75 protein-coding genes and 2 pseudogenes (1 of these 77 only partly in view) are annotated in these 54942 nt (G+C 41.2%); 10 read left to right on the forward strand and 67 right to left on the reverse strand.

What is annotated here, in order from left to right; translation table 11 throughout:
- Positions 1-155 precede the first annotated feature (155 nt).
- On the reverse strand, positions 156-1364 hold the full coding sequence (locus ACSBQP_RS08480) for an iron-containing alcohol dehydrogenase (RefSeq protein ID WP_008344050.1): 1209 nt from the start codon (positions 1362-1364) through the stop codon (positions 156-158).
- Positions 1365-1391: 27 nt separating this feature from the next.
- Complete coding sequence (gene betB, locus ACSBQP_RS08485; protein ID WP_435028316.1) at positions 1392-2861, reverse strand: betaine-aldehyde dehydrogenase; 1470 nt, start codon at positions 2859-2861, stop codon at positions 1392-1394.
- 206 nt (positions 2862-3067) lie between these two features.
- On the opposite strand from betB, the gene cudC reads away from it, so the two are divergent.
- Positions 3068-3625 carry a choline uptake/conversion transcriptional regulator CudC gene (gene cudC / locus ACSBQP_RS08490; protein ID WP_048001754.1) on the forward strand — a complete coding sequence of 186 codons (558 nt, stop codon included), beginning with the start codon at positions 3068-3070 and terminating at the stop codon, positions 3623-3625.
- Between the two features lie 284 nt (positions 3626-3909).
- Here cudC and ACSBQP_RS08495 read toward each other — a convergent pair whose 3' ends face one another.
- From ACSBQP_RS08495 to ACSBQP_RS08505, 3 genes are all read right to left on the reverse strand, one after another.
- Positions 3910-4071, reverse strand: coding sequence for a RapH phosphatase inhibitor (locus ACSBQP_RS08495; protein WP_117616612.1), 162 nt, complete (start codon positions 4069-4071; stop codon positions 3910-3912).
- Positions 4061-5179: an aspartate phosphatase gene (locus ACSBQP_RS08500; RefSeq protein WP_435028317.1), complete on the reverse strand. Its 1119-nt coding sequence runs from the start codon at positions 5177-5179 to the stop codon at positions 4061-4063. The genes ACSBQP_RS08495 and ACSBQP_RS08500 overlap by 11 nt, the downstream gene beginning before the upstream one ends.
- 246 nt (positions 5180-5425) lie before the next feature.
- Entirely contained in the window at positions 5426-6331 is a 906-nt protein-coding gene (locus tag ACSBQP_RS08505) for a helix-turn-helix domain-containing protein (protein ID WP_435028318.1), read from the reverse strand.
- A 265-nt stretch (positions 6332-6596) separates the two neighbouring features.
- Between ACSBQP_RS08505 and ACSBQP_RS08510 the strand changes: the two genes are divergently transcribed.
- Entirely contained in the window at positions 6597-7742 is a 1146-nt protein-coding gene (locus ACSBQP_RS08510; protein ID WP_435028319.1) for an iron-containing alcohol dehydrogenase, read from the forward strand.
- A 116-nt stretch (positions 7743-7858) separates the two neighbouring features.
- Here the strand turns inward: ACSBQP_RS08510 and ACSBQP_RS08515 are convergent, their stop codons facing one another.
- The 17 genes and pseudogenes from ACSBQP_RS08515 to ACSBQP_RS08595 all read right to left on the reverse strand — a co-directional run bounded on the left by ACSBQP_RS08515 (position 7859) and on the right by ACSBQP_RS08595 (position 22447).
- Positions 7859-8359 (reverse strand): hypothetical protein, encoded by a 501-nt coding sequence (locus ACSBQP_RS08515; protein ID WP_435028320.1) that lies wholly within the window; start codon positions 8357-8359, stop codon positions 7859-7861.
- Positions 8360-8954: 595 nt separating this feature from the next.
- Entirely contained in the window at positions 8955-9767 is an 813-nt protein-coding gene (locus ACSBQP_RS08520) for a peptidoglycan recognition protein family protein (RefSeq protein WP_435028321.1), read from the reverse strand.
- Positions 9768-9823: 56 nt separating this feature from the next.
- Positions 9824-10087: a phage holin gene (locus tag ACSBQP_RS08525; protein WP_212040170.1), complete on the reverse strand. Its 264-nt coding sequence runs from the start codon at positions 10085-10087 to the stop codon at positions 9824-9826.
- 12 nt (positions 10088-10099) lie between these two features.
- A complete protein-coding gene (locus ACSBQP_RS08530) occupies positions 10100-10312 on the reverse strand; it encodes a BhlA/UviB family holin-like peptide (protein ID WP_025092921.1) in 213 nt (70 codons plus the stop codon).
- Positions 10313-10370: 58 nt separating this feature from the next.
- Positions 10371-10514, reverse strand: coding sequence for an XkdX family protein (locus ACSBQP_RS08535; RefSeq protein ID WP_186299636.1), 144 nt, complete (start codon positions 10512-10514; stop codon positions 10371-10373).
- Positions 10511-10885 carry a hypothetical protein gene (locus ACSBQP_RS08540; RefSeq protein ID WP_435028322.1) on the reverse strand — a complete coding sequence of 125 codons (375 nt, stop codon included), beginning with the start codon at positions 10883-10885 and terminating at the stop codon, positions 10511-10513. Before ACSBQP_RS08540 ends, ACSBQP_RS08535 begins: the two co-directional genes overlap by 4 nt.
- Positions 10886-10890: 5 nt before the next feature.
- Positions 10891-12021: a hypothetical protein gene (locus ACSBQP_RS08545; RefSeq protein ID WP_435028323.1), complete on the reverse strand. Its 1131-nt coding sequence runs from the start codon at positions 12019-12021 to the stop codon at positions 10891-10893.
- A 17-nt stretch (positions 12022-12038) separates the two neighbouring features.
- Positions 12039-12422, reverse strand: coding sequence for a phage tail-collar fiber domain-containing protein (locus ACSBQP_RS08550; protein ID WP_046343271.1), 384 nt, complete (start codon positions 12420-12422; stop codon positions 12039-12041).
- A gap of 495 nt (positions 12423-12917) precedes the next feature.
- A pseudogene (locus ACSBQP_RS08555) lies at positions 12918-13358 on the reverse strand (YmfQ family protein); the annotation flags it as partial.
- On the reverse strand, positions 13345-14391 hold the full coding sequence (locus ACSBQP_RS08560) for a baseplate J/gp47 family protein (protein WP_435028324.1): 1047 nt from the start codon (positions 14389-14391) through the stop codon (positions 13345-13347). The pseudogene ACSBQP_RS08555 and the gene ACSBQP_RS08560, both read right to left, overlap by 14 nt.
- On the reverse strand, positions 14384-14812 hold the full coding sequence (locus tag ACSBQP_RS08565) for a DUF2634 domain-containing protein (RefSeq protein WP_336737638.1): 429 nt from the start codon (positions 14810-14812) through the stop codon (positions 14384-14386). The genes ACSBQP_RS08560 and ACSBQP_RS08565 overlap by 8 nt, the downstream gene beginning before the upstream one ends.
- Positions 14812-15093, reverse strand: coding sequence for a DUF2577 family protein (locus tag ACSBQP_RS08570; RefSeq protein WP_212049104.1), 282 nt, complete (start codon positions 15091-15093; stop codon positions 14812-14814). Before ACSBQP_RS08570 ends, ACSBQP_RS08565 begins: the two co-directional genes overlap by 1 nt.
- Positions 15090-16187: an XkdQ/YqbQ family protein gene (locus ACSBQP_RS08575; protein ID WP_336737380.1), complete on the reverse strand. Its 1098-nt coding sequence runs from the start codon at positions 16185-16187 to the stop codon at positions 15090-15092. The genes ACSBQP_RS08570 and ACSBQP_RS08575 overlap by 4 nt, the downstream gene beginning before the upstream one ends.
- A gap of 11 nt (positions 16188-16198) precedes the next feature.
- Positions 16199-16861, reverse strand: coding sequence for a LysM peptidoglycan-binding domain-containing protein (locus tag ACSBQP_RS08580; RefSeq protein WP_435028325.1), 663 nt, complete (start codon positions 16859-16861; stop codon positions 16199-16201).
- On the reverse strand, positions 16854-21818 hold the full coding sequence (locus tag ACSBQP_RS08585; RefSeq protein ID WP_435028326.1) for a transglycosylase SLT domain-containing protein: 4965 nt from the start codon (positions 21816-21818) through the stop codon (positions 16854-16856). The genes ACSBQP_RS08580 and ACSBQP_RS08585 overlap by 8 nt, the downstream gene beginning before the upstream one ends.
- A 3-nt stretch (positions 21819-21821) precedes the next feature.
- The gene (locus ACSBQP_RS08590) at positions 21822-21968 is read right to left on the reverse strand and encodes a hypothetical protein (protein WP_106156954.1); all 147 of its coding nucleotides are present in this window, start codon (positions 21966-21968) and stop codon (positions 21822-21824) included.
- Positions 21969-21997: 29 nt separating this feature from the next.
- Positions 21998-22447 (reverse strand): phage tail assembly chaperone, encoded by a 450-nt coding sequence (locus tag ACSBQP_RS08595; protein ID WP_034739821.1) that lies wholly within the window; start codon positions 22445-22447, stop codon positions 21998-22000.
- A gap of 187 nt (positions 22448-22634) precedes the next feature.
- On the opposite strand from ACSBQP_RS08595, the gene ACSBQP_RS08600 reads away from it, so the two are divergent.
- Positions 22635-22691 (forward strand): putative holin-like toxin, encoded by a 57-nt coding sequence (locus ACSBQP_RS08600; protein ID WP_229200408.1) that lies wholly within the window; start codon positions 22635-22637, stop codon positions 22689-22691.
- Between the two features lie 524 nt (positions 22692-23215).
- Here the strand turns inward: ACSBQP_RS08600 and ACSBQP_RS08605 are convergent.
- The 19 genes from ACSBQP_RS08605 to ACSBQP_RS08695 all read right to left on the reverse strand — a co-directional run bounded on the left by ACSBQP_RS08605 (position 23216) and on the right by ACSBQP_RS08695 (position 37059).
- On the reverse strand, positions 23216-23659 hold the full coding sequence (locus ACSBQP_RS08605; RefSeq protein WP_025092909.1) for a phage tail tube protein: 444 nt from the start codon (positions 23657-23659) through the stop codon (positions 23216-23218).
- Between the two features lies 1 nt (position 23660).
- The gene (locus ACSBQP_RS08610) at positions 23661-25007 is read right to left on the reverse strand and encodes a phage tail sheath family protein (protein WP_435028327.1); all 1347 of its coding nucleotides are present in this window, start codon (positions 25005-25007) and stop codon (positions 23661-23663) included.
- A gap of 2 nt (positions 25008-25009) precedes the next feature.
- Complete coding sequence (locus ACSBQP_RS08615) at positions 25010-25234, reverse strand: hypothetical protein (protein ID WP_065098989.1); 225 nt, start codon at positions 25232-25234, stop codon at positions 25010-25012.
- Positions 25221-25676, reverse strand: a complete 456-nt coding sequence (locus tag ACSBQP_RS08620) for a phage tail terminator family protein (protein WP_435028328.1) — start codon at positions 25674-25676, stop codon at positions 25221-25223. The genes ACSBQP_RS08615 and ACSBQP_RS08620 overlap by 14 nt, the downstream gene beginning before the upstream one ends.
- Positions 25677-25680: 4 nt before the next feature.
- Positions 25681-26187: an HK97 gp10 family phage protein gene (locus tag ACSBQP_RS08625; RefSeq protein WP_247544313.1), complete on the reverse strand. Its 507-nt coding sequence runs from the start codon at positions 26185-26187 to the stop codon at positions 25681-25683.
- On the reverse strand, positions 26184-26540 hold the full coding sequence (locus tag ACSBQP_RS08630; RefSeq protein WP_435028329.1) for a DUF3599 family protein: 357 nt from the start codon (positions 26538-26540) through the stop codon (positions 26184-26186). The genes ACSBQP_RS08625 and ACSBQP_RS08630 overlap by 4 nt, the downstream gene beginning before the upstream one ends.
- Entirely contained in the window at positions 26537-26929 is a 393-nt protein-coding gene (gene yqbG, locus ACSBQP_RS08635) for a protein YqbG (protein WP_435028330.1), read from the reverse strand. The genes ACSBQP_RS08630 and yqbG overlap by 4 nt, the downstream gene beginning before the upstream one ends.
- A gap of 5 nt (positions 26930-26934) precedes the next feature.
- Positions 26935-27300, reverse strand: a complete 366-nt coding sequence (locus ACSBQP_RS08640) for a YqbF domain-containing protein (protein ID WP_435028331.1) — start codon at positions 27298-27300, stop codon at positions 26935-26937.
- A gap of 5 nt (positions 27301-27305) precedes the next feature.
- The gene (locus ACSBQP_RS08645; protein ID WP_242730412.1) at positions 27306-28235 is read right to left on the reverse strand and encodes a phage major capsid protein; all 930 of its coding nucleotides are present in this window, start codon (positions 28233-28235) and stop codon (positions 27306-27308) included.
- 22 nt (positions 28236-28257) lie between these two features.
- Positions 28258-29415: an XkdF-like putative serine protease domain-containing protein gene (locus tag ACSBQP_RS08650; RefSeq protein WP_435028332.1), complete on the reverse strand. Its 1158-nt coding sequence runs from the start codon at positions 29413-29415 to the stop codon at positions 28258-28260.
- Between the two features lie 15 nt (positions 29416-29430).
- The gene (locus ACSBQP_RS08655; RefSeq protein WP_426551450.1) at positions 29431-30003 is read right to left on the reverse strand and encodes a hypothetical protein; all 573 of its coding nucleotides are present in this window, start codon (positions 30001-30003) and stop codon (positions 29431-29433) included.
- Positions 30004-30045: 42 nt separating this feature from the next.
- Complete coding sequence (locus tag ACSBQP_RS08660; protein ID WP_435028333.1) at positions 30046-30963, reverse strand: phage minor head protein; 918 nt, start codon at positions 30961-30963, stop codon at positions 30046-30048.
- Positions 30960-32480 carry a phage portal protein gene (locus ACSBQP_RS08665; protein ID WP_435028334.1) on the reverse strand — a complete coding sequence of 507 codons (1521 nt, stop codon included), beginning with the start codon at positions 32478-32480 and terminating at the stop codon, positions 30960-30962. The genes ACSBQP_RS08660 and ACSBQP_RS08665 overlap by 4 nt, the downstream gene beginning before the upstream one ends.
- Positions 32480-33778, reverse strand: a complete 1299-nt coding sequence (locus ACSBQP_RS08670) for a PBSX family phage terminase large subunit (RefSeq protein WP_435028496.1) — start codon at positions 33776-33778, stop codon at positions 32480-32482. The genes ACSBQP_RS08665 and ACSBQP_RS08670 overlap by 1 nt, the downstream gene beginning before the upstream one ends.
- A gap of 11 nt (positions 33779-33789) precedes the next feature.
- Positions 33790-34674: a phage terminase small subunit gene (gene terS, locus ACSBQP_RS08675; protein ID WP_317327870.1), complete on the reverse strand. Its 885-nt coding sequence runs from the start codon at positions 34672-34674 to the stop codon at positions 33790-33792.
- A gap of 47 nt (positions 34675-34721) precedes the next feature.
- On the reverse strand, positions 34722-34970 hold the full coding sequence (locus tag ACSBQP_RS08680; protein ID WP_435028335.1) for a hypothetical protein: 249 nt from the start codon (positions 34968-34970) through the stop codon (positions 34722-34724).
- 140 nt (positions 34971-35110) lie between these two features.
- Complete coding sequence (locus tag ACSBQP_RS08685; RefSeq protein ID WP_435028336.1) at positions 35111-36388, reverse strand: site-specific DNA-methyltransferase; 1278 nt, start codon at positions 36386-36388, stop codon at positions 35111-35113.
- A gap of 53 nt (positions 36389-36441) precedes the next feature.
- Positions 36442-36786, reverse strand: coding sequence for a structural protein (locus ACSBQP_RS08690; protein WP_435028337.1), 345 nt, complete (start codon positions 36784-36786; stop codon positions 36442-36444).
- A gap of 90 nt (positions 36787-36876) precedes the next feature.
- Positions 36877-37059: a hypothetical protein gene (locus ACSBQP_RS08695; protein ID WP_008362098.1), complete on the reverse strand. Its 183-nt coding sequence runs from the start codon at positions 37057-37059 to the stop codon at positions 36877-36879.
- A gap of 1014 nt (positions 37060-38073) precedes the next feature.
- Between ACSBQP_RS08695 and ACSBQP_RS08700 the strand changes: the two are divergent.
- Together ACSBQP_RS08700 and ACSBQP_RS08705 are read left to right on the forward strand one after the other, a co-directional pair.
- Positions 38074-38853: pseudogene (locus ACSBQP_RS08700) on the forward strand (collagen-like protein); the annotation flags it as partial.
- A gap of 33 nt (positions 38854-38886) precedes the next feature.
- A complete protein-coding gene (locus ACSBQP_RS08705) occupies positions 38887-39231 on the forward strand; it encodes a hypothetical protein (RefSeq protein ID WP_317327875.1) in 345 nt (114 codons plus the stop codon).
- Positions 39232-39327: 96 nt separating this feature from the next.
- On the opposite strand, the gene ACSBQP_RS08710 is transcribed toward ACSBQP_RS08705, so the two are convergent.
- The 3 genes from ACSBQP_RS08710 to ACSBQP_RS08720 form a co-directional block, all read right to left on the reverse strand.
- Positions 39328-39711, reverse strand: a complete 384-nt coding sequence (locus ACSBQP_RS08710) for an ArpU family phage packaging/lysis transcriptional regulator (protein ID WP_317327877.1) — start codon at positions 39709-39711, stop codon at positions 39328-39330.
- A 71-nt stretch (positions 39712-39782) separates the two neighbouring features.
- The gene (locus ACSBQP_RS08715) at positions 39783-39983 is read right to left on the reverse strand and encodes a hypothetical protein (protein ID WP_317327878.1); all 201 of its coding nucleotides are present in this window, start codon (positions 39981-39983) and stop codon (positions 39783-39785) included.
- Complete coding sequence (locus ACSBQP_RS08720) at positions 39983-40303, reverse strand: hypothetical protein (protein WP_317327879.1); 321 nt, start codon at positions 40301-40303, stop codon at positions 39983-39985. The genes ACSBQP_RS08715 and ACSBQP_RS08720 overlap by 1 nt, the downstream gene beginning before the upstream one ends.
- Before the next feature lie 213 nt (positions 40304-40516).
- Here ACSBQP_RS08720 and ACSBQP_RS08725 point away from each other — a divergent pair, with 213 nt between their 5' ends.
- The gene (locus ACSBQP_RS08725) at positions 40517-40789 is read left to right on the forward strand and encodes a hypothetical protein (RefSeq protein ID WP_317327880.1); all 273 of its coding nucleotides are present in this window, start codon (positions 40517-40519) and stop codon (positions 40787-40789) included.
- Positions 40790-40861: 72 nt separating this feature from the next.
- On the opposite strand, the gene ACSBQP_RS08730 is transcribed toward ACSBQP_RS08725, so the two are convergent.
- From ACSBQP_RS08730 to ACSBQP_RS08840, 23 genes are all read right to left on the reverse strand, one after another.
- Positions 40862-41074, reverse strand: a complete 213-nt coding sequence (locus ACSBQP_RS08730) for a hypothetical protein (protein ID WP_317327881.1) — start codon at positions 41072-41074, stop codon at positions 40862-40864.
- A gap of 20 nt (positions 41075-41094) precedes the next feature.
- The gene (locus ACSBQP_RS08735; protein ID WP_099726287.1) at positions 41095-41295 is read right to left on the reverse strand and encodes a DUF6877 family protein; all 201 of its coding nucleotides are present in this window, start codon (positions 41293-41295) and stop codon (positions 41095-41097) included.
- A gap of 208 nt (positions 41296-41503) precedes the next feature.
- On the reverse strand, positions 41504-41728 hold the full coding sequence (locus ACSBQP_RS08740) for a hypothetical protein (RefSeq protein ID WP_203143981.1): 225 nt from the start codon (positions 41726-41728) through the stop codon (positions 41504-41506).
- 32 nt (positions 41729-41760) lie between these two features.
- A complete protein-coding gene (locus ACSBQP_RS08745) occupies positions 41761-41964 on the reverse strand; it encodes an XtrA/YqaO family protein (RefSeq protein ID WP_099726289.1) in 204 nt (67 codons plus the stop codon).
- Between the two features lie 73 nt (positions 41965-42037).
- A complete protein-coding gene (locus ACSBQP_RS08750; RefSeq protein ID WP_317327883.1) occupies positions 42038-42319 on the reverse strand; it encodes a hypothetical protein in 282 nt (93 codons plus the stop codon).
- Between the two features lie 287 nt (positions 42320-42606).
- Positions 42607-43290 (reverse strand): hypothetical protein, encoded by a 684-nt coding sequence (locus ACSBQP_RS08755; RefSeq protein WP_435028338.1) that lies wholly within the window; start codon positions 43288-43290, stop codon positions 42607-42609.
- Complete coding sequence (locus ACSBQP_RS08760; RefSeq protein WP_317327885.1) at positions 43278-43727, reverse strand: RusA family crossover junction endodeoxyribonuclease; 450 nt, start codon at positions 43725-43727, stop codon at positions 43278-43280. The genes ACSBQP_RS08755 and ACSBQP_RS08760 overlap by 13 nt, the downstream gene beginning before the upstream one ends.
- The gene (locus ACSBQP_RS08765; RefSeq protein ID WP_317327886.1) at positions 43724-44377 is read right to left on the reverse strand and encodes a hypothetical protein; all 654 of its coding nucleotides are present in this window, start codon (positions 44375-44377) and stop codon (positions 43724-43726) included. Before ACSBQP_RS08765 ends, ACSBQP_RS08760 begins: the two co-directional genes overlap by 4 nt.
- Positions 44374-44571, reverse strand: a complete 198-nt coding sequence (locus ACSBQP_RS08770; RefSeq protein WP_317327887.1) for a hypothetical protein — start codon at positions 44569-44571, stop codon at positions 44374-44376. Before ACSBQP_RS08770 ends, ACSBQP_RS08765 begins: the two co-directional genes overlap by 4 nt.
- A gap of 14 nt (positions 44572-44585) precedes the next feature.
- On the reverse strand, positions 44586-45878 hold the full coding sequence (gene dnaB / locus ACSBQP_RS08775) for a replicative DNA helicase (RefSeq protein ID WP_165379101.1): 1293 nt from the start codon (positions 45876-45878) through the stop codon (positions 44586-44588).
- On the reverse strand, positions 45850-46137 hold the full coding sequence (locus ACSBQP_RS08780; protein WP_317327889.1) for a replicative helicase loader/inhibitor: 288 nt from the start codon (positions 46135-46137) through the stop codon (positions 45850-45852). Before ACSBQP_RS08780 ends, dnaB begins: the two co-directional genes overlap by 29 nt.
- Complete coding sequence (locus tag ACSBQP_RS08785) at positions 46134-46976, reverse strand: hypothetical protein (protein WP_435028339.1); 843 nt, start codon at positions 46974-46976, stop codon at positions 46134-46136. The genes ACSBQP_RS08780 and ACSBQP_RS08785 overlap by 4 nt, the downstream gene beginning before the upstream one ends.
- 201 nt (positions 46977-47177) lie before the next feature.
- Positions 47178-47882 (reverse strand): MBL fold metallo-hydrolase, encoded by a 705-nt coding sequence (locus tag ACSBQP_RS08790; protein WP_317327891.1) that lies wholly within the window; start codon positions 47880-47882, stop codon positions 47178-47180.
- Positions 47879-48625 carry a phage recombination protein Bet gene (gene bet, locus ACSBQP_RS08795; RefSeq protein ID WP_435028340.1) on the reverse strand — a complete coding sequence of 249 codons (747 nt, stop codon included), beginning with the start codon at positions 48623-48625 and terminating at the stop codon, positions 47879-47881. Before bet ends, ACSBQP_RS08790 begins: the two co-directional genes overlap by 4 nt.
- Positions 48618-48863, reverse strand: a complete 246-nt coding sequence (locus ACSBQP_RS08800; protein ID WP_317327893.1) for a hypothetical protein — start codon at positions 48861-48863, stop codon at positions 48618-48620. Before ACSBQP_RS08800 ends, bet begins: the two co-directional genes overlap by 8 nt.
- Positions 48860-50842 carry an AAA family ATPase gene (locus ACSBQP_RS08805; protein ID WP_317327894.1) on the reverse strand — a complete coding sequence of 661 codons (1983 nt, stop codon included), beginning with the start codon at positions 50840-50842 and terminating at the stop codon, positions 48860-48862. Before ACSBQP_RS08805 ends, ACSBQP_RS08800 begins: the two co-directional genes overlap by 4 nt.
- Positions 50843-50944: 102 nt before the next feature.
- Positions 50945-51163, reverse strand: a complete 219-nt coding sequence (locus ACSBQP_RS08810; protein ID WP_317327896.1) for a YqaI family protein — start codon at positions 51161-51163, stop codon at positions 50945-50947.
- Entirely contained in the window at positions 51160-51354 is a 195-nt protein-coding gene (locus ACSBQP_RS08815) for a hypothetical protein (RefSeq protein ID WP_435028341.1), read from the reverse strand. Before ACSBQP_RS08815 ends, ACSBQP_RS08810 begins: the two co-directional genes overlap by 4 nt.
- A 177-nt stretch (positions 51355-51531) precedes the next feature.
- A complete protein-coding gene (locus ACSBQP_RS08820) occupies positions 51532-51708 on the reverse strand; it encodes a hypothetical protein (RefSeq protein WP_155887876.1) in 177 nt (58 codons plus the stop codon).
- A complete protein-coding gene (locus tag ACSBQP_RS08825) occupies positions 51709-51978 on the reverse strand; it encodes a hypothetical protein (protein ID WP_008360770.1) in 270 nt (89 codons plus the stop codon).
- A 2-nt stretch (positions 51979-51980) separates the two neighbouring features.
- A complete protein-coding gene (locus tag ACSBQP_RS08830) occupies positions 51981-52238 on the reverse strand; it encodes a helix-turn-helix domain-containing protein (RefSeq protein ID WP_242730345.1) in 258 nt (85 codons plus the stop codon).
- A gap of 92 nt (positions 52239-52330) precedes the next feature.
- Complete coding sequence (locus ACSBQP_RS08835) at positions 52331-52528, reverse strand: helix-turn-helix domain-containing protein (RefSeq protein WP_008360767.1); 198 nt, start codon at positions 52526-52528, stop codon at positions 52331-52333.
- Positions 52529-52582: 54 nt separating this feature from the next.
- Positions 52583-52822, reverse strand: coding sequence for a helix-turn-helix domain-containing protein (locus ACSBQP_RS08840; protein ID WP_003213298.1), 240 nt, complete (start codon positions 52820-52822; stop codon positions 52583-52585).
- Between the two features lie 121 nt (positions 52823-52943).
- Between ACSBQP_RS08840 and ACSBQP_RS08845 the strand changes: the two genes are divergently transcribed.
- The 4 genes from ACSBQP_RS08845 to ACSBQP_RS08860 form a co-directional block, all read left to right on the forward strand.
- Positions 52944-53363 carry a helix-turn-helix domain-containing protein gene (locus ACSBQP_RS08845; RefSeq protein WP_435028342.1) on the forward strand — a complete coding sequence of 140 codons (420 nt, stop codon included), beginning with the start codon at positions 52944-52946 and terminating at the stop codon, positions 53361-53363.
- Positions 53364-53382: 19 nt separating this feature from the next.
- Positions 53383-54036, forward strand: coding sequence for a hypothetical protein (locus ACSBQP_RS08850; RefSeq protein ID WP_435028343.1), 654 nt, complete (start codon positions 53383-53385; stop codon positions 54034-54036).
- A gap of 77 nt (positions 54037-54113) precedes the next feature.
- Positions 54114-54608: an ImmA/IrrE family metallo-endopeptidase gene (locus ACSBQP_RS08855; protein WP_216099105.1), complete on the forward strand. Its 495-nt coding sequence runs from the start codon at positions 54114-54116 to the stop codon at positions 54606-54608.
- Positions 54601-54942, forward strand: the start of a protein-coding gene (locus ACSBQP_RS08860) for a tyrosine-type recombinase/integrase (protein ID WP_191098158.1). It continues 942 nt past the right edge of the window; only the first 342 of its 1284 coding nucleotides appear in the window; the start codon lies at positions 54601-54603; its stop codon lies beyond the right edge, outside the window. Before ACSBQP_RS08855 ends, ACSBQP_RS08860 begins: the two co-directional genes overlap by 8 nt.

A 54942-nucleotide genomic window follows, 5' to 3' on the forward strand; every position in this document is an offset into this window, starting at 1 on the left:
GAAGAATTTCTAGTGTGGAACATGAGAAAAACACCTTCCTTTAGTATGCTTTTCTCTATTATAAAATGGGATAGTGGAAAATTTAAGGGAAAAAATAAAGCTGTCGAGATTTTCTCGACAGCCTGAGGCTCCCAGAAGGGAGCCTTTTTTCATTGTTACACTGTTTTAGGTGTTAAATCAAAGCAGCGAGCGTAAATCCAGTTGTATGCTTTTTCGTTCAGGTCTCTTGGGTTTCCAACGGTTTGCGGATCTTTCATTGCTTCTTTAGATAAACGGTCGATCATATCTTTTGGTACACCTTGTTCTTCTAATGAAGGAACTTCTAGGTCTTCCACTAAATCATACATCCAATTCACTGCTGCTTTTGCAGCTTCCTCTGTTGTCATTCTGCTTGTATCAATACCGAATGCTTGCGCAATCCGGGCGAATTTCTCTGGGTACCCTTTCCAGTTATATTCCATGACAGGTCCCATCATTGCCGCTACACATTGACCATGTGCGACTGGAATAATGCCCCCAAGCGTTTGGCTCATCGCATGGGCTGCGCCAGCTGATTCACTGCCATAGGAAAGTCCGGCAAGCATCGCAGCTTGTGCCATGCCATATCTTGCTTCCAAATCCTCTCCATCGGCAAAGGCACGGCGAATATAATGAGCAGCATATTCAATGGCCATGAGCGCTACCGCATCTGTAATTGGCTGAGCAAACTTCATCGTATAGCATTCGATCGCGTGCGCAAGCGCATCGATACCCGTCATTGCCGTCACATGCGGCGGCATAGATACATGAAGCTCAGGATCAATCACTGTTAGGTGAGCTGCAATGAGCGGTCCACCTGTGTTGAATTTAAATTCCCTTTCTTCGTCAGTGATCACTGCCCACTGCGTGACCTCTGAACCTGTACCAGCCGTTGTCGGAATTGTGGTTAACGGAGGGATTCTATTTTCAAGCGGTTTTTTCCCCTCAGCCGCTTCGTAATCAAGAACTGATCCTTCATGAGTCGCTTCCACACCGATAGCCTTCGCTGTATCCATTGAGCTTCCGCCGCCTACTGCGACTAAACCATTACAGCCTTCTTTTTCATATAACGCAGATCCTTCATTCACTAAACGGACTGGTGGGTTTGGCTCTACTTTATTAAATAGAACCACATCAACTTGTGCTTCTTTTAATGAAGCAATCACTGGATCTACAACACCTGCTTGATAAATACCAGGATCTGTGACAAGCAATACCTTTGAAACGCCGTATGCTTTCACTTCTTCCCCAACATGTTTCACTGCACCAATGCCGTGCTTGATGACAGTCGGAATTTCAAACGTATGGAATTTTTGCATGCTTTCAATTTTCATATTTAAAGTCATATAGAATCTCCTCCAGATAAGTGATATTTATTTAAACCAATGAACCGCTTCTGGTTTTGTATTTCGATATAAATGTTTTAGTTCCGTATATTCTTCAAGGCCCGTACGTCCTAATTCACGTCCAAGACCTGATTGTTTATATCCGCCCCACGGTGCTTGAGCAAAATAAGGGTGGAAGTCGTTGATCCATACCGTGCCTAATCTTAATTGACGAGCCACTCGTTCGGCTTTGCCGATATCAGAAGACCACACCGCTCCTGCTAAACCATAAATCGTGTCATTTGCCAGCTCGATGACTTCTTCCTCTGATCGGAAGGATTCGACAGTGAGAACTGGTCCAAACACTTCTTCCTGTACAATTCGCATCTCTGATGTACAGCCTGAGAAAATTGTCGGCAAGTAGAAGAATCCTTTTTGAAGCTCCTCTGCATCAGGTCGTTTCCCACCTGTCTCTAAGGTTGCTCCTTCGTCTAAACCGATGCTGACGTATTTTTCTACTTTTTCTCGATGCTCAGCTGAGATGAGCGGTCCGCTCTGGGTTCCTTCATCAAAGCCGTTGCCTAGCTTGATTTTTTTCGTACGCTTCACCAGTTCTTCTAAAAATTCATCATGAATAGATTCTTCCACTAACAAGCGTGAACCTGCTGAACACACTTGCCCTGCATGGAAAAACACAGCATTCATTGCCTGGTCAACCGCTACGTCTAAATCAGCATCTTGAAAGACGATATTCGGGTTTTTCCCGCCGAGCTCAAGGGCGATTTTCTTCACATTCCCGCTGGCTCCCTGCATGATTTTCTTCCCTGTTTCAATACCGCCTGTGAATGAAATTAAATCGACTTGGTCATTGACAGCCAGCTCATCTCCAACAGTTGTTCCAGGTCCAAGCACTAAGTTGGCAACGCCTGCTGGAACGCCCGCTTCTTCCATAAGTTTGAAAACTTTGATCGTGGTTAATGGTGTAATTTCACTTGGCTTTAGTACGATTGTATTTCCAGCTGCAAGGGCAGGAGCGATTTTCCAGCTCGCTTGAAGCAATGGATAGTTCCAAGGAGTGATTTGACCGCATACACCGACAGGTTCTCGGACTAATTCACTTTTTGAATTTGGAATAGGCGATGCAATGATTTCCCCGCCATCCTTATCAGCAAGCCCCGCATAATATTGAAACACGTTCGCAATATCGTCCATATCTGCTTTGCTTTCTTCGAATGTTTTACCCGTATCAAGTGATTCTAATTTGGCTAATTCATCAAGGTCTCGTCTAATCAATTCCGCAATTTTAAACACAATATTTCCTCTTTCAAGTCCAGGCATGTTTGCCCAATCACCTTGATCGAAGGTTTTTCTTGCTGCCTTAATGGCTAACTGCGCGTCATTTCTTGATCCTTCACTGACTGTCGCGATCACTTCTTGATTAAATGGATTGATGATATCTCTTGTGTCGCCACTCTTAGCGCCAACCCATTGTCCATCGATAAATAGTGTTTGACTCATAGAAGGAACCTCCTCTGATTCTCTTTGGTAAGTTTGTTAAATAAAAATTTAACGTTTTGAACATAATTAACTTAACATGTTCAAATTTTTCTGTCAAAGGGGGATATGCTTCTTTTATTTTGACATTTTGCATTCTTTCGTTAACATATAGTCCATAAAGATTTTTTTGAACGTATTGAATTTACTTAATAGAAAGCAGGGACAAGATGAAAAAGCAGGAACAGCCACAAGCAGAAGAACGCATTTTAGCTGCTAAAGATCTCGTCATTGATTCCATCGCTGAAACAATGGATCTCTATGGCATTACTAGAAGTGCGGGTATTTTATATGGAACGATGTATTTAAATGAGGAAATGACGCTGGATGAAATGCGTGAAGAGCTGCAAATGAGTAAGCCTAGTATGAGTACGGGTGTGAAAAAACTGCAAGACATGAATATTGTCAAAAAGACCTTTCACCGTGGCCGAAGAAAACACAGCTTTGTTGCTGAGAAAGACTTTTTTAAGTTTTTCATGAACTTCTTCCCGCAAAAATGGGAACGAGAGGTTGAGGTCAATCTAGCAGCGATTGAAGAAGCGCAAGAACGCCTTCAAGGTGTAGCTCGTGATGATCAGTCGGAGGAACATGAAAGAGAGGAAGCGAAACAGCTCATTGAACAGCTTGAAAGCTCAAAAGCCTACTACGACTGGCTTAGACGATTAGCCCACTCGGTTCATTCGGGAGACATCTTTGACTATATTCCGATTGATCAGAAAGAAAAATAGCCGGGGTGTTTGTGTTTTACAGCTTGAATTTTACAGGAGGATTGATTATAATAAGTTATGTCGTAATACTTCGGGGCATTAGCTCAGCTGGGAGAGCGCTACGCTGGCAGGGTGAACGACATAACCCGAAGCAAACAGACGTTCTCTGATAAAGACTGATTTAATAAGGTTCTATGATGAGCCTTTCTGAATAAATATTTTCATTTCTGAACAAAACTGAAAGGGTTGGTCCCCAATCCGTCCCCATAAAAAAACAGACCATGCAGGGTCTGTTTTAATTTTGCCTATACGTTTTGAGAAGTTGTGTTTCGATCGATCATCGTCGTGTTTCGATCGATTTTTTGTATTTCTATCGATGTCGTGTTTCGATCAGTTGCAATAGTGTACACTCCTGCAGCTGCAATCACAGTAAGAGCAATCATCGTAAAACCCTTCTTAAAACTCATACAAACAATCCCCTCTCTGAATTTTGAGTTGTGTTTCTAATACCTTTTGATAAGCAGCTGTTGCTTCTTCAAATTGACCTTGTTTCCCATACTCATCTGCATACACTATATAGCATGCCTCAGCGTAAGCGAAAAGCTGTTTCTGTTCTAGATACTGAAACACTTCGGCCAGCTGCTCCTCATTTATATTATTAACATAAACCGCTTCTAAGAAGGTAAATAGATTTTCATAAAGCTTATTAGGGGCTTCCTCAAGTATATTAGTTCCTTTTTTTAAAGATGCTTCTCCTTCTTTAATTCTTCCTGCTTTAAATTGCGTACAGCTAATCGCAAAATACAATTTGGTAAGAAGCTCCGAATCATCATCTGCCTTTTGAATAGCCTTCTCAAAATAATTGATAGCTTCATCCCATTGACCGTCTCTATCAAATGTATGCCCAATGTTCAAAAATGCTTTAGTTAGGATTTTTTGATCTCCAATTTCCTCTGCAATTTTAATTGCATTCTTTAGATGAGGAATTGATTTATCGTGTCGAGCCAAATCATCATAATTTCCTGCAATTACAAATAAGCATTGAATTTTTCTAATCTTGTATAACTCATACTGATCGTAAATTTCAAGCGCCTTAATGATATGATGCATGGAAACATGAGTTTGTTTCATAATACAGTAGGCTTCAGCCACCTTGAAGTGAAACTCGGCTTGCTCAATATCATCTATAACTAGCGTAAGTTGTTTCTCGGCTATTTTATAGTATTGGATGGCCTGTACATATTCTTTTATACTAAACTCATACATTCCGCGAAAAAACGCGTTGTAATACTGCAGCATGCCCGACAATTTATGATTGGAGTTTTCTATTTTATCAACTAAGTCTGCAATGGATAAAGAGCGTTGATCTGAGGGTTTAATATAATCAAGCATAAGCTGATGACGAAAGCACATCAATTGATAGTAAATCAGTAAATCCTGGTCTTCTTCCATTCGTTCAATTTCTTGTTCTACCTCAGCTTTCAAAATCTCTGCATCCGGTACACTAAATTGACGAATCATTTTATACCATTCATTTATTTTCACACCAACATGTGAAGAAAGAACTTTCTCCATCCCCTTACTCCCCTTCCACAATATTCCCTTATATTACATTTATTATGACATACAGGAATTTACAAAGCACCGAAAAGAAACCGCAAAAAGAACAAAAAAAGAGCTCCTGCAAAGGAGCCGTGTGAGTAATACATGAGTAATAGTGGTTTGATAAAGAAGTAAGTAAATCATTAAAATATACGAATTTTTCATCCCGTTTCCGCGGGCAAACCGTATATAAATTTATTATAAATCAAATACCCTGAATCATTCGACTTTCATCCTTCTATAATCAGCAGGACTTACTCCTAATTGCATTTTGATAAACTTGGTAAAGCTTGACGGTTGTTCAAATCCGACCTTTTCTGCAATTTGATAAATGGGGTCTTCAGTAGTCTCCAGTAATCGCTTGGCGATCTCCAGCATTTGCAATTTAATAAATTCCTGTGCCGTCTTTCCTGTTTCCTTTTTAAGCATATCCGAAAGATAGTTCGGGGAATATCCCATCGCTCGTGCAAGCCCTTTTACGCTGGGCATGCCTCCTTTTTTAATCGATTCCGCTGTACATTGTTCCTGTAGCAACTGTTCAAATTTAGCAACGGAGTCTTTGACGATGGCGGTTCTTGTTATAAATTGTCTCCCGTAAAAGCGTTTGGCATAGTTCAACAACACTTCCAGATTCGATATAAGAAGATCGTTACTGTAGATATCCAGGTTTCCACTATATTCAACTTCAATATGGCTAACAATACGATCCACAATTTCATTCTCCTGATCTGACAGGTGCAAAGCTTCATTCGCCTCGTATTCAAAAAAGCTGTATTCCTGCATTTTGTGCCACAGCGCATTGCCTCTGATCAAATCTGGGTGGAAGCATAGCATCCAGCCGTCCGATTTCTCATTACTGTTTCGGTTCCCCTTGGCGAGGATTTGTCCTGGCGCCGCAAACATTAGGCTGCCTCCATCAAAATCGTAATATTTTCGTCCATATATCAGCTCACACTCAGCATTATTCTTCAAAGAAATCATATAGAGATTCAATGTGTACGAGATGCTGTAATCTGATTCGCGAGAATTGATCGCATTGTAATCAATCAGTGTAATTAATGGATGCTTGGGTGTAGCGCAGCCTAGAATGTCGTGCAATACAGAGATCGAATCTATATTTATCATGAACCACAATTCCCTCCTAACAAAACTCAAAGCCAGCTTTGCTAATTAAATTCAAAATTAAATTTCATTATACACCTGAATTCAACCCCTATACATAGTCAAATCAACGTATAACTTGTGCCAATTACAGATTTGATTTTGATCTGTGATTAAGACAACAACTACAGTAATCTGGATATGTGAACACAACTATTTTTGATCTATAGTACAGAATAGAAACATTAAAAAAGACTGCCACTTGGTCAAAAAAGGAGAATGATGCATTATGAAGGATTTTACATTCTACAACCCGACTAGAGTAGAATTTGGTAAAGATAAAGAAAATTTGATTGGCGGTTACATGGCACCTTATGGCGTAAAAAAAGCGCTTTTAGTTTACGGGTCAGAGCGAATTAAAGCATCCGGCTTGTTCGATAGAGTTGTGAAATCGCTTGGCGAAAACGGAATTGATTTTGTCACTCTAGGCGGGGTCAAAAGTAATCCCGTAATCAGTAAAGCAAGGGAAGGCGTAGGTATTGCCAAAGAGAATGGTATAGATGCTGTACTGGCAGTAGGTGGGGGGTCGGTGCTTGATACCGCAAAAGTTATTGCCGCTGGAGCTGTATATGATGGCGACGTATGGGACTTGTGCAGCTATAAGAAATATCCCGATGCTGCACTGAAAATATTCGATATTCTGACCTTGTCTGCTACCGGCAGTGAGATGAATGCTTCGGCGGTTATTACCAATGAAGAAACGACTGAAAAATTTGGCTTCTCTAGCCCGGCTGCTTTTCCTACAGTGTCAGTCATTAACCCAGAACTCCAAGAAACGGTTACTAACGAATATCTGGCTTACTCTGGCGTTGATATTTTGTCCCACTGTATGGATTTATATTTTACTGCCTCCTACCTTCCTGAAATGACAGCAATTCATATCGAGAACATTATCAAAACAGTCATTCGAACCACAGAAGCATTGCTAAAGAATCCAGGAGACTATGAAGCAAGAAGCGAATTTGCCTGGGCAGCTGCTCAAGCTCTGAACAGAACAACCTTCACTGGGGTAGAAGGCAATCGCTATGATTCCCATTTGCTCGAGCATTCCTTATCTGCATTGTACGATGTGCCTCACGGGGCTGGCCTTGCAGTTGTTTATCCAGCATGGATGAATTGGCATCACCCAATGAACCCAACAAGATATGAACGATTCGCACGCCATATCTTTGGCCTCCAAACAGCAGAAGAAGGTATCGATGCTTTAACAAACTGGTTTGTCAGCATTGGCGCTCCTGTCAAACTTGAACAAATTCATATCACAAAGGATAAGATTGAAGAGATTGCCTCTCATATTTATGGAACTATTGAAATGGCTCAGATGAATTCTCTTTATCCAAAGGAAACAATTGTCTCACTGCTGAATCGGATGTAAATAGTTAATTTTAGAATATAGGATAATCATGGCGGCACAAGCTTTATACGGTTTGCAGATATGCTAAATGTAAAGACACCCTAACTAATGTTAGGGTGTTTTGATGTGCTTGTACATTATTCATGAGCAGGAGCAATTTTGGCTACTGGCGCACCACAAAACAGCATGAATACGAATAACACGCTCGGCTTAATTGCAAGGCCCATACCGCCTAAGTATACCGCCACTGTCATCCAATCTCCCTTATCTATTGCTTTTTGCAGATGCTTTAAAGTACCTTTAGCGATACCAACTGCATCCTCAACACAGCGAGTTACCGTGTTACTTTTCGTGGTCACTTCTTGATTCATTAATTTTGCGAAAGCGATCATTCCATTTTTCTCTGCATCTGTATAAGGTGATTTTGCAAGCTCTTCTTCATTAATTGTGTAGCCTTTTTCTTTATCAGAAATGATAATCTTTGTAAAGATGTATTCAATTTCTTTTAAAGACTTCTCAATTTGCTCTTCTGTCAAACCTTCTAATCCCTTTGTGCTTTGTGTCTTTGCAGCAGCTGCTGGCGCAAATGCAGTTACAGCCAAAACTAATGCTAACATTAAAACAACCAATCTTTTCATTTAATAACTCCCCCTTTTTTAAAGTTCAATATTACTTTATCATACATTTATGTAAAAAAAGGGTTTTAAGGGAGAGTTAAACCCATCAGACATAATCAGGCATAAAGTGACATATTATCCCCACAAGTTTAAAGATAAAAACGAGAGAAAATACATTACCATGCCCAACATTACAAAAAATTTAAGGAAATTTTCGTACTTAGTGAGGGGTCGCTCTTTTTTTGTTTTGACTAATTTCCAATAAAGAGCGTATCCAGAGAAGAAAAGAATTAATTGACCAAGTCTTGAAGCGTTCTCTAATATATCTATGCCATTCATTATAGTTCACCTCCACATCAGAGAAAAATCAAACATTACACACGTTAGGCTTTTAAATACGATCCAACATGTTTTCAATTTATTATCGCAAATATCCTATCACTTTCCAATATTTATGTAAAAATAAGTAATAAGGATCATGATACTTGCTAGATGGAATATTACTTTTGTTACTTGTTTTGGGGATATACCGAGAAAATATAACAATTTTACTGATGAACATTTTGTATCTAATAAACACAAATTCCCCCTAACCTTCATGATTAGGGGGGATGACTTATTTCAATGATTTTTCAAGAGTCGCTTTAGTCTTTGGACCATAGATGCCGTCTGGGGTTAACCCATGCATCATTTGAAATCGAGACACTGCATTCGCAGTCTTGGGTCCGTAGTACCCATCGATTCCATTGTTGATCGCTCCTTTATCAGGATAAAAATAAATCGATGCTAAAGCTTGTTGTACGGCTTTTACAGCTGATCCTTTTGTAAGTGGCTTCGTCACTTTAATGATGCCAGAAGGTAAGTTAAATGACTTTTTAGACGTGCTTACCTTTGGCTTGGATGACGTATTTTTGACAGGTGTCGCTTTCACAGGCTCTGCTGTTGCCTTTTTACCTGTATGAGCGGTGGCAATACCTGCCTTGAAGCTGTCCCAGCGATCGAGCAGCTTTCGTGGACATTGTTTCCCACTCCATCTCTTATGTGGGACAACATTGGCTAATGGAATGCCTTGCTCTGTCATCAGCTGACGAATCAACCACTGAGCATTTTCAACCGCCTTCTCAAAATTGCCGTCTACATTTTCGCAAATCTCAATTCCAATTGATTTCATATTGCCGGTTCCCCGACCGTCTCCCGCATGCCAGCCGTTTTCGTTAAGCGGCAAATGTTGATAAATGACACTATCATCCACAGTGTAGTGCCAGCTTGTAGCTGTATTGGTTTTTTTTACATAATTGACATGACGCAAGGCATTTGCTCCTTGGTCAGTGTTAGCTGTGTTATGGACCGTAATATACAAAGGCTTCATATAGTTGCCTGGTCTGTTGCGGTTACCCTTTGGAATAAAGTCTTTAATGATTTTTACCACACTCATCGTCTCCTTTGATCAATTTAATATAAAAAGAGCCACCTCGTGGCAGCTCCTTACTTCGCTAATCCTTTTTGTTTTAGGACTTCTTTTTGTTGCTTACCTTTGTCGGTCACATAGTTGTTTTTGAACCATGCGACAAGGGTTGTAGCGATTGTAAAGATCATTGAACCAGCAAGGTACAATGTCTCTGCCAATGAAGTGACTTGATCCTCACTGATTGGCAAGATTGGCTTGCCAAATAGAATTAACGCTTGGTTGATCAATGCCATAAATAGAAGCACCGTGCGGATCACCGTGCCTTTGTCGAAGTTTTTCATAAATGTTCCCTCCTATTTTAAATTCCGTTCAATTTTATCGAGCTTGTCGATCACGACATCATACTTTTCACTAAACTTTGCTAACACTTCATTTTGCGCTTCGATTTGTTCATTGAGCTTGTTTTCTCTTTCCTTTGTCGTGTTGAGAACATAAAACAATACCCAACAAAAAAGAACCGCAAAGGGTCCTTGTGTCATCAGATATTGAGCCAAATCCATTTCCACCATACTCACCTACCTCACTTTGTCCACCCCCTTAAAGAAGGCAAAATAAAAAGCCCTTTTAGGCTTCGTACTGTTCTCCCGTTATTTCTTGATAATCTTCTTTGTTAATCCAACCGATTTCTACATAAAAGGCAATGTCTTCAGGACCGTAACACTGCCAGTCCCAAAATTGCTTTATATCCGCAACTGTTGGATATATCATGATTTTTCACCACCCTTCAACTCCTGAATCTCAGTCATGAGTTGAGCCAATTGTTTTGCCATTTGTGCCTCACGCAATTTAGCTGCAGCTGCATCTTTTGAAAGCTGACTCAATTGTTTAGTTAACACCGCATTTTGCTGTTTTAATAAATCTATATCATCCGGTGGTTGCTCTATTTGTAAGCTATCAATGTACTCCTGGGTTGCTGACTCACTCCATGTCTTACTTGTGGGATTGTATTCAGCTATATATAACCCTTCTTGCGGTTGTACATCCGTAAACCCCTCTGGAATTTCAGCATCATCGGGTACTTCTTTATCTCCACCACGTATATACTTGAAATCCTCATCGTACGCGTATATAGGCTTCATCAGGTTCACTCCTCCTTTGCCTTAAACATACAATTCACGACAACAAACTCAGTATTGCTGCTTGTGCTTTGTATGCAAAAACGGCCATCAGTTGCGATATATTGTCTACTATATTGAGGTCCTTTAAAACCACCGGTACTTGAAGCGACTCCAAGATTGTAGAAAGGAGCAACTGGTTCACATCCTTCTGGTAACATAAAGGCAGGTACATCACCTAATGTCCCTCCGGCAATTGCTCCCTTAACAGTAACAGTTCCAAGCGCATCCTTTGCAACACGTACCCGATAATCATTATTGACCTCAGACTGATATGTTTTCCAACCGTTGCCGATCGTAGGATACTTCCAATTGAGCTTTGCATCTTTTTCAGTCAGCATTCGTTCCCAGCCTTTAAATGAACCGTCTGTGTGTACTGTTCCATACCAATGCACATTATCAACACTTCTTATGACGTGGAAATTTTTTCGAGTGCCCGCTCTTTCAACATCAATGTTGAACCATGACGAATCGTTTGTGATCGGCATGTTTGTAAGATATTGACCAGCTGCATAATAACGGCCAGGGGGTAAAGACAATACATCCGTTCCATTCAAAACAGTTGGAAGCGGCTTACGATCACCCGAATCTTGAGTGATTTTATACAGTTGGCCACTATTCCATTTATCTTTTTCAGCTGATGTCGGAAGCTGCGTCCAAGTGATTGATATATGGCTAGAATTATAGTAGAAGTAATACGCATTACCTGACGTATCTACCGCAAAACCAGTTCCGATATTGTTTTGGCCAACAGTCTGTATCCCTCTCAAATAGGCATTGCTGGGCGCTGGGGAATCTTCTACACCTGGGGATGCAATGAAAGTACAGGTCCCTTTGTCTTTTATTGCATCATAAATATTTTTGTCAGCTGGAACAGATATCAAGTATTTGCCGTCATCAGCTGTGATCTTATATAACTGCGATTCATTCCATTTCTTTTTCTCCGCTTCAGATGCATGCGGCTTAGTATCGCCAATATGGCCACCAAGTTGATCTAACAGTCCAGTATCATTTTCAAGCAACACTTTAACCATGTCATTGAACAGATCCGCATGAGCCTTGTCACTTGTTTCAAACACTTTAGGAGATTTAATATCCATCGATGAGCACTCCTTTCCTAGTAAATATCATCAATCTCAAAGATGAATTCAATGTCACCATCTTTTTGCTTGTCTGTCATGGTGCGGATCGCCGTAAACTTTCCATCTTCATCAACAAGAGCCAATTCATTGATGATTTCCCCAGCAAGCTCTCCTTCAGCGATGGTGCACGTGTACCGGATTTTTGCCGGCTCCATAAACTCATATGAATCAATGTCCTTTTGAACAAGTTCACTCTTTAACTCTTGTTCTGTTCCATCCAGAGAGATTGGTTTTCCGTCTTTCGTTCCACCTTTTCCGAAAGCCATCTTGACCACTTTAGTTAGCCTTGTTCCCTCTGCTCTAGCCTTCGCCATTTGTTGGCGAGCATAAAGCGTTGTAACGGTTAATTGATCAGCCATAATGATCCTCCTTTATAAATCTATTTGTTTGGACGTGGCAGCTAGATATTTTGAACCGTCGAGCGGTACCGATCCATCAAGCGTCCAATATTTCTGCTTAATGATTACACTTCCGCTTTGCTCATTTGATACATGAGCAGCCATGCGGAATGTCATTTTCTTTTTTTCTTTCCTAACATGATTGAAGCGTGATCGAAGCGTAAGAGCAGCTTGTTGATCCGTTTCATGTTTGGCTCCTACCAAGACATATCTTGTCCGTCCAAGAACTTGCTTTTCTTTTTTGAGCTTCATGGCCAATTTTAAAGACTGCCTAAACCGAACAGGAATGTCAGTAGAATTGCGCGATCCGCTCAAATAAAAAGTTCCATTCAGTAAAAACTCTCCATTGAGTAGGATCGGAATGTGATCAAAGAAGCCCACTCTGCTGCGCAGTGTGAGCCGGTTATGATAATCTTTTATTTCGTTAACGTCTGTGTGATGAACGCTTGTGAATTTGTAAGCCAAGTGTGCAGGCTTTAAGTTTTCAAGTGTCTCTACAATGTATCTGGTGTTCTGCAGGTCATCCAAATTAACACGAAGGGAGAAATGATAGCGGCCTGTCGTTAGACGAACCACTGCGCTAGGTTTCTTCAAGAACCGGTTCACTGCTCTTTCTAGTGATGCATACGTGATCGGTGGAATGTTTGACATGAGATTCAATACACGTGCCCTTCTCAATTCAATCGAGTCACCTGACTCACGCTGCACCTTCAGCATTCTTTCCCATCGATCCAATCCCCATGTTGCTGTGATCGGAAAAAGCTGATCAGTCATATCAAAAATAGAATCATCTAGCCTTTCCATCTCAGGAGCCTCTGATTTCATTAATTCATCAAATTCAGTGATCTCCGTTAGATAAGCAGGCAGGTAAGCTTTCATTTCATCAAGCTTGCTCAATGACGTTCACCTGCCCTAGACGCGGAATTTCAATGTCTTGGAGGGGCAAGTTTTTGGGTTCGCCGTTTATCAAGACATCCGCATAATCAGAGACACTATCCGCATGATATAAAATGTCATTGATCGCTGACATTCTAATCACATTTTCTTCAAAGGCAAGTGATTTTAGAAGCGCTTTGACCTTCTCTTCAATCTCTTGTTGTGCATCTTCAATGGAGTAATCCATTTTAAGCTCCACAGATACAGACACCTCTACATCTTTCCACTTGGCGCTTTCAACAGTGGCAGTTGCCCCGATTGGTGCTTGGCCTTCTCCTTCGCCTGGAGCCGGATCAATGTACTCCTGCACCTTATTGACAAGCAGATCCGTCGCAACATCAAAATTACCATCTGTGATGACAACTTTCACTGTACCTTCACCATTCCAAAGCGGGAACACCTTCGCCCTGCCAACTCCTTCAACTTCTTCAGCCCACTTTTTATAGTGTGCTTTGTTGGCACTGACAGCTTCACGTCTTGCCCTCATCAAGTACCGTTCATAAAGAGCTTCATCGTCTTCTTCCTCTTGACCAGGTATTTTCAGCTCCTCGAAAATGACTGATTCTAAACCTGGTATGTTATCGAGCGATAGGAGCGGCAGCTCTGCAAAATTCCCATTGCCTACAGCACCAGTTGTTTCACACTTCAGCGTGCCGTCAGATTGATACTGGAAGTACAAATTGTCGATATAAAACCTTGATTCCGTTGGTATTCTGATACCTTCAGGTGAGACTTCAATGGACCATACAGCACTTGTGGCCGCTTTACGAGTGATCCCCACTTCTGCTGCTCGTCGATCTAAAAATTCCCCCTGCGCTGTATCTGCAAAGACAAGATCGAATACCTGATCTAGCCATATATAAGATTGAGCAAGTTCGGCAGCTGCAGGGGCCAACGCATTCCATATCACGCTGTTTTCACGTTTATCAATATCATCGGGTATACGTTCCAGCATTCGCTCCATGATGGCTTCATAAGACTGATCTTCAAACATCTTCGCCAATCACCTCCTCGATCTCCAAGGTTCCTTCATCTGTCACAACATCAAAGACCACCTTAAAGGCTGCACCCTCTTTAGTGATCTCAAAATCTTGAACACTTTCGATTCTTTCATCTACTAAAAGAGCTTCTTCAATGAGCCGCGGGATCTCCATTTCCTTGTATTCGTCCGTTGATTCTTCATCAGACACAGCTTCTTGAACCTCACATCCTACATCATGGCTATAAACAGCATGCGAATATCGTTCCGTTCTTAAGGCCATATAGACGAATTGGCGAATCGCATCAAGACCATTGATCTTTACATTGGTTAGACGTCCTGACTCGAAGTCGATACGGTAGGTGGTCGAAGGTTCAACAATATCCTCTTCGTCCTCATTCAAATCCTCAATCTCTTCTTCTGGAGAGAGTGCCATCATGAACCACCTCCTACTACTTTATCTAAGATGTAAAATATCTGGCCACCTGTCATCGCAATGACCATGACACTATCGCCTTCTTCGAGTGCATCATCTTCATCTTCGTCCAATCGAGCTGGCCACATTAACAGATCTTCCGGAATGATAAGTTTGTCATTTTCGTTCAGCCTGACATTAAGAGGGGAAACGGAGACAACATCACCAAGTATCAATTCCATTGGTGATTGTGCATCAACAGCATTGACGGCCAATCGCTTAATTGCCTCACTTAGTTTCATGTCTGGTTCCCCGTTGGGATTGTATTCTTTTCAACGACATCAATTGTCATGGTGTGTTTGGTTCCCTTAAATTCATGGCTGTCTTGATCAATCCAATACGTTTTCTTGATGCCGATATCCGAAATGATGATCCGGACAGGCATGCCGCTTTGTAATCCAGGAATACCTAGAGCTTGGATACTTTTGAGTTCTTTTTTCACGCCCTTTTTCTGTGAGAGACGAACATCAGCCCTCTTTTGCAGCTGTGCCTGATTGATTTCCCCTGACACTCTTTCGACGTGCTGCAGGATGCCGTATTTACTTCTAGCAGCACTATCATTCGCCACAGCCAGCATCTCAATCTCTTTCTTTTGCGTAACAGTTTTCGGCTTGGTAGGTTTGGTCGTTTTCTTATCTTTTTCTTTATCTTTGTCAGTAGTCTTAGATTTCTTTTTTTCCTTCTTCAGCACCTTAATTTTTTCCACATGTGTCGCTCTCATCTTTACACGTGTGGCTGTTTCCTCAATCGAGGTGCTGTACTGATAATCAATGAGATTCACGCCTGATTCAATGACCCATACTTCGGACGGATCAGGCCACGCTCTCAGCCCCATCTTTCCTTTAGCAGAATAGATTTGATAGTTACGCCCTGTTTGCTTCTTTGTTTCTTTTAACGCCTGCAGGATGATGTCATAAAGGCTTGTATCGTTTTTGAATACAAGTGATTTAATGACATGGCCAGTGTTAGCGATCGACGTCATCGGGATCTGAAAATCTTGACCAAGCCGCTTCATTATCTGATCAGCTCTCTTATTGGAAAAGACATAGACATCCTGGTTCTTCACCAAATACTGAAGCATGTCGTAAGCAGTAAAAGTGATCTTTTCATCTTTGGGCGTTCTTGCAAATACTGTTCCTCTGAAAAGCTCTTTTCCCTTCCATTTGAAAAGAACCGTGTCACCCTCTTTGATGCTGTAATACTTTTGAGAACCCTGTTTTGTCACGATATTTGCTTGTATTGATCGGGGAGCTTGATACCTTTGACCACGAAGCGTGACGCTCTCTGTCACCAGCTCATACATGGTCCCGCTCCGCACTGCAAAGAGTTCTATCAATCAGATCACCCCTATTGTGGTATTTTTAATTTTTGACCAGGGAAAATCCAATGCCCTGGTTGTCTAATATTGCGTCTACTTCGTTTGATCATCGCAGCTTTATTCGCATTCCAAATACGCCGCCATTTTTTGCTGTCACCATAGAAACGGCCAGAAATATCCCACAAGGTATCACCCTTTTTAACGGTGTACACTTTAGGTGCGCTTTTTGAGCTGCGTTTTTTGCTGCTCTTTTTGGCTTTCCTTTTAATTTTTCTAGGTGATGCAGTTTTATATTCTTTAAGCTGCAGCGTGAATTCTCGATCACCAACATCATAAGTACCTTCATTGTGATTGAAGCTTTCTATGCTGCATTGCATATTTATTTTTGTCCCTGTGACAATAAAGCGTACAGGCTTTTTTGATTTCATGAATCGCTCTATTTTGGCGATCGCATTCTCTGGTGAAGGAATGCTTTTATATTCGGCAATCGGTGTATATTTCTTTGGAAAAAACGTTGTAAATGAAATTTGGCGAGCCCCTGGTACATCCAAAAATGTAAGCTCGCCAAATTTTGATACTTTGATAGATTCATTTTGTACGTTGTTGTTCAGTTCAAGTTTTTCAGGAAGGACAGGGAATCGTAATTTGTCCTTCCCTTGCGAAATCCAAAGTTGATATTTTGATTTAGCCATCGATCACGACTCCCTTCGTTCCTGTGTTGATTTCATTCTCTAACTCATCAATCAACATCTGTTTGATCTTCTCTGCAAGCCCTTCTGCATCTTGGCCATTATGATAATGCTGCTCACCATTAAAATTAATGATGATCTGTTTTGATCCACCAGAAGCAGAAGGTGCATTCGCTGTGCCAGCTGTTACTGTTTGCACCTGCCCTTGTGAAAGCTCAGATGATGCAGTGTTGGCCGGATCATATACGTCCATTCCTAAAGCCTGTGCAGCTTGAGCCAACAAGTAGCGACCACGTATGCCTCGTTCTTCAGGAATAATCCATTCACGCTTGTTTCCTTCACCGACTCTAGCTATCTGTTCCTGAGTGATCAGTCCCCCGTTTGCATAACCCTTATATGGTCCACCGTTTCTGATACTTCTCAATCCAGGCGTATTGTACACATTCCCATATCTGCCTTTGATGTAATTGATAGCAGCTGCAGCATTATGAATCGGGTTCCAGATGTCGTTCATGCCGCTTGCCTTATTAGAATTAAAGGTCGGATCAATGGTCTGCATCAATCCTTTAGATGGCGTTCCTCTTTTGGCGTTTGAATCCCATAGGTTGATCGCTTTCGGGTTTCCACGTGACTCATGCTGCGCGATCGTCATCAAACCAGGTAACCAGCTCATAGATGTACCGGTTGCCATCAGAGCTGCCATAAGCCATTGTTGAACACTCAGATTAGATGCGCCCATTCCACTAAATGCAGCAATTAAGGAACCGGCTTGATTCTCTGCGAATTTCTTTACATCAACTGAATCAAGACCTTTGACGACACCGATTGATGCGAATTTCCCAAGACTCATCATGACACGTGAAGGAGAATGAATATCTAATTCTTCTCTAAACGCCTGTTCTACTTTCTTCGCCATGTCCTTGGCCGCTTGTGTCACTTCGCTTCCTTTTGACCTCATACCGCTGTTGAATGAGTCAATCAGTCCACCGCCCCATGTAGGTGACTCTTGGCGAGCGGATAAGAAAGGTTGTCTTACATTTTGATCTAAGAATTGACCTGTGCCAGTTGGTGTCATGTTTTGACCTGCAGCAAAGCCGGTGACAGTTTGAGCTCCGTACTGCGGAGTCGATGTCTGAATTTGAGTAAATGGTTGCTTGATATTGGCTTGTTTCCACTGTTCAAGCGAAACGACTTTGCTGTTTAACCCTTTTTCAAAATCAGTGCTAAACTGTTCCCCGTATTTTGATGCGTTGCCTGCGTCTCCAATTGATACTGATCCACTTGCAGAAGTGGAAACTGATGAAGCAGCTGCCGGTCTCATAGGAGATGATGAGCTTGCTGGAGAGGTAGGTGATGAACCGTTTGGCACTACGGACATTCCAAGATGTGAAGCAGCCTGAGCAAGCAACATCTTCCCTCGTCCTCGGTTGTTTTCAGTCGGGATGACAAACTCTTTCCCAGCCTCGCCGATCCATGAAAGTGTTGGCTTTGTGATATAACCACCGGTGGCGTTATTTGCTGTTTTCTCTTTCTTTTTCAGGCCTGTTTTTTCTTCTCCTTTTTTCTCAAAGATATGAAATACATTTCCACTAATTTCTTTAACTTTACCAACTACATTCCCAACAATGTCAAATAAGCCTTTCCATGTGCTCGTTAACCTTTCAGCATGGTCTTTTAGCGGATTAAAAACATATTTTTCAAACCATGTACTCACTGTCTTCCAGATACCTTTGATAATTCTCCAGGCATCTTGGAATTTCTCCCACACAAAGGAAATCGCTGGTTCTGCATATTTTTTATATGGTTGCCATACATTTTCATCAAACCAAATAGAGAGTTTTTCCCACGTAGTTTTAATCCAATTCCACGTGTTTTTAAATAGATTCCAAACGAATATAATGGCTGGCAAAGCGTAAGTTTTAAACGGCTGCCATACATACTCATCAAACCAAGTTGCAAGTATCACCCATGTTGTTTTAATCCAGTTCCATGTACCTTTGAATAGATTCCAGATAAACATGATTGCTGGAATGGCATATGTCTTAAATGGTGTCCACACATATTCATTAAACCATTCAGACAATACTCCCCATGTCTCTTTGATCCAATTCCATGTATCAACAAGTTTATTCCATACCACACCAATGGCTTCTACTGCATATTGACCATATGGTTTCCATACCTTTTCCATGAACCAAGTTGATGCAACACTCCATATGGTTTTAATAATGTTCCAAGCAACGGTGAAAACACCAACAACAAAGTTGATGATTGGTACAACAAAGTTATAGATAGGTATGAACACTTTTTCCATGAACCAGTTAGAGACTTTCTCCCAAGTGGTTTTAATTTTTGTCCATGCTTTTTCAAAAAAACCACCAATTGGTTCAGCCACGTTGTCATTGAACCAAGTTGAAATATCTTTCCATGTATCTTTAATCCACTTGATTGCATCCTCTGACCATTTGACAATCTCATCCCATTTTTTCTTGATGGTTCCGTTGTCGAACATCTTTCCAATCCATTTGCCAAGATCACCGCCAAAGATGCTTCCTAAGATTCCACCGATAGCTGTTCCGATACCAGGTGCGATCATTGTTCCGATTGCGGCTCCACCAATACCGCCACCTAGATTTCCTGTGAATCCACCGATCTTTTCACCTTTATTATCATTGTTGATGCCGATCAGTTCTGTGGCCGCAATCAGTGTACCGAGAATAGGAATGCGTTTTCCAATACTCTTTGCACCTTTACCGAGATTTCCTAAGAATCCACCGCCTCGACCTTGGTTTGGCGTTGTTGGACGTACCGGCTCCCCTCTATTGATCCAAGGCTGACGATATTCTGGAGGTCGTTGGTTCCTTGGCGGTCGCCCTGCTCCTCCAGCTCCTCCGATTACACCACCGCTTGTTCCTGCTCCCATTCCTCCTCTTAAACCTTTTCCCCATTTGTAGGCAGCAAAAGCGCCAGAAAGAATGGATTTGAGCGGCTTTAATAACGTGGCCACTTTTCCGAGGAATGCGAGTGCAAATGCATTGGCAATCAAAGCACCAGCAATTGATCCTTCTCCTGTTAGGGCATTCCAGTTGATCTCACCGATCTTCTTGGTGATACGAATTCCCAATTGCGCTGGATCAAGAGCTTCTAAAAATGATTCGATGAATATCCTTCCTGCTTTGGCTCCTGCATCAGTAAAGCTATCTTCAGACTGCTTGTCATCAATACCCAGTAGACCGTTGATCACACCGTTTATGATGCCGCCGTAAGTCTTCCCGACATTCTCGGCCATTTTGAAAAGACCAGGCTTTCCTGTCTTTTCCCACCATTGGCCAAAAACGTCTTTCGTATTATCAAGAACTAGCTTCCACCGAGTTTCAAAGTCCATTTTTCTGTATTTTTCTAGTTGTTCAAAGTGCTTCTTCAGCTTAGGGTTGTCCTTAAATTTCACTTTGAGTTCTTGTGTCTGCTTTTTGGTTAACTTCTCACCAGGAAACAGAATTTTAAATTGATCACCAATGAATCCGAAAACACTCTTTGTCGGATCAAGGAAGCTGTTAGCAAATTTCTTACCCGCCTTTTCAGCTTTGTTTGATAGATCGGTCAGCACGAAGGAATATTCCCCGCGCCACGTTCTAAATGCTTCTAGTGCAGGTTGAAACGCAGCTGCAAGTCCTTTACCCCAAGGCATAAGGATGCTGTTGTTGATGAATGATTTGACACCAAGGAATAAGTTGGCAAGGTTGTCGGACATTTTGATCATCATGTCGTTGTATTTGCCAAATTCCTTCGTGACTTCTGGCCAAGTTTTATTTATGTCTTTGCCGCTCTTTGCAAGTTTTTCGAGCTTACCTCTGGCATCACCAGAGATCGCCCCCATTTCCTGAAGCGCTGCGGTTGCGTCACCGATAGGACGCCCCGATTTAATGCCGTCATATAAACGCCCCATCCATAGCGCAACTTCTGAGAACGGCCGCTGAACACCTGCAGCAACATCCCCGACTAGCTTCATGCCTTCAGTCGTAGAAAGCGCATTGCCCGTAAATACTTGGAGGACACGACTTGACTCAAATATCTCGTCACGAGTAAATGGCGTTTGACCAGCAAAGGCTGTCAGCTCGTCCAGTCGTGCATCTGCTTTCCCTCTGCTACCGAGCAGTGTTTCAAAAGCTGTGGTCATGTTCTGTCGATCCGCCACCATTTTGAGCGGCACAACAATACCGCCTGTTGCGCCGGCACCCACTCCAAGCAAACCAAGTGTGCTGGTGACAGCTGACACAATCCCCCGTAAAGGCTTAGTGATAAGATCAAGAACCTTAATTGTGGTTGTGTAAGTCCGTCCCAAATGGGTATTTGCAAATGAGACAGCCCCACGTACTGGAGCGGTGAAACGATCGATCGCATTAATCGCCACCCTGTATTCAGTCCCTAAAGTGTTTCGAGTATAAGACGCTATACGGCTGACAGTACGTCGGACTATATCAACAGCTCTAATTGTATAGCTGTATCCCCGACCAAGCTGACGCGCTGCATATGAAGCAATACGTTTGATTCCCGCCGTTGCCCGATCATAGACCGTTATGGCCAACCGTTCTACTTTGCCAAACTTTCGATCGATGTAACGACGTAACCGGACAAGCCCTGGTGTTGCCTGATCTTTAATGCGCATCAACACGCTATGAGTACGCGGCATCTTGCGTTGTAAAAAGCCATTGAACTTTCTCAATGCTTTTGTGGCCAGATCATTGACATCCAGTGTCAGCTGATATGTTCGAGCAAGGTCACGCAAAACAAATCGCTGCACACGTCTTAATGCGATTGTTGCATTGTCCCTGATCCTTAAAGTGATTGGCCGCTCTGATCTGCGGCGCAATCTATCAAGTCTCTCTAGGTCCCCTCTGATCAAACGCAACTTACGCGTGATCCGGTCTTGTAATTCAAACCGAGCGGTTAAACGAGCCATGTCTTATCCTCCTTTCTTCGATTCCTTTTCAAGCACTTCTAATTTATGGGCTATTAACCCAAACAAAAAGGCCTTGAATTGCCTCGGCGCTTCATAGACCTCTAAGAGTTCAGACGGGGAGTAATGAAGCTCATGCATGCAGTAATACAGATACACAGCCTCTTTGTTCCCGTCTTTTATTAGTTTTTTGCTTCTGTTTCAAGGTCCTCAATCTCGTCTTCAAAACCGTTGACCTCAATAGCTTTGTTTAACCAGTTCGCATATTCACCGCCGACAGACAGGACACGTTTTGCCACTTCGACTGGATCTTGGGTGTTGTATGCTTCGCGCAATTCTTTTGACTTAAAGTCAGGATAAATAGTTGATTCAACCGCAATACGTGCGTAAAAACGTTGAGAATCTAAGTCTTTCACACGTCCACGACCTTTAACATTTTTGAAAGTCGTGTTTTCTTTCTCAAGTTCATCGATGCGCTCTGTTGTGATCGCTTTGAAGACAAAAGGAATGACATTCCCTTTTTTATCAACGAAACGCTTTGAGATAATGGATTTGACTTCTTCCGCTTCTGTTGTTTGTCCTGGCATAAAGAATGAAAGATCATATACGTTGTTTGTTTGTTTTTCGCTCATGTTTAAAAACTCCCTTTGATTTGTTTTTTTTGAATACAAAAAAGCACATCCATTTTTTGAATGTGCTTTCCAATCTTTTCATGTATAATTGAGAACGTACAATTGAACGGCTTACTCAAGGGTGGTCTGGCTCATCCCCGTAAGAAAGGGGGTGATGCTTATGTCAACGTTCCAAGCGATTTCCCTAATGCTTTTATTCGGGATGTTTATCCTTGCTTTGTTGACGTATATAAACAAAAAATAGGCCTCCCTTGAGCCTGGTAAGTTCGTAGGGATTGCCTATCCTTGTTGCTTCACCTGATTTAAGCCAGCCCCTTGAAGGGCCTCATTGTACATTGCCGGGATGTTAGCGCATCCTGGCTTCTTTTTGTGTATTAGTGATATACTAACACACCCTTTGTTTATAGTATATCAAGCTCTTTTAATTATAACAAATTTGTCCTCTGTTTTTTAAACAGAAAGACCTTCAAAGAAGGTCAATTAGAAAGTGAATCGTTTCAAGAACGGGGTAATTCTAAAAATATGCCAGCAATGCATTACTATTATATGCAGTAAACATTGTTTGGTTCATCCTTAGGAAAAGGGTCTTAAATTAGACCCTTTTCCATCCCCACACAAGGAGGGCAATCACCATTCTATATCTACAGCCGATCTATACTATCCTATCCAGTTATACTCTAATTTATTCGTAATAAAAAGCTACTCAATTAAAGAGTAGCTCGCTACAGTGATTTAGGCATTTGTTTTTTATACTGTATGCAAATTTAATCAGAAAGTGTCTTTCAACTTCTCAGGAAGATCAAAGTCCTCAAACGTGAAAGGGACCTCTTCTTCAAGTGCTTCTGAATCGACATCCAATCCAGCAATTTTAGCTGAATCAAAGTTCACATCAAACAATGTGACACGCTCTGTGCCGCGGCCAGATGATTTGTCATCCAGTACAGCTTGAATAGTGAAGTACGGATCTTGTCCCTTCTTCACGTAATTTAACATCAACTGAACAAAACGTGATGTAACTTTATAGAAAGTCGCTGTGCCAGTACCATTCGCACCGGTTGTCTTGTGACCGGTCATACGACGGCCCATAACGTTAACTTCTGATTTGTTTTTCTCCACGTTCGCTTCAAACGTTTTGATGAACGCCAATTCCTCACCATCGAGGAAAAGACGCCCTTCCTTACCTGAAATGGTATTCTGCGCTTTAAAAGCCATCTTATTTCACCTCTACATTGAAATAGAATTTTTCAGCTGCATCAACAGGTTGAACAGCTAGATCAATCAAGAAACCGTCACGATCTTCATTTAAAGCGATCGTAATATCAGTTTCAGAGTCAAAGCCAGTGATTCCATATCCATCTTGGAGCTGCGTGAGATATTGCGTGATGAGTGTTTTCACCAGCTGCAGCCCATCATCAGATGCCGGAATGTCATTTCCGTTGGCTTTGCGTAATTTAATCAGATTCTTCAATTCGCGAGTGAGATCGTTGTTGATCGCATCGAGCACTCGGATAATTTTGTTTTTCCCGAATGTCTTGTTTTTCTCCGTTGTATAGCTTGTTAGAGAGTTGATGTCCTTCTCAACGCTCACTGTGCGATCACGCGCATCAAACGTGAACAAGAATTCGCCTTGTGACAAGCGGTATTCCACTTGGTCATTATCAAGACGCTCTAACGTGTCCACAGCCCCTTCATATTCCACAAAGGTTAATGACTGATTGAAGTTGGCTCCTGCAGATGCACCGGCAACCCATGCAGTTGCTTTGGCTGGTGTGATCTCTGTACCATCTTCTAGCAGAACGCCGCTTGTGACATTGATAATTCCCTCATGATCAGCTGCATAGTTCGGTAAAACACCTTGCACCTTACGTCCTTGATCATCACGCAGCCGCTTGATGAAAGCCACAAATGTCGCTTTTAACTGTTCACTAGTGTTATTAGGTAGCGCGATCACGTCAAAGTATTCTGTTTCAGCTGCTTCAAGAAATGCTGTGTAATCTGCCACACTTGGCACACCGTTTTTTCCGCCGCTTAGTGTTACACCAGCAGTGATTGTCACTTCACCTTCACCTGAAAATTGAACGTATTTGTTTTTCACAAGATCTTTGACATCTGTGACCACCTGTTTATCGACAATATCTGTACCCACGTAAGTCACAACATCACGCTTCGAGCTATCCAATACGTTTTCAGTAACTTGGATCGTGACCTCATTCCCTTTCTGTCCACCATAATTAGCAAGAACGTTGAAATTCTCGCTGATCTGAGCCTTTGCTGGCTCACCTTCATTCAGACGGTAAAGCAAGACTGTTTGTGCTTTTTTCTTCGCTTCTCGGAAAAGAAGCAGTGACTTGTCATCGATATTTAATCCGACTTTTTTATTTAAGTCCTCGATGCCTGAGATAGAGATGAACGTCTTAGGCTCTCCCCAACTCATTGTGATTGGGAGTGCAACGGTGCCGCGATCACCTAACGTGATACGCTGCTGTGCTGTGGTTTTGAAATTGAAGTAGATACCAGGGCGCTTCTTTTCTGTACCTGGTGTAAAAGTACCTCCATTCATGCTTAAACCTCCTTAGACAAAAAAGCATCAATCTGCTTCTTTGCTTCTGTTTTTGTAATTGGTTGATCTTTGATATAAAAAAGAGCACCCTCAAGGATTTCAGGCTTTACGCCAAACAATTCCTTGCTGTGCTCTTTCAAGGCTTCAAATGAAAATGCTGCTTCTTTAGGAAGAACCGGAGCGGCTTTTTCTTCTTTCACCTGTGATTCATTTTTAGTTTTGCTCACGTTTGATCACCCCGTCTGAAAAATTTATGTCGTCAAGGCTTGGTTGCTCATCTCGGTTGTACCAATAGGCGCTATCCCATGTGAGGACAATCGTTGCCACACCTTGATCTGCAATCCTAGTTTCCGCCCTCTTAATGCGAACATATTGATCAAGCGGTTCACCTTCTACACTGATCATCTGAATGATATTCCGATCAGCTGACAAGGCATCCACTATCGACTCAGCTGCATCATGAGCCTGTCCAGAATCTTTATGAAACACTTTAATATGCAGCGTGTAGGTTTTAAGGAACGTTGAAACAGTATCGTTTCTTGTATTGACCCATGCTGCTGGAAAGTACATGGATGGGACCTGAAACTGTTCAGGAATCTCTTTCTCATATACTTTCACCGGAAACTGCTTGTAACAATAATGCATGATGGAGCCGACTTCTTGATTCATTCCATCACCGCCCAAATTGTTGATCAATCCATTGCTGCAGCTTACGCTCCAAAGAATGTTCAAACATCTGTTCAAAGATGGATATTGCATTATCCCAATAGCCGCTGCCCTCAACCCATTGAAATTTCAGGAGCATCCCTGTTTCGGCATTTGGGTCATATTCAAAACGATCACCAACCCATCTGCCAGGAACCCATCGTCTATCCTGATTTTTACTAGGATCAATGGTAAAGTGTCCATCGTTTGTGTAAGATGCATATTCCAAGTTGGTCCCTACATCCAAGGTAAGACCACCGCTGCTCATAGAAAATACGTTTTCTTGGTCTCCCTTTTGGAATGAGTTGAGCAAACGGCGAGCATCCACCGTTTTTGTTCGGATAACTTCATCTTGAACGATGTCTAGGAACTCATAACCCATCGCTTCCAACCATTCTTCATATTCAGCTTGCAAGCCGCCATTAACAGCTGCATTCAAATCCTCAATGAACTGATCTAAACCATCAATCCTCATAGGCTTTCACTCCTCATCGCTACCACCTCAATGTGGTGATTTTTGATCTGTCTGGGCTTTTGGAGTTTCAATGTCACGCCTTCCCATACCACTTTGTCATTTACTCGGACATCAGCGGTAATAGGAAAATGAACAAGGTACGATTGATGAATGGTTGCGTTTGGCTCCTGCTGTGTGATGGATTGGTTTTTCTCCGTAAAATAACATGGCTGCGCAACTTGATCAGGCTCATCAGGATATGAAAAGACCGGCTGCGCATCCTGAACCGGCACACCAAAACGATCTTTTGACAGCTGCTCATTCTGTAGGTGGAAAATATCGCATTGATCCGTCAACAATGATTGATAGCTCATAATGATCTCAACCTCATTCTTACACTTGCCGGATCTTCCGGTGGATCAATTGGCTCTATGAAATCTATCAACAGGTTATACACATCAGGTTTTGATATGGCGTTACCATCTGTTAAGGTGTATGAATAGTCGCCAATCTTTTCAGATTTATAACCCTTTATGATTGATTCATCCCCGTTGATCAACGCGAAGAACTGCGCCATTTTAATCAATGCGATCTTTGCCTTTTCAGGAAGCGGCTGATATTTTTCACTTGTGAAATCATGACCTACGATCTTAAATACCTCAGCTTCAGCCTCAATGATGTCACTTTCCAATAGTTCATCCGAGCGGTTTTTCACGCTCTCGAATACGCTATACGCCCTAACTTCTTCAGGAGAGATCAGCATCAGCCTTACTCTCCTGTTTTTTCTTGTTGCTGTTGATGCTCAAGGATGAAGGCAATTCTTTCACTCTTATCTTTGAGCTGAGTCGGATCGCCGCCAAGATCAATAACAATGGCTTCTTGTTCAGTTTTGTTCATGCCCTTCAGTTCTGTTTCAGTGTAAATTTTTACTTCTTGTGCCGGTTCTTCTTCCTCTTTCACCGGCTCATCCGTTTTTGGATCATCAGCAGGAGCTTTTACTTCCTTACAAGCAAAAAACTCATTGCCATCGAGATATTGAAATACCTTTTTCTCAATCTCTTTCTCCTGATTTAAATGAAAGACATGCCCCATCACAGAGTATGTCTTTCCTTTGATCAAAACCGCTGTATACATGTTGATCACTCCTTGACCTTAATGATCTTAGCAACAGCATCCTCTTCTTCAAATTTGCTGTCGAGCTTCGCAGTCAACACAATGATGAATTTACGTCTGCGAATATCCTTATCAACCTCGATACGAATATTGCGAGAGAAGCCAAGGATAATATTTTTCGGATGAGTCAATAAGATGTCTGAAACATCTGTGCCGTCCTCTCCCATTTCATATGGCTGCATGTTTGCAATACCTTTGACCGGCACACCGAATGCAGAAGAAAGTCCACCTTGTACAGCTGCATCTCCGAGACTTGTCTGACGCTCCGCTACTTTGTCTTTCCATTCGACCTCTTGCCCTGGGGACGTATAGAATCGGAACTCTTGTGGAATACGCAAATACTTAGAGGGAACAGCTTTGTATCCCTGTTTAAACACTTGGCGTGTAAGTGGTTCACCAGCTACATCTACAATATGAGATTCCGCTTGTTTACGAATACCATCAAGTTGCGCTAGATATGCATCACTAGATTTCGTATCACCATTCAAAATCAATTCTTCAATATCAACGGCTGCACGCTCAGCAAGCATTTGCATGATGGTGTTCTGTAGATTATCACCTTCGATGTTGTTTTCAAGCGTGTCATACGTAATATTCACTTCTGCGATGACTTCTTTCGCAGTTAGCTGAACAGTGCTTGTTGTTGGCGCAACACGGTCTTTTGCCTCAAGCGCTTTGCCTTCTTCTCCTGCACGCAAGATACGTTGGCCAAAACCGATTTTTTCAATCTTTTGCGAATCGCTTTCCATTGGAATGACACGTGCATCTTGCAGCAGGGTTGGTGTGTTTTGCACCATACGAATAAATGTAGATGCTTGCGTTGGATTCATGAGACCACCTGTCTTTAATGTACCAAGGGTCACTTCCGCTTTGTTAATTACCTCTTGATTTCTCACTCTAGTTCCTCCTTTTCTCGGCTTAAAGCAAGCCGCCCCATACCGTTTCAGATTTTTGTACGTCTTGTTGTTGTGCATCCTCTACACCATTACCTTGCGGACGTGCTTTTTCAAGGGCTTCGACTCTTTCAACAACTGGAGCCAAAGCTTTTTCTACAGCTGCGGCCATTTCTTTTGCAACAGCTTCATCCGGCTGATTTTCTTGCGGATCAGGGTGCTGCTCGCCTTCTCCTTTTTCAAGGTCATCCAAGCGTTTTACAACCGGTGCAATTGTGTCATCTAACATCTTTTGCAAATCTTCTTTGTTCACTTCTTCTTCCTCCTTCTCTTCCGCTTGACTCAACAGATTGTCGATAGCGGCTCTTGCATTTTTCAATTCAGTTAAGTTAGCAGCTGAAAACTTTCGGCCAGCTTTTGCGACTTCTTCAGGTGGATCACTTTGGATCCCAGCCAAGTCATCAGTAAGCAAAATCTCTTGTGTGATTTCCACAAAATCTTGAAGTGCTGCCCTCACCTTTTCAGGATCAGTCTCAAAGTCTTCATCGTCGTAAGAATCCCATTTATACAAAACGGAATTCAGTGCATCTTGTGCCGCCCAAAACTCACGACGCATGCGGCCTTTGTCGTATCGATTCTTAACTTCTCCTTTAAGAAAGAAGTTTTTGAGCAAAGAAAAAAGCCCCTTCTCATCAGAAGCTGGCTCACGCTCTTGTTTTCCTATGTCTGCTGTTCCGGCCATTGAATATCCGGTGATCTCGCCCTTTTGAATCTGTTCCCAAATTTCATCGGAAGCCTTTGTCACAAGAACCCACGATCCTTTCTTGATCATCTCATCGCCCATTTCAAAGTCAGACGGAGCAATGTACGATTCAACGACTTCCCCAACACCGCCTTGGAAATCATGCTGCTTATCGATCTCACGTGCATCCTTCAGGAACCCATGAGCGGCTTTTTCGATCTCCGCCGGTGTCATGTAATCCCCATGTGCATCTACCACATGAGGCTCATATACAATACCGTACACAAGACGCTGTGCATCATCAGCCTTCGCGATAACCTTGATCTCTTTTTGAAAGTCTGGCTGCTTTTCTGATTTCATAAAAAAGAACTGCTTTTGATTAGCAGCCTTGTCCACGTATGAAACGTGTGTGATTTTTGCATTAATCAATTCGCGTGGCAATTCATTCACCTCCTTTCAGAGGATTTCTAAATGCATAGTAAATATTTCGCTAGCATCTAGGAACCTATTAGCTTGTGATTCAGATATTTCGTCATAACCAGATAATATTCCGAACAATTCTTGCAGATTAATAAATGAATCTCTCAATTTCAAATCAACAATATTGTTTTCATAGAGCACATCAATTAAATCTCTTGCATCATGATAAGACAATTCAATATCGTTTTTATCACATATTTCAACTAATCTTCTTGTGATATACCTCCATGCTAACACCACAGGAAACCGAGGACCTTTTATGGCAATTTGCTCTCTTATTGCTTTAAAATCATTTCTCAGTGGTTCTAAATCAACCATTTCCACATCAATGTTATTGGGAATCGCATTAGAAGTAACCTCATTCAGTTTTTTATCAATCAATTCAAGTTCAAAATCTTTGTATTTTATCTTTGCTATGTTTTTAATAAGATCAGTAATAGGTGTTTTCAGCATAACCACTACAATAATAATCGAGATAGGCCATATCATTGCTGTAAAAATAGTTATAAACCCATTAAACATAGAAGATATTAATTCATAAACATTCATAATTTCCCCTCATTCTCAAAGTAATGAGGATATTATACTATTTCATTCCATGTTTTGTAAGACTCTTCTTCTAATCTCTTCTTTTTCCTCAGCTGACAATCCGAGAATAACAGGATCAACCACAGGACCAACCGCACAATGACAATTCACTCGCTCTTTTGGCGTGAGCTGTGTATCTCTCGGAAACATGCACCGCTCTCCGCTACCTGGTATTTCAAATTCTTCATCGAGAGGGATGATCGTTCCATCGAGTTGCACATGACTTTCTCTTGACTGATTCTTCTTCCCGCCGCTGTGCTTCCACTTCTTCCCCGTTACTGCCGGGGATTGTACATATGATTCATGTTGAGCGACGGAAGAAGCGGTCAACACTTCAGTGACAACTGTGACACGTGCGCGCTTCCGGCTAAATTCAGGAAGGTCCTTCAGCTCCAGTTCAATTTCTTGGATAGAGCGGCCTTCTTTTATTCCTTCCTTCAGCGTTTGCTCAATGGCCGTATGAGTATTCAGCTTCATCAGCTGCGCCAACTCCTGCGACCACGATTCAATCCACTGTTCAGTTTTCTCAGAAAGCACCTTGAATGGAATATCTGCATCGATGGAATTCATGATTTTCTCGGCCAGCTGGGTGACGGTGAGTGTTAGAAAGACAGCCGTTTCTTTTCCGAACAGCTCCGCAAATTCATCAGCTGCAAACAAGTCATTTTGAAAATACGCTAAAATTGATTCTAACGTCTCCGAATCGTCCTTTGATATAAAACCATTCAGAGCATTTAAAAACGTCCTGCGTTGCAATCTGAACAATCTAGCGATAGTTTTCTCGTACTCTTCCACCAAAGAGGGAATGTCTTTCAGTTCAGGGAAATCTGCCACCGCCGCTTTTAGTTCCTCGACCTCATCCGATTCCGCTTTTTGCACAAAGGCATTGATGTTTTTTATCAGCTGATCGATTCTGCTCATTTGCGGATCTCCTCTAGTTCATCCCTAAGGTCTTTGAGGATCGATACCAATTCATTCTGAGAACCTGCTGACTTCTGAAGAACCGTATCAAGCAAGCTAGTTGATGCCTTTGGCTTCGCCTCAATTGGTCGGTGATATTCTTCCTCCGGCCATTCTTCAAGTGTCTTACCAAGGATACGGCCAGCTAGATCACGTAGGTCATTAGGTGAAACCGCTCCTGCTTGAATAAAGGGTGTAAGAACCTTCGCAATTTCAAGCGGATCACGAAAGTCTGGACCATTTAATATGAGTCGCACATGCCAGAGATCGAGATCAGGAAGAAAGAGTGTATTGAGCTTGCCAGTGATGATCATTCTCTCCGGCTGAAATACCTGTTCCTCTGTAGTCTTTCGAGCGGTGTCAGCTGTGGCCTTGTTATAATCCTGTGATTCACCTGTGTAGATTGGCGGCAGACGGAATGATGAACGTATTTTGTTTCTCGTCTTCTCATCATATTCAAGGAACAGCGCATCCTCCTGGAGAATCTCGGCCAGTGATTTTATATCCACCTTTACATTAGCCGGCTCTTCATCGTTCGATAGCTCATCCTTCTTGGGAATCCCTTCGACTTCCAGCAAAAGAAACTTATGTGCATTGTCTGAACCCTCAATGCCGTTCATGTATTCCTGAAGCTGTTCATATGAGGATTCAGAAAGCATTCCATTCTCTACAGTAATTGCAGCCGGCACATGCCGCCCTTGTTTAAAGTACAGATAGTTCAGCTCTTCAGCTTTGCGCGTTCCATACATATTAACGATGTTACCAATCCAACGAGGAACACCATATGTACCGCTACCAATCTTAAAGTGGATGACTTCACTTGCTACAAGTTCAGGGGGAGTTTCTTCGCTATATTCTCCCGTAGCAGCATTCATGACTCGGGGATCACCGTACTCCTTAAAGAAAACCTTTTTAGTGTTGACCTTCTGCACATACTTCCTGAATCTCTTCTTCCGTTGCAATGACTTCACTTGACCATTTTCTGTGTATCGGAATTCGACGTCAACGGGATCACCCAGCTTACAAACACGTAAGTATTGTGCATCAAGATATTCAATACCTGCAGGCTTCCCTGTACCTTCTCGAAGCACTTCGACAAATCCATTACCTGTTTTCTCTCGGTCTTCTATTACATAACCAAGAACCACTTCGGCTGACTCATCATAGTTCATATATCTGGCGAACTCTTCAAGTTGGGTCCATTCTTTCTCAGCTGCAGATTTCTTTTCTTTCGGTGCGTTCTCTGCGTTGAAATCGAAAGTATACTCGATTCCTAAGCCGAAACCTAGAATGTTTGTTTTATACGCATCGATGCATTGCTGAAGAATGGTAGAATACTCGGCCATTTGTTTGAGCTCTTTGATATTGTATGGCGGCTCGATCACATCATCTATCTCGTAATTAAATCCATCTTCATAAATCTGCTTAGTGGTTTCAGATACATTTGCTTTCATCACTGTTGCTCTGACCGTTTTCATCAGCGTGACCTCCTTTCTCTGTTCGGGCGTGTCCGCTCTTTTGGTTTCTCTTTTAGGTCAGTGACCTCATAATCATCTAGCGCATACCAGATGGCCGATAAGGTATGGGGATCAATCTTAAACTCGTCTTCTATGATATTGCCGCGCTTGTCTGTCTTGTACGTGAGCGGCTGAAGCTCATAGATCGTGTTTTTGCATGAGTCGGAACAAATGATTTTCTTAAACCGCTTGATCTTCTTGGTGTACTGCAAGCGTGATCCCTGGAACTTGCGAGCAGCCACCATGTTGTATCCCATCTTCCTGAAGTATGCGATTGTTTTCGGTTCAGCTGCATCCGCTTTGATCAGCTCTTTTGTTTTGGCAAATTCGATGAGCTCTTGTACAGTTTCATCATCGGTTGTGCCCTTTTGGTAATACTCCCAATAGATATATAGATACTTCTTCTCGTGATTAACAGCCAACCTAACCACAGCGTTATATGAATCAACGAAACCAAAGTCCATGCCTGCTCTAAGCAAAGGGCGATTGATATTTGAAATGGCCAGCATGACATCTTCATGTGGCTGCACCTCGAATTGAGGAAGAACACGAATTCCGTTAATGCCAAAATGACCTTTTCGGGCTATGCGATAAAGGTCGGGATCGTATTCTTTTAGTTCATCCAGCTGCTTAATATAACTGACCGGAAGGAACAAGTTGTCTTCAGCTGTAGAATGATGATAGTACGTATCGTTGATAGCGATCGTTCGCTCTTTGTATAATCTTTCATCATCCAGGATGAAGCGGTTGTTTTGATCATCCTTAAAGAAATGTCTGTACGTCCAATTATCCTGGCCGACAGGGTTCGTCGATAGGATCATGTGCAGTTGCAATGTTGGATGACGCAAACGACCAAGCAGCTCCTTGAATCCCTCGTACTTAACTTCGGAACATTCCTCAATCCAAATGATTGAGATGTTGTTGATCGACTTCAGCTTGGCTGGCTTGTCCAACCCTTTGAAGATGATCCGGCTGCCGTTATGGAATTTCAGCATGAGAGGTGATGTTCTACACTGGATCACATGATCGAGTCCAAGATCATTCACGATCTCTTCAAACAGCGAAAAGGTTGAATCCCTGTGAGTGTCATAGACTTCACGAATCACAAGAGCGGTTCGCTTTTCATCCAGTAACTTTAAGATGAGTTTCAAGGCAATGTGATAGCTCTTAGATGAACCGTAACCACCCACTAGGAACTGAAACTTTTGATCCCAATCAAAAAGAAAGTCCTCAAAATGTGGATTGACTTCCTTCTCCATCATTTGAACCATCAGCCATCACCTTTATTCTTCCGCTTAATCGTTATTTGTACAGAGTCATCAACAGGTCGAGCGGTGATCCGCTCCAGCTCTGCTTCTCGTGTTCTATTAGCGAGATCAAGACCACGTAGCCTCAATTCATATTCAGACATAGTTTTCATTATGTCGACTTTCTGCCTAATGGCTTTATCACGTTGTGCGGTCACACGTGTCAGAGCATCTTCTATGCTCAATATCTTCTCTAGAAGCGGTGAGTCTGTCTCCTCAATCTGGACCACAGCCAGACGTTCATTAGTTATTGGCACTGCTTTAATAAGGCCATTTTTATCTGGAGCCTGAACAACATCTTTCATTTTCCGCATTTGCTGCAAGACTGTCCGCTGCTTATCAGTCAACCCATTCTCGTATTTAGTGATCAAGCGCATCATTCTTGTTTCACGAACGCTCAATAATCGTATTGATAGATCAATTTGGTACAGAGGATCAGTCTCAACTTCAGTAAAAAGCTTCTGTTCCTTTTCATCCATGTACTCAAACATGATCGTTTCATATTCACCGGTCTTGAATGAATTCTTGTTGCCTTTTGGAGCTGCGCCACCCCTATTGCCTTTAGCATTTTGATTACCAGGTGGCGCTTTCCCTCCTTTATTACCTCTGGCGTTTTTACTCCCTTTCGGAGCGCCAGGGCGTTTAGTAACGTTACCATTGGATTTCCCTTTTGGTTTAGTAACGTTACCATTCAATTTCTCATCCCATGAGTCTTGGTTCTTCCATTTACGGATAAGCGTTTGGGAACACTCTAATTCTTCAGCAATGTCTTTCAGTAAGCGGGTTCCATTGCTTTTCTTCCATAACTGAAATGCCTGATCTCTTTTAGGATTTCTCGGTCTAGCCATTACATATCACCCACCTCCGAGCCGCTGAATTAAGTTTGAGTTTGTTTTCAAAAATCGTCATTCTTCTGAAGATCGATGTCGAGTTCTATGAGCTTCTTCAGATCTTCCACAGTAGACAATTTGATGCTTCCTGCTTTAAAGTCTCTAACCCATTGAGAGATGCAAGCTTGTGCAATTTTACGATAGTTCTCTTTTGATTTATCTATACCTTCAGCCTGTTCAGCTTGAAGGATCATAAGCATTTCTTTCTTTTCTTCGTCAGAAAGGGAACGTGTGTTTGCATTTTCTATTGTCATTCTCCCTAACCTCCATTACAATAGTGGGTGAGAGCGTGATATTTTCCCACAAACGCGGCCGCGTCTTGATCACGCTCTTAGGCAGGGAGGTTCTTTCTGTCTTTGAAGGGAGGGTGTTGTCAGCACCCTCTTTTTTTATTTTATAAAGAAGAAACCAACTCAGGTTCAATTCCCGTAAATTCAGCGAATCTCTTTTTAATTACATCGCAAAAATACGGATCGAGCTCCAAAAGAAGGGCCTCTCTATCAGTTTGCTCACATGTCATAAGAGTTGATCCGCTACCTCCGAAGAAATCTACTACTCGATCACCTTTTTTGCTGCTGTTACTTAAAGGGATATTAATTAGATCAAGTGGCTTCTGTGTAGGATGAACATATTTTGCAGTATCACCGCGGGAAACTTCCCAAATTGTCGCTGGTTCTCCTTCTTCAGAGGTATCAGCTCTCCAAACAGTGACCTGTTTTCTATCCCCATACCAATTGGGTGAATAGCCTTTTTTGAATGCATAGAAGACCGGTTCGTGCATGTATTTATATTGCGCCCATCCGAATGTTGGTGAGTTTTTCACCCAAATACACTGCGATCTTATATCAATATCTGCATGACGCATCTCATTCTCAAAAGCACGTTGATATGAAGCAGCATGAAAAACATATATAGCTGCCTTTTCGTTCATGATTCTTGAATAATTCAGGAACACTTCTCTTAAAAATAAATCAAACTGACCATCATCCATAGAATCGTTTAAAATCGATGCATGGCCATCATCATTTAACTTTTTGCTATCACTTTTAACCGCTACATTATAAGGTGGATCAGTTATGACTAGATCTGCTTTATGGCCAGACATCAATCGATCAACATCCTCTATCTTTGTCGCGTCTCCACACACTAGGGTATGCCGGCCAAGCCGCCATACATCCCCATACTTTGTTTCTGGTTCTTTTATATTGTCTAGTGCCTCTTGCACATCAAAATTATCTTCCTCAACAATCACGATCTCATTTTCAATAGAAAGACTGTCTAATAGATCTTCATATTCTTCTTCAGTAAATCCAATAGTTTCTAGATCAAGATTGTTATCCTTTAGTTCTGTTAGAAGTTTTTCAAGTTTGTTTTCATCCCAATGGCCACTGATTTTGTTTAATGCTACGTTTAGGGCCTTTTCATCCTGGTCATTTAAAGAAACCACTGATACCAGAATTTCACTTGGATTGTCCTCCATCAATACTTTGAAACGTTGATGACCTCCTACAAGGTGGCCTGTCCTTTCATTCCATACTAAGGGATCAATGTATCCAAATTTTTTTAATGAGTTTTTCAGAGAATCGTATTCATGATCTCCTGGCTGCAGATCGATGCGGGGATTATATGGTGCAGGATTAATTTTATGTACGGGAATTGTTTTGATATTCAATGTTGTTTCCTCCTATCAAACAAATGATGCCGCCTAGAGGCGGCATCAGCTGCTTACTTGATGTAAAATTCGCTAGTGTAGAATGTCCCAAGGGTTGCAACATGATTGCCCTTTTTGTCGTAGCGTTCTACATCCACCCTAAAGCGATAAGTACCTTTTTTGTTCCCAAATGATTCCTTGATGTCAAATTGATCATAAAGTTTTTCACCTGGGTTGAGTGGGTTTGGGCTGTTCGTTTTAAGTGTTACCCACTTGCCACCTTCCTTACGTTGAGGAATAAGGTTTGGACCAGCACTAAAGTCGTTGTGGTTTTGCACCGCAATTCGTACGACCTTATCCTCTCCGATTTTGTGATTTGCTTTTGTTGGATTCGCAGATACGCCAAATCCTGATGCCATGCTCATCATCTCCCTTTTTATATTTTTGCGCTCCTATCCCTCACCAAAGCACCTGCAGCCATACACCCAAAAGACGACTGTTCCCAAAATTTATCGTTTTCTTCGGACCCGGCCGCCTTGTCTTTGATACGTTTCGCGCCTCGTTCCCATGATTTCTTCCCAGTCTCGCTTTGTTATCGGATCAGCATTGCTCTTCTTCTTTCGATTAGAACCAGGAGCAATGCGCTTTAATTGCTTCGTTGTTTCTACAGATAAAGAATCTCTGATCTTCATGCTCATACTCTCCTTGCCGAATAAGCACCACCTTACGCTATTCGCTTAATTAGATTTTGCAATGATGACTACACTCCGAGAGGATGCCAAGTACAGTCAATCATCAAATAAAATGAAAAACTGTCCTCGATACGGCCGCCGCAGACCAGCTGCTATCCAGGCTCAGAATGTCCCTCTCGTATGGCCACATTCCTCAACACCTTTGTTCCGTATCCAGATACGCCATTGATAAGGGAAAGGCGCGTCTCCCAATAAAAAAAGCGGACACCAATCAAGGCACTTAAAGTGCTCAATGATCAGCGTCCGCAGGTTCTTCCTTCTGGACAAAATATTCACGTTCGTTTTGCTTGTCTCTATCATACGATGATTCACTTAGGAAAAAAGGTCCCCTTTTTGTCCCCCTTTTTGTCGGCTTTTTTCTCGTATAAAATTAAAATATTTTTAATTTCCGCAACAGCCCTTACATATTTCCCCTCTTTTAATATCATGTCATGATTACATTTTTTTTAGGAGTGAGTTCAAATGAGCTATAGGCGATGTTGTCGTTGTGGAGAATGGGTAGATGTTTGTTGTTGCATAAAGACAGTTTGTGTTCCTGGAAGGCGTGGACCAGCAGGAATACCTGGTAGACGAGGTGCTACTGGCCCTACTGGTCCGCCTGGTACTACTGGGGCCCCTGGCGCTACGGGTCCTTCAGGTGCTACTGGTCCTACTGGGGCTACCGGTACTACTGGGGCTACTGGTCCTACTGGAGCTACCGGTACTACTGGGGCTACCGGTCCTACTGGGGCTACTGGGGCTACTGGGGCTACTGGTCCTACTGGAGCTACCGGTCCTACTGGAGCTACTGGTGCTACTGGTGCTACTGGTGCTACTGGTGCTACTGGTGCTACTGGTCCTACCGGTCCTACTGGGGAAACTGGTGCTACTGGTCCTACCGGTCCTACTGGAGCTACGGGGGCTACTGGTGCTACTGGTCCTACCGGTCCTACTGGAGCTACGGGGGCTACTGGGGAAACTGGTGCTACTGGTGCTACTGGTGCTACTGGTCCTACCGGTCCTACTGGAGCTACCGGTCCTACTGGAGCTACGGGGGCTACTGGTGCTACTGGTGCTACTGGTCCTACCGGTCCTACTGGAGCTACGGGGGCTACTGGCGTTACTGGTCCTACTGGAGTAGCCTGCTGTCCATGTACAAATCTATTAGCTAACCCTGGATTTGATTTATCAGCTACTGGGGCACCACCTGCATCATGGACATCCGCTACAGCTACTGTCGTTGATTTCCCAGATGCTCATAGTGGTCGTTTTGTCGGAAGTCCTACTACTCCAACCATACAATCAGTTAGTATTCTAGGTTTAGACCCTAACCCACCTGTTGGAACAGTAGCAACTCCTGGCTTTATCAACCAAATTGTTCCTGTTTCAGAAGGCTGCTGCTTTACTCTTACGTTTGCAGGTGATGTGCGAGCACAAGGTGTATTAGTTGCATCGGTTTCCTTCCCCCCACAAACATGCCCACCATTAATAACAAATACGGGTACTGCAGAAGGAACGGTTACAACTAACCCAATATTCACAGAGGATATCCCTCATATTATAGCGGTTTCTAACCAACCCCAAAGTGTCTTTCAAAATTATTCATTAACAGTTTGTGCACCACCAGGAGCGACAACTGCCTGTATTACTTTCCAAAATATTGGTGATCCATCTGAAGGTAGTCAAGCTTTAGTCGACAACGTCGTCTTTAAAAATGCAGGTGGCCCATGCGATACGTGTGTTCAAAACTTTTAATATTAAAGAATTGGCAAAGGCATGTGAGTAAATATGGCTAGAAACTGCGGATGTGGAAGAAGAGTTTATAAAGAAGGAGATTTCATTGTTAAAACGAGCTGCCCTGAAATCACTTTAGAAATTATCCAAAAGGAAGATATGTGTTTTCAAGTTAAAGGAAAAGTATCATGCAATACACTTCCTTTACAACATGTTAATGTAAATTTATCAAGTTCATCTGAAAGTATTTTAAAACCTCATAAATCTACTACTGATAAAGATGGCGGATTTTCATCAGAATTAAATTTATTGGATAATTCAAGCAAAGAAGTTGAAGTGACAGCAACTGTGATTTCTAATAAATCACCTGTAACTAAGTCAATCACCATCAACTTTTAAAAAGACTAATATTAAGAACGTTAAGATTTCTAAAAAGAGAGGGGTTAATTTTATATGACCCCTACTCTCTTCTTAGATCCTTTATTCTTCAAGTAACTAAATGATTCCAAGGGCTGTGGAAAGATTAAAAGTAGCTTGCTTTTTTAATTTATAGTATCGATCCTTCTTTAACCCTAATTCTTGGCACACCTCTAAATCTTTAACCAAGCGTGACGTGAGATACTTTTTCTCGATTATATTGTATTCAAGCTCATCAAGACTGTTCTTCAAAGCTCGTTCAATCTGACGCAATTTAAGCCCATTTATTGCTTCTTGATTCCTCAGAATAGGGAAAAGACCAGTCACCTCATGCTCTTTTTGTTCTTTTATATTTTCTTCCTTTACCTTCAGTGCCCTATAGACCTTCAGCTCTTTGATAAGAGCATTCCGGACTTGTTTCTCATCGATCCCTGGCAGTAAGGATAATTGTTCAGCTCCCATATTTCTCGACCTCCTATAAACAATGAAAGACATAGACCAGAGAAATTTTGCACTGATCTATGTCATATTAATTATTCTTCTATTGGAAAGACTCTGATCTCAAACGCATTCTCCAAAGGCAGATAGATAGCTGATTCGTATTTATATTTATCTCCATCTAAATCAGCGATCCCATACTTTGCAACTAAACGAATCAAGTTATCAACCTTTTTAATATCAATCAGTTGAGTAGATATTTCTTTAAAATTGTCATCAACAATTCGTACATTCATCATTTTCTCACCTCGAATGACGGCGTGTACATATGGCCTTTGACGCCTGTCCAATTTTTATAATTATAGATTGTCATCTTAATCCGGTGCGTGCCGGATGTATGATTGACTGTGTAAAATTCCTTTGCTGGTGTGGCGTTCTTGAATGATCCGACCAAGCTGAACTGCTGATCTTTCCATTTGCCGCTCACCTCTTTTTGTAGCATGAAGCGGTAATAGACCGTTTCACTTCCTGTTTTGCGTGCTGTCACATCGATTGACCTAGCACGTGGACTGTATGAATTTGCATCCGTTGATACGCTGATTGTGTGTCCGGCCACTGTTTTATTTCCGCTCGTTACTGCCGCAGCAGACGGCGCATAAAGCACCGCCGCAATAATAATAGTTAGTGTGATTAGTAGTTTTTTTCATTTTATAACCTCCAATATTTACTCCCATATAAGTTAAATAAATTTTTACATGGATTAAATTTGAATATATAGTATTATTAAACTTGTAAGTCTTTAATCCCAAACTAAAAGGAGAGTCAAACTATGAGAATTAAAAAAGTAATCGTCAGTTCAGTTCTATCACTCGCTTTGCTATTTTCTTCATCTGCTTTTTTTACTGCGCAAGCAGAAGCTGCTACTCCTAATGAAACATGGAAACATTGTACTTCAGAAGTATTTGGTCCGTACTCTTCCAGAAATGCAATACCGGCTATTTATAACGACGGCACCTATAATTGGTATCTAAAAGGTGCGCAAACTTACTCAGGTATTTGGTATGGCGCATATGAGCGTTGCTGGTACTCAACATTGACGTGAGTATTACTTTTAAAGGGGGAGGATTCCCTCTTTTATTTTTATATCAACGGACGTATCTGATGAGAATGTCCATCAATCCACACCCTGCAAATCATGTATATCGCCTTGATAAAACGTGTTTTGCTTAATGACTTCAAAAATAATTGGCCGTTCTCCCAAGTGAGTACAAGATCCATACATATTAATTAATGCGTTTCGCATTTCGTCCTCACTAGGATAGTGATCCCATCCTCCCAAAAGTCTTATGCCTTGTACGTTTAAATAAAAAATGCTTCTCAGTTTCATAATGATCTTCCTCTCTTTTTTCATTCTGCTTGCTTGGCCTGTTCATTAAATCGGCGCAGCAGCTCATCTTTGATTGTTTCAGCTTTTTTTCTCTGTCCTTTGATGTAAGGGCTATTGATGCGATCCCCAGACAGCACCGCATCCCCTATACGCCATTTGATGTCATCTAGCGCCATCCAAAGCCCTTCATATGACATGTTTTCAGATGGTTTAAACTCCATATGTTCCTCCCTCAGAACAATGTCAGCTGTTCCTGGTGTTGGTCTTTTTGCTTTATTAAAAAATGCCTGGCTTCAAACGCTCCATAGTATGAGCCAGGGCGATTAAACTTTGATACATAATAATGAGCGGCACCGAGAGGAAAGAGAAAGTATTCTACGCCCTTTTCTAGCGGTGTAAACTCATCAGTAAGACATATTCCCTTCAAGGTCATGCAACGCTTTCCCATGGCAACCGCTCGACCCTTTTCATACTTCCGGCACAGCCGATTTTCCCAAGATTCCGACGTGCTGCTGGATAGGATTGATATGTGTCATACTCGCTCCATTTAGCATCTGTTAATAGATCAGAACGCCAATAGGCAACATATCCGCTCGCTGTATTGACGATACAAAATTCAGCAAATGGTGATTTTGAATACCAGATTTCTTTCATTTTGACTGCCTCCCTGCAGGAGGAAGCTCCTGCTATTTTATTTTGTGTGAACTGCTGTAATTCAAATTTGTGAATTGGCCGTCACGTGTAGTGATTTCCGTTTTCCCGTAAATAGGTGCTTCAGCTAAAAATGCTTGGTTGGAATGGCCATCTAGTATAATGACTTTAACTTCTCCTTTTTCAAAAAGCTGATCTATCGAGACGTTAGAGTCTATATGTTTGTAAGGATTATTCATGCACACAAGGCCTCCCATGTTATAATGAATTGTCGAGATTCATTAGAGCCGGAGCCTTGTGCTTTGGTTCTTTTTATTTGTCCAGAAAAGCTTGCAGATCACGTACGCACATTCTAAAGAAATGTTCATCATTTAAGTCTAAGGACAAATCGATCAGAGCCTTTAATTCATCTTTAGTGATCGTTACATCCAAGTTTTTAGCCCAATGTTTAGGAACAGCCGTAGACTTTCCTTTAAGCGGCTTCACTAAAAGCTCATCTTCAGAGATTTTCACAACGTAACCAGATATATGAAACATTCTGCGATTAACTTCACCCGAAGCTTCCACCCAATCGCCTTCTATAATCTTTCTCATTTCCTGAAGCTCCTTCCGCACTTCGAGCAGTAAGGACCATTAAAAACCCGTGTGCTAAATTCCAACCAATAACCACGCTGCACCGAAACTATATTTCTACATTTGAAGCAAAAGAAGTGCTTATGTTTGAAGATAAACTTGATTTTTTCAATCATTCGACAACCCTCCATCCTTTCCTGATCCGACTGTGCAGTTCATATTTTTTAAGTGGTTCATAGAGGTGGACGCGCTGTCCATCCTCTTCGCGATAAAGCAAGAACCACCGTTTTGAGCGTTTGAGTGCCATCTTATGCAGCCCCGTCTTCCTCATCTTTTTGATCATCTTTAGGAAGATCATTTTCATCTGAACCCTTTTCGTCTTCAGCAGGTTCTTCTGCCTTTTCCTTTTGCAACGGTTCAGCTTCGTTGGCTTGATCCTCTTTCCAATCCCACCATTTTTCAGCAAGCGGTGCCACTGCTGCTCGATAGTTATTGATCAGATCAACGATTTCGCCGGAGGACATCTCAAGTTCAGTGGCCAACTTACGGTATGATTCACCTTCAATGCGGCGCTTCGTAATCTCTGTCATATTTTCAGGAAAACCCTCCTGTTCTGGAGCCATACCTTCAACGATGAACCGATCAACCACTTCCCGCTCAATCTCCATCGGTTTTTCTTCAATCTTAGGTTTTTCTGCAGGTAAGCCCAATTCAGCCTCTAACTGTTCCGGCTCGGGATCAGCTATGTGAACAACGCCGCTCTGATCAACTTGATAATTTACAATTGGTCGTTCGGTGTTTGCATTGATCTGCACGTTATAGCGGACAATATCGCTCTCAATTTCAACACGCACATCGTTATCAATCATTTCAGCAAGGTTTTGAATGCTGTTTCCTAGCTCCTTCGTTGAAATCTCAAGAACCAATTCAGTGACACCTTTAGGCTTGTGATTCACTTTTTTAACGAAACCATCAAAATTTATAAAAGACATATTTGTTCCTCCTCATGGGTTGGTGTAAGAGTAGATACTTCGACTTCAATTCTTGGTGTGCTGCTGTAGAACTTGCTTACATGCAGATCAACAATTTGACTATCATCCTGCCAAATGACTTTATTCAGGCCATCTTTTATCCCTTTGATGTAGTTATCAACATCCGGCTTCTTAGCTGGTCTCAGCTCGCCTCTTTCAGCTTCTGCGGCCTTTTTCTTGCTGAAACTTTTTAGTAGGGATTTGTAAACTTTAACCCTCAATTCCAGAGGACCTGTAAGGAGTTGTTCGGGACGATGATCACTTGCAGCCAGCTTCACATAAGACTTAAAATCTCTTGATTTTTTCGGATCATACAGCCTTGTCATCCCATTTCTGTGTGCAGCCCTCGGTCTTCCTTGTGCAACTGGCTCAGCGTAAATGGTGAATGCTATTTTCATAGTTTTTCATCTCCTTGAACATAACGACTTTTCGCATGGTACAAGTACCCTTCTTCATCTTCATGATCCCAACCGTTTTTCATATCAGCAGGCATGATTTTCACCTTTGTTTCACAGCTGTCACATGCGGTGTATCTAAAGCCCTTATAAACCTGTTTGTCTTGTTTCAATCCACACTCAGGGCATTGAAATTTAGTCTTACATTTCTCGCGGTCAGGTTCTGAATCTTCCTTTTGAACCAGGGCTATATTTTTCACTTGTTCCATCACGCTCAATTGTTCTCCGATGCTCGTGTTCAAAGTGCGTTCGTTATTCAAAAGATCAACTTTTCTCGATCTCTTTGGTTCTGTTGCTTTTGAGGGAGCAGGAGTAGCTTTCTTTTCATCCTTTGATTTAGAAACATCTTGGTCTTCTTGAAACCGTTTGATTTGACTGGTCACGATATCAGTATGAATTGGTTCTTCTGTCCTTTTCACAGGGGTCGGAACGACTCGTGAAACACTTTGACTTGCATTGATATTTAGTGGTCCTCCATGCATGTATGCAGCCAATTGAATGATCAGACGATTACAATCTGCTGCTTTGTAATTATCTGCTTCAAAATTCACTTCTTTACCCGTAGTACTGTCTTTGATTTGTAATTTAATCACTCTGCTTCCTCCTCGATCTCCATCCTGGCGTTGTAAGTTTCGATATCGTTCCCCCGCTCACATTTGGCTGTAATGACTAGCATTTCGATCTCATAGAGCGATTTTTTTGCGAGACTTTCATTCTCCGGTTTATATCCAATGCGCTTCAGTTCATTGAGTAGGAACTGTTTACGCTGATCGCTATTGATTGTCATGTTCATTCCTCATTTCACATTGCGGCTTCCATTTGCCGCGGTAGATTTAAAAAGGTTCCGTACTCTTTCGCAAATGCTAAATTTACTGTTCCTGTCGCACCATTACGATGTTTAGCAAAAATGATTTCAATAATATTTTTAGATTCGCTTTGCTTGTCATAATAGTCGTCACGATAGAGGAACGTAACAATATCAGCATCCTGCTCGATGCTTCCAGAATCACGCAGATCGGACAACATCGGACGCTTATCTTGTCGCTGCTCTACTCCACGTGAAAGCTGAGATAACAGAACAATTGGAACCTCAAAATGCCTGGCCATAAGCTTTAATTCTCGTGTTATTTCCGCAACTTCATGGTTTTTACTTTCTGGTTTCCCGATAGGAGTGATCAACTGTAAATAGTCAATAATCACCAAATGATCTTGATCAGGGTGTTCGTTCTTGGTTTTTCTAATTCTAGAACGAATATCAGCAACGGTTTGAGATGGCTTATCATGAATATGAATATCTAGTTTTTCATATACGCCCATTGCTTTACTGGAGTTCTCATGATCTTCCGCACTAAAGAATTTTTTTGGATTTCTCCACTTAGTGTTCTCGATTCTTCCGATGTTGCTTAACATCCGATGTGTCAATTGTGTATCAGACATCTCAAGGGAAAAAATATCAGTTACCCCTTTTTTATAAGCATTGTTAATAGCAAGATTTAGTGCAAAAGCAGTTTTCCCCACTGATGGCCGCGCAGCCACAATGATCAAATCACTTTTTTGCAAACCTCCAGTCATAGCATTAAGATCTGCTAGACCAGTGTCTACTCCAGTGACATCACCCTTTTCTTCTTCCAAACTCATGAAGATTTCTGTTAAAACATCTGTTTTCGTTCGAGTCTCTTGAACGCCTACTTCTTGAGCTTCAATCGTTTTTTGATACAACTCGACGATACCTTCATCAGTTGGGGAACTGGCAAATGCTAAAGCAGCACTTTGCAAATCTCTAAGTCTAAAAGCCTCGTAAATTAATGTTTCATAGGTTTCAAATGAATGAGTAGATGGAACAGCACTTGCTAGGTTAGTTAAGTATTCAAATCCCCCAACAGCTGCTAAGGCTTCGCCCAAGGAAGCTGATATATTTGCTAGTTCAACCTGTCTGCCTAGCTTGTCCACTTCCCTCATCGCTTTAAAAATCTGTTTATGTCGTTCCTCAGCAAAATGTTTGGGCTCAAGTGTAGTTTCTTTGATAAGGTCGCCCTCAATGATGATACAACCCAATAAAAACTGTTCAGCCTCTACGTTTCGCAAATTTTGCATTTCTTACCCACTCTTCCTGCTTCTCTAGAAATTCATTTTTCTCTGGTTGGTTGACCTGTATCTCAGCAATGACAGGTGGGAATCGTTTTTCAGCGATATGTTGATTGATCTTTTTTAGAACTTGTTCATATGGAAGGGCTGTTAAATGCTCTAACCAAATCTTGATTCTCTCTTTTCCGATCTCATCTGTAGAGAGTTCGAATCTCGGATACGCAGCTGCTATCCTGGTTAAGATGATCATCGCTTGTTCCTCAGTCATGCTAATCCTCCTCCAAATTTAATGCCTTTTTCTTTGGCATAAGCCTCTAATGCTGATAAGTTGTCTTGTTGTTTCTTAGGTTTAAATTCAGATATGTTACTAGGTTGATTGTTTTTGGCATGCCATCGATCAAGAATGCCCTTCTCCAGGTATGAAAACGATTTGATGCCATCCGCTCTATGTCTTGGTCGGTAGTGATCAAAAATCTCATCAATCCACACCAATATGTCTTCAAGGGGTATCTGCTCCTGAATGATCCTCTCAATGGCTTGAGCATCATTAGGAGTGATCATCAATCCTCCACCTCTTCGAGATAGATACTTGTCTTCGATTTGTTGGAAAGGAGAATCATTTCCTACTGGCGATCTCTCTTCTTCCTCTTCATATACATTCTTTACATTCTTAACATTCTTGTTTGTGATCACTTGATGTTCATCTGATGATCTTTTGATGTTCATTTGATGATCATTTTGGTGATCAACTTCGTTAATTTCTTGTTGGTAAAGTGCCCATTTATTAATGGTTACAACTGAAAATTTGTTGCTCTTTTTGATGCTCAGAAAATTCATTTCCTCTAATTTTTCAAGCCATCGATACACTGTAACTTTGCCAGTTACTTGATCACTTTTCCTAAGCCCTTTGTTAAACATTTCAGCAATATCGTACCTACCAGTCACAAATTGACCAGGCTCTAATTCCACCACCTGATTACCTATCATCTGCTGATGATGCTTATGGCTCGCTTCAGTAAGACAGATGAGCCAAAGCCTAAGCAGGTTAGGATTATTGAATACTGGATTTTCACGTAATTTTCGATGTAATTTGATCCACCCTCGCAAATGAATTCCTCCTTCCCAACTATTTGCTTTTGAGTCTGCAAATAGCGTATTTGCCTTCAATTTTCACGACTTCAAGATGCGGTTCATACTTAGCCATATACGTGCTTATGTACATGGCCAATACCTTTTTCCGCATGTCTGGAGCTACTGATCTAGCCAGCGTAATAAAACAATAGGGATAAGCTGTTTTAAAAAGCTCGCTCATTTCGGAACATAGACAACCTTTCCTGTTTGTTTTGCTATTTCTCGTTTGAATAACCGCTCATGACTATTAGTATCAGATAAGTGCAATAACCATATTTCCTGCACTTTTGACAAGTCGTTTGCATCTAGGAATGTCTTTAAATTCTCAAGGCTGAAATGCGATTGTATGAGCCGATTACGCATGCTTTTGTGGATTCTCCCACTCTCAATATTTGCATTTAGGATCGCTTCAGAGTAATTGCACTCGACCATGATGTGAGTGAGTCCAGGAAACTTGTATTTGATGTAATATGTGTCAGTGGCAAAGAGCAGCTTGTCTCCGTCCTCATTAGCCAATAGGAAGCCACAAGGCTCTGATACGTCGTGTTGAACATCAAAGGGCATAATAAGCCACGTGCCGATCCTAAACGTCTGTCGGGCTTTTACAAGATTGATTCTGTGATGTTTTTCCACTCCAAGAGCTTGTGCCGTTCCAGAAGACATATAACAATCAATTCCGGCTCTCAAAACATCCTTTATAGCCTTGCAGTGATCACCATGCTCATGAGTGATGAGACAACCAGCGAAACTCATCTCGAAATCAAAAGCACGTTGCATCTCTTTGAAAGTGATACCACACTCCAAAAGGAGCGGGGTTTTACCATCAGTCACCCGATAGCAATTCCCCTTACTGCTTGACGATATAGCTTTGATCTCAATCAAAATGGTGGCTCCTCGGTTAAAGCTGAAGGTTTTGAGTCAGATGGCTGTTGCTTCTCTTCTGGCTCCTTTATCGGTTCTTCTGGAACGGTATAATCCATATCAATATTTTCTGAATTCGCATTTTCATTTACTTCACGAGCAACTGTTTCAGTTGTGTCTGGTGTTTGTGTTTCTTCGTCCGTATACATGTTTCCAAGAGAATTAGGAAAGGCTTCCCTTAACGCATTGACAATGGCTGTTTTGCGGATCATGTTCATCGGCATCGTTTTCCAAGTTGATTGACCTTTGCTGAACTCATCAAAACTTATCCGAACAGGTGTAGGTGTTTCACGATCTTTTCGATAAACCGTAGCCCATCCACCTAATAATTTGTCATTTGGTAGTTTGATAGCACCCTCTATATCCACCATTTCACCGTCCCGTTCAACAATAATTCCTGCACGTATTCCGGCGAATTCTTCATTGTTTTCAGCACGCTTCATAAATGCTTCTTTTCCAACAATAATTTGTGCTGGCGATCCCTTAAATTTCACCAGGTATGCCTCATTCAAAAATGGATTGAGTTTCTGGTATTTGCATAGGTTGATAAACATGACCACTTCTTGATCCGTTACATCTGCATTACCACGTACTAAGTAGGTTTTCACCGTATTCCCTGTGAGTTTTACCTCTTCTCCATTCACAGCAAATACTGAAGGTTTTTCCATCAATTTTGTGTTTGGATTTGATTGTTGATTACTCATCCGTATCCTCCTCATAAATAAATCTGACCTTTTTGCCTTTATGCTCTCTTAGAAAGGTCTCTAGCATTCCAGCAAAATCCGTTGGACCTTTTAGGTCTCTTTCCAAAATTGCATCTTCAGGACATTCAGAGAGCGGACGAACGTCCATGACCTGTTTACCATCAATCAGAAGTTTTTCACGTCTGCAATCTTCCCAACCTATACCTGAAAGAACTTTCACTTCTACCACTTCAGTCATGCGATCACCTCACAATCTACAGTCAGCAAGTTGTCATCAGTTTCAACTCGCAGCTGCTTGTCCTTGTCGGATACTATCAAGCTAATAACTTGAGCATTCACATCGATAAGACACGTGACCGCCTCGCTGTTATCAACGAAGATCGGCGCAGAAATACCATAATGCTCATTCAATGTATTGATGATGTCTAAACCGACATTAATACGCGCCGCATTGTTTAGGCCTTTGGAGTAAGGCACACCTTCATACAGCGTTTCGCAGGTCTCAGTTAATCCACCATTCACTTGCTCTTCAAACAATTTGAAGCGAGCATACTTGAATTTGCTGTTTATCCGTTCTTCCATAAGGTTCATCTTGGTTCGTATAAACTCCTCAATGAGAAAAGTTTGTTGTTCTACCTCGTTATATTCATCAGCCATTTTCCGTTCTTCTTCCTTCAGCTCCTCAATTCGATTGAGAGCCTTTTGAGCTTGATCGATGCGAGAAAGATCATTTCGGATCAAGGTCATTTCCTGCTGTTTTTCCTTGATCTGTTCATTAATCGATTGAACAGCTCCACTAGTCTCCTGTTCATTAGACTGGATCTCGCTTTTAATTCTTTCGATCTCCTCGATCTTGGCTTGATACGTTGGATTGTTGGTAATTGGAGCAATTGATGCTTCAGCTTGCTCCATATCTTCTTTCAGTTTTTCAACGGCTGCTGTCGTAAATTTCTCTTCCAAGATCAAAAGCTGAATCTTCTCATCAACCTCGTATAACTCGTTCTGCTTATTGTCATATTCAATCCCTAATTGCTTTCCCTTATCGACTATTCGTTCTAGGGATTCACTTTTTTGTAAATTGAATTTCTCAATAGCAGCTTGGATTTGCCCTTCTGGTAATGCTTGACCACATGTCGGACAATCTGTTAGATGATCCTCAAACGTTTCCTCATTTTTTTTAGACCATTCTTCTCGCAACTCAACACGTTCTTTGTCTGTTTGAGACAAAAAGGATGTCAAGTGATCCTTTTTAGTTTTTAAGCTGTCAAGTTGATGCTTGATTTGAGAAAGACTGTTTTTCGCTTGGTAGTAGGCTTCTTTTTTCTCATTCACTATCTGAAATCTTTCTGTGTCGTGGTCATTTTTTATTTGTTGCAGATCGCCTTCGAGCTGAAGTATACGCTTCTTACGATCTGCACCTGCATCCGCTTTGATAGAGCGGGCTTCTTTCTCCATATCATCAATTGATGCCTGTATTGCTTTTAAGTCTTCTTTCAATTGCTCTTGGTTAAGAGTAGTTACATCATCAATAGAACGATTGATTTCATCGATCCGTACCGGATATTGCTCCAGGAGTTTAGTGATCTTTTTACGTTTTTCAGCAAGGATGCGCTTTTGTTCATCAAGACTTCTTTCTTCTAAGATTGAATGGAGCTTTGATAATGAACTGTTCTTTTTAATAACGTCCTCATCAGTCACAGCTCCGCCGATCTCCATGAGTACGGCCAAACGATCCTGCCACTTCATCTGTTCATTGAAATAAGAAGGAGAAGTTATCAGTTTGAAAATGTCCTCTGAGATAATGTCATTGACCTTCTCAACAAACTCTTTTTTCTTAACCGGCACGTCATTGACGTAGTAGTCAGTGGTATGGCCAGAAAAGACTTGCTTTGCTGATCCCCGTTTCTTGGTCCATTTCTCTGAATAGACCTTTTTCAATTCAACGGATTTACCATCGATCAGTAGGACAGCAGATACTTCGTGATCAATGCCACTTACCGCTTTGTTATCTTTTGAGAGCGTCTTGATCTCAAAATCTTTTTTGTTTTGGCTGTCTTTATCAAAGAGCAGCCACATAAAAGCATCAAACAACGTTGTTTTGCCTGTAGCGTTATCACCATAGACCTTTGCACTTTCTCCACCTGTTTCAAGGGTGAATGATTTAACACCCTTGAAATTTGATAGATGGAGTTCTGCCAACCTGATATTTTTGGTCATGAACAAGCCTCCATTGATTTACAGTGCCAACCTGCTATAATAGGGGTTGACACTTTTATTTTCTTTTTTTTGTAATTGGTTCACTTGTGGGAGTGAACCTTTTTAATTTGCATTCACAAAGGTAAAATCGAGTTGTTCCTTCAGATAGCGTTCCAAGTTATCAACGAGGATCATTTCACCCGCATTTCTATCAATGACATACTCATCATTAGAGAAGACCTCATCCCCGAAGTAGTCAGTTCCTACAACATCAACCACTTCAATTCCTTTTGAATAACCAGTGGCATTTATTTGAGTGATCATTGGATGTTCAATGTTCATGCTATTACCCCTACCTTTCTTCTGATCGCATCAGCAGTGAGCTTTTTATATTCCTCAAAAGCCTCTTGATTCGGGAAAAAGAAAATAGGTTCCATATGAAAAGTAATCACAATTGATCCTCCAACTTTCGTTAAACGGACTTGATCGTCACGTTTCTCTGAAAAGGGTTGAATAACAGGTTTTTCTCTCATTACTTTTTCCTCCTATTAGTTATTGATGCTTATTCGCATCGTCCGACTGCGGATGGTGCATGATTTGAGGGGATGGTGTGTGTGTGCATTGTCCATCCGCAAGCCGGACGACAAGAATAAAACTTGTCGTGCTCTTTAAAGAGCGATATAATAAATTCGATCATTTCGATATTCGATTTAAGCAGTGAGTGTAGGAGCTTGCTGCTTTTTTCTTTGTTCAAAATCCATACGTGACTTTAATTGCGTTTCGATTTGAGCCAGTGCAATTTCTCCTTCCTCACTGAACCGCTCATTACATACCTCAATGACTTCCTTCGCTTTCATTAACTTGCTTGCCACAAATACAAACTTCATTTAAATCAATCCTTTCATTTTTGTTTTTAACGATTTCGGATATGTTACAGGCGTAATCTTTGCAGCTGCCTTCAACAATTTCACCGTTGATTGTTTTTCATATTGCTGAATTTGTTTTAAAGATTTAGCAATATCTTTGTGAGCTGCTAATGCCGTATCTATATCCGCACGCTCTAATGCTTTCATTAATCTTTTTTGCAGTTGTTCAATACAGATCATTTCAGCTGTTATCCCTTCATGATCAATGCTCTTGAAAATCGCTTTTCTCATCTTCATCCTCCAAACAAAGCCATAATGGCGGTAATTTGCTGTGTGACTGCCAGTGGATCAATGCCGCATAATGTAGCAATCATTGCTTCTTTAGCGTTTGTGGCTTCCATCCACCGTACATATGTAGGTACATCAAGTACCTTCTGATCATTTTCGATCTTCGATATGCAGCTTCGAGAGCGGCTAAGCATTTCCGCAAGCTTCTCTTGGGAAATGCCTGCCTGCAATCTTGCTTTGCGAAGCACCACACCCAACCTCAACTTCCTCACCCCCTTAATGTTCCGAATTGGAACATGTTCCAATTCGGAACAGCAAATCTCTTATATCCGCTGTATTCTAAGGTGGTAAATTCTTAATCAATCACTGGCTGAAAGTTGGATTCCATTTGTGACATTTGCCATTCTTCAAGCACTTCTCTTTTAAAGAAAATTCTTTTTCTAACTCTAAAGAATGGTATTTGCCGCTCTTTCACCATTGTGTAAACCGTGTCATGATGGACTCCAAGAAAATCAGCTGTTTCTTGAACGTTCATAGTTGATTTTGTTGGCATTTTGAGAACCTCCTTCAGAACTTGTAAACCATAAGAACCGCAAAAATCATTTTATTAACCGGTGTTCTCTTTTTCATTTTGTAACTCTTGTGTACCACTTGACTCAAAAAAAATATCCCTTGGATCTTTATTTAAAACACTTGCAATTCTCAGCATAGTGAAACCAGATGGCTCTTGTCCGTGAAGCTCAATTTTCGTAATGTTTGCGCGAGACATTTCAGTTCTTCTTGCCAATTCAGATATTGACATTCCAACACCTTTTCTGATCTCACGTAATCTGTTAGTGAAAACCATGTGTTACACCTCCTCGAACAAATAGTAACACAAGGTTTACAGTAGTGTCAATCATGTTTTACACATTTTCTGTTTTAAAGAATTTAAATATAATGTAAACTACGTATTACAGGTGATGCTAATGTCCAAACTTGGAGAATATTTGATAAAAGCAAGAGGAAAACTGTCTCAAAGAGAAGCTGCCAAACGAATTGGCATAAGTCATACCTACCTTGGGAAAATTGAAAACGGAAAAGACCCAAGAACAGGTAAAGACATCAAACCAACTCCCGAAACACTCAAATTAATCTCTAAAGCATATCAATGTGATTACGAAGAATTAATGATCAAAGCTGGTTACATCGATGAGAATGAGACAAGTAATTCTGAAGGTCCTAAACTTACTGAGCATCAAAGAAAGATTTATGAGTGGGCAAAATCCCATGACGGATTATTCTTTGATAGTAAGCCAGAAGATGTAGAGGAATTAATTGAAGAGTTTGAAGTAGTGTATGAGTTGTTTAAAAAGAGAAAAGAGAGAGAGAAAAAACAAAAAAAATAATTCCTTTTAGGGGGCAATTATGAGGAAGAAAACAATATTTATAATTTGCCTATCATTGTTCGTTCTCTTAGCTGGATGTAACTCCACTAAGACGACGGATGATGTGTCTTCAGCAAAGTCAAAAGAAACAGTTTCAGAGAAAAAGCAAAAAGAAACTAAAGAAGAACCAAAAAATGAAAGTTATAAAGATGAAGAAACAGGAGAATTATACAATTTTATAAAAAGCCAAGAACAGATAGAGCCACAAAAAATGGGGCCACTAAACATAAATTTTGAAAGTGTCAGTTTATATAAATTAACAGAAATTCCTGAAGATCGATTAAGTGATTATCAAAGTCTAACAGATATTGAATTGACAAATCCTTTTCATTTTATTGATGTTAAATTTTCTGTAGAGAATACAGATAAAGAAACAATCAATTTTTCTGGTATTAGTCACTTGATTTTAGATACTAAAGAACAGATTAAAGTCAGTAATAATAACCTTTATACTGACATGGATCAATATGATATGAAACTATTCGGGAAAGCGAAAAGAGAATATCAAATTGCTGTACCTATAGAATCTGATGTTTCTAAAATCAAAAGCGTTAGAATTGTGATGAGTAAGCCATTTGACGAAAATTTGGATAATGTTTCCGAATCAAAAGAAATAACCGTGAATTTAAAATAAATGCTCGATAAGAGTATTTATTTTTACCCAAAAATAGAACACCAGTTCCCCAAAAATGATTGAAGGAGCTTATTAAGTTGAAATATATCTATACTCATTTAGAAGATAACGTTAATAGACTTTATGCAGAAATGAAAATCTTAAGTCCTTCTGAACAATCTATTGATACTATTTCCGAAAAATTAGGAATTGAAGTTTGCTATAAAGAAATTTCATCGAGAGCGATAATAAATCAGGGTACCCAAATTATTATCTTAGATAAGAGATTAAATAAGAGCATTATATGGGAAAAGTTTTGTCATGAAGTTGGCCATATTCTTTTTCATAAGGGTAATCAACTGTTGATGCCCGACTCCTTTAGGTTATATCAAGAATGGAAGTCGAATAATTTTATGTACCATTTTGCAGTACCAACTTTTATGTTGAGATCTGCAAAGATACCTATGGATCCTGATCAAGCAATTCAATTTATAACTAAAACTTTTAAAGTTACTCCCACATTTGCGAAGCATCGGCTAAACCTTTACAATCAAAAAGTTTTTTCTCAGACAAGGAGCGTTTTATATGGCTAGCATTGAAAAAAGAGGTAGCAATTCTTTTAGATTAGTTGTTGAAATTGGATATGATGCTAACGGTAAAAGGTTAAGAAAATATAAAACTATTCGTATAGAAGATCATAAACTGCTAAAAACAAAAAGAAAATTACAGGAATACCTCTCTGATCAACTTTATCAGTTCAAGATGGAAGTCCATTCTGGAGAATATATTGAGCCAGAAAAACTAACATTTGAATCCTTCATCAATAAGTGGAAAGAAAAGAAGCTATATCAAAAGAGCGGAAAACCATACTCTCTGACAACATCAGACGTTTATTGGCGTCACTTGAAAAATCATATCCTTCCCGTC

Origin of the sequence: Bacillus sp. G402 (genome assembly GCF_051172515.1) — a bacterium.
GTDB classification, from domain to species: Bacteria; Bacillota; Bacilli; order Bacillales; family Bacillaceae; genus Bacillus; species Bacillus altitudinis.

Bases quoted from the DNA above. Each gene is read 5' to 3' on its own strand.
- terS (WP_317327870.1), bottom strand. From the start codon at position 34,674: ATGGCTAGACCGAGAAATCCTAAAAGAGATCAGGCATTTCAGTTATGG.
- ACSBQP_RS08550 (WP_046343271.1), bottom strand. From the start codon at position 12,422: ATGGCTGATCAATTAACCGTTACAACGCTTTATGCTCGCCAACAAATG.
- ACSBQP_RS08810 (WP_317327896.1), bottom strand. From the start codon at position 51,163: ATGAACATTGAACATCCAATGATCACTCAAATAAATGCCACTGGTTAT.
- ACSBQP_RS08680 (WP_435028335.1), bottom strand. From the start codon at position 34,970: ATGACAATAGAAAATGCAAACACACGTTCCCTTTCTGACGAAGAAAAG.
- ACSBQP_RS08480 (WP_008344050.1), bottom strand. From the start codon at position 1,364: ATGACTTTAAATATGAAAATTGAAAGCATGCAAAAATTCCATACGTTT.
- ACSBQP_RS08510 (WP_435028319.1), top strand. From the start codon at position 6,597: ATGAAGGATTTTACATTCTACAACCCGACTAGAGTAGAATTTGGTAAA.
- ACSBQP_RS08620 (WP_435028328.1), bottom strand. From the start codon at position 25,676: ATGAATCAAGAAGTCGGCTCCATCATGCATTATTGTTACAAGCAGTTT.
- ACSBQP_RS08570 (WP_212049104.1), bottom strand. From the start codon at position 15,093: ATGAAACTAAGTGAGGCAATTAAGCGATTGGCCGTCAATGCTGTTGAT.
- ACSBQP_RS08815 (WP_435028341.1), bottom strand. From the start codon at position 51,354: ATGAGAGAAAAACCTGTTATTCAACCCTTTTCAGAGAAACGTGACGAT.
- ACSBQP_RS08585 (WP_435028326.1), bottom strand. From the start codon at position 21,818: ATGGCTCGTTTAACCGCTCGGTTTGAATTACAAGACCGGATCACGCGT.
- ACSBQP_RS08495 (WP_117616612.1), bottom strand. From the start codon at position 4,071: ATGAGTTTTAAGAAGGGTTTTACGATGATTGCTCTTACTGTGATTGCA.
- ACSBQP_RS08610 (WP_435028327.1), bottom strand. From the start codon at position 25,007: ATGAATGGAGGTACTTTTACACCAGGTACAGAAAAGAAGCGCCCTGGT.
- ACSBQP_RS08740 (WP_203143981.1), bottom strand. From the start codon at position 41,728: ATGAAAGAAATCTGGTATTCAAAATCACCATTTGCTGAATTTTGTATC.
- ACSBQP_RS08670 (WP_435028496.1), bottom strand. From the start codon at position 33,778: ATGGAGAAGGAAGTCAATCCACATTTTGAGGACTTTCTTTTTGATTGG.
- yqbG (WP_435028330.1), bottom strand. From the start codon at position 26,929: ATGCTGATCTCTCCTGAAGAAGTTAGGGCGTATAGCGTATTCGAGAGC.
- ACSBQP_RS08595 (WP_034739821.1), bottom strand. From the start codon at position 22,447: ATGAGCGAAAAACAAACAAACAACGTATATGATCTTTCATTCTTTATG.
- ACSBQP_RS08535 (WP_186299636.1), bottom strand. From the start codon at position 10,514: ATGATATATCCAACAGTTGCGGATATAAAGCAATTTTGGGACTGGCAG.
- ACSBQP_RS08625 (WP_247544313.1), bottom strand. From the start codon at position 26,187: ATGAGGATTGATGGTTTAGATCAGTTCATTGAGGATTTGAATGCAGCT.
- ACSBQP_RS08825 (WP_008360770.1), bottom strand. From the start codon at position 51,978: ATGAGAAAAGCGATTTTCAAGAGCATTGATCATGAAGGGATAACAGCT.
- ACSBQP_RS08850 (WP_435028343.1), top strand. From the start codon at position 53,383: ATGAGGAAGAAAACAATATTTATAATTTGCCTATCATTGTTCGTTCTC.
- ACSBQP_RS08780 (WP_317327889.1), bottom strand. From the start codon at position 46,137: ATGACTGAGGAACAAGCGATGATCATCTTAACCAGGATAGCAGCTGCG.
- ACSBQP_RS08695 (WP_008362098.1), bottom strand. From the start codon at position 37,059: ATGAAGATCAGAGATTCTTTATCTGTAGAAACAACGAAGCAATTAAAG.
- ACSBQP_RS08760 (WP_317327885.1), bottom strand. From the start codon at position 43,727: ATGAAAATAGCATTCACCATTTACGCTGAGCCAGTTGCACAAGGAAGA.
- ACSBQP_RS08560 (WP_435028324.1), bottom strand. From the start codon at position 14,391: ATGTTTGAAGATCAGTCTTATGAAGCCATCATGGAGCGAATGCTGGAA.
- ACSBQP_RS08705 (WP_317327875.1), top strand. From the start codon at position 38,887: ATGGCTAGAAACTGCGGATGTGGAAGAAGAGTTTATAAAGAAGGAGAT.
- ACSBQP_RS08820 (WP_155887876.1), bottom strand. From the start codon at position 51,708: ATGAAGTTTGTATTTGTGGCAAGCAAGTTAATGAAAGCGAAGGAAGTC.
- ACSBQP_RS08665 (WP_435028334.1), bottom strand. From the start codon at position 32,480: ATGAAAACGGTCAGAGCAACAGTGATGAAAGCAAATGTATCTGAAACC.
- ACSBQP_RS08805 (WP_317327894.1), bottom strand. From the start codon at position 50,842: ATGACCAAAAATATCAGGTTGGCAGAACTCCATCTATCAAATTTCAAG.
- ACSBQP_RS08605 (WP_025092909.1), bottom strand. From the start codon at position 23,659: ATGGCTTTTAAAGCGCAGAATACCATTTCAGGTAAGGAAGGGCGTCTT.
- ACSBQP_RS08525 (WP_212040170.1), bottom strand. From the start codon at position 10,087: ATGAAAAACTTCGACAAAGGCACGGTGATCCGCACGGTGCTTCTATTT.
- ACSBQP_RS08655 (WP_426551450.1), bottom strand. From the start codon at position 30,003: ATGAATGTTTATGAATTAATATCTTCTATGTTTAATGGGTTTATAACT.
- ACSBQP_RS08515 (WP_435028320.1), bottom strand. From the start codon at position 8,359: ATGAAAAGATTGGTTGTTTTAATGTTAGCATTAGTTTTGGCTGTAACT.
- ACSBQP_RS08690 (WP_435028337.1), bottom strand. From the start codon at position 36,786: ATGGCATCAGGATTTGGCGTATCTGCGAATCCAACAAAAGCAAATCAC.
- ACSBQP_RS08505 (WP_435028318.1), bottom strand. From the start codon at position 6,331: ATGATAAATATAGATTCGATCTCTGTATTGCACGACATTCTAGGCTGC.
- ACSBQP_RS08660 (WP_435028333.1), bottom strand. From the start codon at position 30,963: ATGAGCAGAATCGATCAGCTGATAAAAAACATCAATGCCTTTGTGCAA.
- betB (WP_435028316.1), bottom strand. From the start codon at position 2,861: ATGAGTCAAACACTATTTATCGATGGACAATGGGTTGGCGCTAAGAGT.
- bet (WP_435028340.1), bottom strand. From the start codon at position 48,625: ATGAGTAATCAACAATCAAATCCAAACACAAAATTGATGGAAAAACCT.
- ACSBQP_RS08540 (WP_435028322.1), bottom strand. From the start codon at position 10,885: ATGAAGCCTATATACGCGTACGATGAGGATTTCAAGTATATACGTGGT.
- dnaB (WP_165379101.1), bottom strand. From the start codon at position 45,878: ATGCAAAATTTGCGAAACGTAGAGGCTGAACAGTTTTTATTGGGTTGT.
- cudC (WP_048001754.1), top strand. From the start codon at position 3,068: ATGAAAAAGCAGGAACAGCCACAAGCAGAAGAACGCATTTTAGCTGCT.
- ACSBQP_RS08710 (WP_317327877.1), bottom strand. From the start codon at position 39,711: ATGGGAGCTGAACAATTATCCTTACTGCCAGGGATCGATGAGAAACAA.
- ACSBQP_RS08730 (WP_317327881.1), bottom strand. From the start codon at position 41,074: ATGAAACTGAGAAGCATTTTTTATTTAAACGTACAAGGCATAAGACTT.
- ACSBQP_RS08500 (WP_435028317.1), bottom strand. From the start codon at position 5,179: ATGGAGAAAGTTCTTTCTTCACATGTTGGTGTGAAAATAAATGAATGG.
- ACSBQP_RS08755 (WP_435028338.1), bottom strand. From the start codon at position 43,290: ATGTCTTTTATAAATTTTGATGGTTTCGTTAAAAAAGTGAATCACAAG.
- ACSBQP_RS08640 (WP_435028331.1), bottom strand. From the start codon at position 27,300: ATGTATACAGCGGTTTTGATCAAAGGAAAGACATACTCTGTGATGGGG.
- ACSBQP_RS08745 (WP_099726289.1), bottom strand. From the start codon at position 41,964: ATGAATAATCCTTACAAACATATAGACTCTAACGTCTCGATAGATCAG.
- ACSBQP_RS08770 (WP_317327887.1), bottom strand. From the start codon at position 44,571: ATGACAATCAATAGCGATCAGCGTAAACAGTTCCTACTCAATGAACTG.
- ACSBQP_RS08800 (WP_317327893.1), bottom strand. From the start codon at position 48,863: ATGACTGAAGTGGTAGAAGTGAAAGTTCTTTCAGGTATAGGTTGGGAA.
- ACSBQP_RS08725 (WP_317327880.1), top strand. From the start codon at position 40,517: ATGAGAATTAAAAAAGTAATCGTCAGTTCAGTTCTATCACTCGCTTTG.
- ACSBQP_RS08845 (WP_435028342.1), top strand. From the start codon at position 52,944: ATGTCCAAACTTGGAGAATATTTGATAAAAGCAAGAGGAAAACTGTCT.
- ACSBQP_RS08565 (WP_336737638.1), bottom strand. From the start codon at position 14,812: ATGGCACTCTCTCCAGAAGAAGAGATTGAGGATTTGAATGAGGACGAA.
- ACSBQP_RS08840 (WP_003213298.1), bottom strand. From the start codon at position 52,822: ATGGTTTTCACTAACAGATTACGTGAGATCAGAAAAGGTGTTGGAATG.
- ACSBQP_RS08580 (WP_435028325.1), bottom strand. From the start codon at position 16,861: ATGGCTAAATCAAAATATCAACTTTGGATTTCGCAAGGGAAGGACAAA.
- ACSBQP_RS08735 (WP_099726287.1), bottom strand. From the start codon at position 41,295: ATGGAGTTTAAACCATCTGAAAACATGTCATATGAAGGGCTTTGGATG.
- ACSBQP_RS08715 (WP_317327878.1), bottom strand. From the start codon at position 39,983: ATGAATGTACGAATTGTTGATGACAATTTTAAAGAAATATCTACTCAA.
- ACSBQP_RS08835 (WP_008360767.1), bottom strand. From the start codon at position 52,528: ATGCCAACAAAATCAACTATGAACGTTCAAGAAACAGCTGATTTTCTT.
- ACSBQP_RS08750 (WP_317327883.1), bottom strand. From the start codon at position 42,319: ATGAGAAAGATTATAGAAGGCGATTGGGTGGAAGCTTCGGGTGAAGTT.
- ACSBQP_RS08545 (WP_435028323.1), bottom strand. From the start codon at position 12,021: ATGGATATTAAATCTCCTAAAGTGTTTGAAACAAGTGACAAGGCTCAT.
- ACSBQP_RS08630 (WP_435028329.1), bottom strand. From the start codon at position 26,540: ATGAGCTATCAATCATTGTTGACGGATCAATGCGATATTTTCCACCTA.